This is a genomic window from Bradyrhizobium yuanmingense, from assembly GCF_025200905.1.
Classification (GTDB): domain Bacteria; phylum Pseudomonadota; class Alphaproteobacteria; order Rhizobiales; family Xanthobacteraceae; genus Bradyrhizobium; species Bradyrhizobium yuanmingense.
Genome location: NZ_CP104173.1, coordinates 4037785 through 4093657, shown reverse-complemented (window position 1 = coordinate 4093657; position 55873 = coordinate 4037785). Strand labels below are relative to the sequence as shown.

At 64.7% G+C, this 55873-nt stretch carries 56 protein-coding genes and 1 tRNA gene (1 of these 57 cut by a window edge); 33 read left to right on the top strand and 24 right to left on the bottom strand.

Annotation, left to right across the window (positions count from 1 at the left end):
- The first annotated feature begins 129 nt into the window (after positions 1-129).
- Complete coding sequence (locus N2605_RS19245) at positions 130-1389, top strand: adenylate/guanylate cyclase domain-containing protein (RefSeq protein ID WP_036014983.1); 1260 nt, start codon at positions 130-132, stop codon at positions 1387-1389.
- Between the two features lie 114 nt (positions 1390-1503).
- On the opposite strand, the gene N2605_RS19240 is transcribed toward N2605_RS19245, so the two are convergent.
- Complete coding sequence (locus tag N2605_RS19240; RefSeq protein ID WP_260342061.1) at positions 1504-2748, bottom strand: MFS transporter; 1245 nt, start codon at positions 2746-2748, stop codon at positions 1504-1506.
- 169 nt (positions 2749-2917) lie between these two features.
- Here N2605_RS19240 and N2605_RS19235 point away from each other — a divergent pair, with 169 nt between their 5' ends.
- Positions 2918-4270: an Nramp family divalent metal transporter gene (locus tag N2605_RS19235; protein WP_036014980.1), complete on the top strand. Its 1353-nt coding sequence runs from the start codon at positions 2918-2920 to the stop codon at positions 4268-4270.
- Positions 4271-4326: 56 nt separating this feature from the next.
- Here the strand turns inward: N2605_RS19235 and N2605_RS19230 are convergent, their stop codons facing one another.
- From N2605_RS19230 to hemB, 3 genes are all read right to left on the bottom strand, one after another.
- Positions 4327-5103 (bottom strand): arginyltransferase, encoded by a 777-nt coding sequence (locus N2605_RS19230; RefSeq protein ID WP_036014979.1) that lies wholly within the window; start codon positions 5101-5103, stop codon positions 4327-4329.
- A gap of 68 nt (positions 5104-5171) precedes the next feature.
- Entirely contained in the window at positions 5172-5714 is a 543-nt protein-coding gene (locus N2605_RS19225; RefSeq protein ID WP_260342060.1) for an RDD family protein, read from the bottom strand.
- Positions 5715-5942: 228 nt separating this feature from the next.
- Positions 5943-7004 carry a porphobilinogen synthase gene (gene hemB, locus N2605_RS19220; RefSeq protein WP_036025484.1) on the bottom strand — a complete coding sequence of 354 codons (1062 nt, stop codon included), beginning with the start codon at positions 7002-7004 and terminating at the stop codon, positions 5943-5945.
- Between the two features lie 138 nt (positions 7005-7142).
- Between hemB and N2605_RS19215 the strand changes: the two genes are divergently transcribed.
- From N2605_RS19215 to N2605_RS19160, 12 genes are all read left to right on the top strand, one after another.
- A complete protein-coding gene (locus tag N2605_RS19215) occupies positions 7143-7646 on the top strand; it encodes a DUF6163 family protein (RefSeq protein ID WP_025036697.1) in 504 nt (167 codons plus the stop codon).
- Positions 7647-8162: 516 nt separating this feature from the next.
- The gene (gene ldtR, locus N2605_RS19210; protein WP_036025481.1) at positions 8163-8681 is read left to right on the top strand and encodes a transcriptional regulator LdtR; all 519 of its coding nucleotides are present in this window, start codon (positions 8163-8165) and stop codon (positions 8679-8681) included.
- Between the two features lie 202 nt (positions 8682-8883).
- Positions 8884-9120, top strand: a complete 237-nt coding sequence (locus N2605_RS19205) for a hypothetical protein (RefSeq protein WP_036010478.1) — start codon at positions 8884-8886, stop codon at positions 9118-9120.
- Between the two features lie 37 nt (positions 9121-9157).
- On the top strand, positions 9158-9379 hold the full coding sequence (locus N2605_RS19200; protein WP_025036694.1) for a hypothetical protein: 222 nt from the start codon (positions 9158-9160) through the stop codon (positions 9377-9379).
- A 263-nt stretch (positions 9380-9642) separates the two neighbouring features.
- Complete coding sequence (glyA, locus tag N2605_RS19195) at positions 9643-10941, top strand: serine hydroxymethyltransferase (protein ID WP_036025480.1); 1299 nt, start codon at positions 9643-9645, stop codon at positions 10939-10941.
- 70 nt (positions 10942-11011) lie between these two features.
- Positions 11012-11494: a transcriptional regulator NrdR gene (gene nrdR / locus N2605_RS19190; protein ID WP_011087793.1), complete on the top strand. Its 483-nt coding sequence runs from the start codon at positions 11012-11014 to the stop codon at positions 11492-11494.
- Positions 11491-12639 (top strand): bifunctional diaminohydroxyphosphoribosylaminopyrimidine deaminase/5-amino-6-(5-phosphoribosylamino)uracil reductase RibD, encoded by a 1149-nt coding sequence (gene ribD, locus N2605_RS19185; protein WP_036010471.1) that lies wholly within the window; start codon positions 11491-11493, stop codon positions 12637-12639. The genes nrdR and ribD overlap by 4 nt, the downstream gene beginning before the upstream one ends.
- On the top strand, positions 12639-13268 hold the full coding sequence (locus N2605_RS19180; protein WP_074448002.1) for a riboflavin synthase: 630 nt from the start codon (positions 12639-12641) through the stop codon (positions 13266-13268). The genes ribD and N2605_RS19180 overlap by 1 nt, the downstream gene beginning before the upstream one ends.
- Before the next feature lie 62 nt (positions 13269-13330).
- Positions 13331-13822: a 6,7-dimethyl-8-ribityllumazine synthase gene (gene ribH, locus N2605_RS19175; protein WP_036010456.1), complete on the top strand. Its 492-nt coding sequence runs from the start codon at positions 13331-13333 to the stop codon at positions 13820-13822.
- 4 nt (positions 13823-13826) lie between these two features.
- Positions 13827-14324 carry a transcription antitermination factor NusB gene (gene nusB, locus N2605_RS19170; RefSeq protein ID WP_036010453.1) on the top strand — a complete coding sequence of 166 codons (498 nt, stop codon included), beginning with the start codon at positions 13827-13829 and terminating at the stop codon, positions 14322-14324.
- A 175-nt stretch (positions 14325-14499) separates the two neighbouring features.
- Positions 14500-15498, top strand: a complete 999-nt coding sequence (thiL, locus tag N2605_RS19165; RefSeq protein ID WP_036025476.1) for a thiamine-phosphate kinase — start codon at positions 14500-14502, stop codon at positions 15496-15498.
- Positions 15499-15734: 236 nt separating this feature from the next.
- Positions 15735-17855: a sodium-translocating pyrophosphatase gene (locus N2605_RS19160; RefSeq protein WP_036010450.1), complete on the top strand. Its 2121-nt coding sequence runs from the start codon at positions 15735-15737 to the stop codon at positions 17853-17855.
- A gap of 175 nt (positions 17856-18030) precedes the next feature.
- On the opposite strand, the gene N2605_RS19155 is transcribed toward N2605_RS19160, so the two are convergent.
- A complete protein-coding gene (locus tag N2605_RS19155; RefSeq protein ID WP_036025470.1) occupies positions 18031-19032 on the bottom strand; it encodes a Bug family tripartite tricarboxylate transporter substrate binding protein in 1002 nt (333 codons plus the stop codon).
- A 216-nt stretch (positions 19033-19248) separates the two neighbouring features.
- A complete protein-coding gene (locus N2605_RS19150; RefSeq protein ID WP_036010444.1) occupies positions 19249-19734 on the bottom strand; it encodes an outer membrane protein assembly factor BamE in 486 nt (161 codons plus the stop codon).
- A 98-nt stretch (positions 19735-19832) separates the two neighbouring features.
- Here N2605_RS19150 and N2605_RS19145 point away from each other — a divergent pair, with 98 nt between their 5' ends.
- From N2605_RS19145 to N2605_RS19110, 8 genes are all read left to right on the top strand, one after another.
- Positions 19833-20384: a ubiquinol-cytochrome C chaperone family protein gene (locus N2605_RS19145; protein WP_036025467.1), complete on the top strand. Its 552-nt coding sequence runs from the start codon at positions 19833-19835 to the stop codon at positions 20382-20384.
- Positions 20381-20944: a YceD family protein gene (locus N2605_RS19140; RefSeq protein ID WP_036025465.1), complete on the top strand. Its 564-nt coding sequence runs from the start codon at positions 20381-20383 to the stop codon at positions 20942-20944. Before N2605_RS19145 ends, N2605_RS19140 begins: the two co-directional genes overlap by 4 nt.
- A 299-nt stretch (positions 20945-21243) precedes the next feature.
- Positions 21244-22305, top strand: coding sequence for a phosphate acyltransferase PlsX (gene plsX, locus N2605_RS19135; protein ID WP_036010436.1), 1062 nt, complete (start codon positions 21244-21246; stop codon positions 22303-22305).
- Entirely contained in the window at positions 22302-23282 is a 981-nt protein-coding gene (locus tag N2605_RS19130) for a beta-ketoacyl-ACP synthase III (protein WP_036025462.1), read from the top strand. Before plsX ends, N2605_RS19130 begins: the two co-directional genes overlap by 4 nt.
- A 132-nt stretch (positions 23283-23414) precedes the next feature.
- A complete protein-coding gene (locus N2605_RS19125) occupies positions 23415-23756 on the top strand; it encodes an integration host factor subunit alpha (RefSeq protein WP_036010431.1) in 342 nt (113 codons plus the stop codon).
- 24 nt (positions 23757-23780) lie between these two features.
- Positions 23781-24356, top strand: coding sequence for a MerR family transcriptional regulator (locus tag N2605_RS19120; protein ID WP_057029740.1), 576 nt, complete (start codon positions 23781-23783; stop codon positions 24354-24356).
- Between the two features lie 109 nt (positions 24357-24465).
- Positions 24466-24543, top strand: a tRNA-Pro gene (locus tag N2605_RS19115).
- Positions 24544-24871: 328 nt separating this feature from the next.
- Positions 24872-25363 (top strand): DUF421 domain-containing protein, encoded by a 492-nt coding sequence (locus N2605_RS19110; protein WP_036010407.1) that lies wholly within the window; start codon positions 24872-24874, stop codon positions 25361-25363.
- Positions 25364-25563: 200 nt separating this feature from the next.
- Here N2605_RS19110 and N2605_RS19105 read toward each other — a convergent pair whose 3' ends face one another.
- The 4 genes from N2605_RS19105 to N2605_RS19090 form a co-directional block, all read right to left on the bottom strand.
- Positions 25564-26070 carry a septal ring lytic transglycosylase RlpA family protein gene (locus N2605_RS19105; RefSeq protein ID WP_036010404.1) on the bottom strand — a complete coding sequence of 169 codons (507 nt, stop codon included), beginning with the start codon at positions 26068-26070 and terminating at the stop codon, positions 25564-25566.
- 164 nt (positions 26071-26234) lie between these two features.
- Positions 26235-26780 carry a hypothetical protein gene (locus N2605_RS19100; RefSeq protein WP_225125132.1) on the bottom strand — a complete coding sequence of 182 codons (546 nt, stop codon included), beginning with the start codon at positions 26778-26780 and terminating at the stop codon, positions 26235-26237.
- Positions 26777-28030 (bottom strand): OpgC domain-containing protein, encoded by a 1254-nt coding sequence (locus tag N2605_RS19095; RefSeq protein WP_063822468.1) that lies wholly within the window; start codon positions 28028-28030, stop codon positions 26777-26779. Before N2605_RS19095 ends, N2605_RS19100 begins: the two co-directional genes overlap by 4 nt.
- A 368-nt stretch (positions 28031-28398) precedes the next feature.
- Complete coding sequence (locus N2605_RS19090; RefSeq protein ID WP_036010401.1) at positions 28399-29019, bottom strand: TetR/AcrR family transcriptional regulator; 621 nt, start codon at positions 29017-29019, stop codon at positions 28399-28401.
- A 121-nt stretch (positions 29020-29140) separates the two neighbouring features.
- On the opposite strand from N2605_RS19090, the gene N2605_RS19085 reads away from it, so the two are divergent.
- Positions 29141-30112 carry an alpha/beta fold hydrolase gene (locus N2605_RS19085; RefSeq protein WP_083235130.1) on the top strand — a complete coding sequence of 324 codons (972 nt, stop codon included), beginning with the start codon at positions 29141-29143 and terminating at the stop codon, positions 30110-30112.
- Between the two features lie 151 nt (positions 30113-30263).
- On the opposite strand, the gene N2605_RS19080 is transcribed toward N2605_RS19085, so the two are convergent.
- Complete coding sequence (locus N2605_RS19080) at positions 30264-30503, bottom strand: hypothetical protein (RefSeq protein ID WP_025036674.1); 240 nt, start codon at positions 30501-30503, stop codon at positions 30264-30266.
- A gap of 408 nt (positions 30504-30911) precedes the next feature.
- On the opposite strand from N2605_RS19080, the gene N2605_RS19075 reads away from it, so the two are divergent.
- Positions 30912-31883 carry an SDR family NAD(P)-dependent oxidoreductase gene (locus N2605_RS19075; protein ID WP_260342059.1) on the top strand — a complete coding sequence of 324 codons (972 nt, stop codon included), beginning with the start codon at positions 30912-30914 and terminating at the stop codon, positions 31881-31883.
- 354 nt (positions 31884-32237) lie between these two features.
- The gene (locus N2605_RS19070; RefSeq protein WP_036010398.1) at positions 32238-33350 is read left to right on the top strand and encodes an alpha/beta hydrolase family protein; all 1113 of its coding nucleotides are present in this window, start codon (positions 32238-32240) and stop codon (positions 33348-33350) included.
- Between the two features lie 10 nt (positions 33351-33360).
- Here the strand turns inward: N2605_RS19070 and N2605_RS19065 are convergent, their stop codons facing one another.
- Positions 33361-33867: a MarR family winged helix-turn-helix transcriptional regulator gene (locus N2605_RS19065; protein ID WP_036010395.1), complete on the bottom strand. Its 507-nt coding sequence runs from the start codon at positions 33865-33867 to the stop codon at positions 33361-33363.
- Between the two features lie 407 nt (positions 33868-34274).
- On the opposite strand from N2605_RS19065, the gene N2605_RS19060 reads away from it, so the two are divergent.
- Entirely contained in the window at positions 34275-35762 is a 1488-nt protein-coding gene (locus N2605_RS19060) for a porin (RefSeq protein ID WP_036025433.1), read from the top strand.
- 269 nt (positions 35763-36031) lie between these two features.
- Here the strand turns inward: N2605_RS19060 and N2605_RS19055 are convergent, their stop codons facing one another.
- The 3 genes from N2605_RS19055 to N2605_RS19045 form a co-directional block, all read right to left on the bottom strand.
- Positions 36032-36511 (bottom strand): GcrA family cell cycle regulator, encoded by a 480-nt coding sequence (locus N2605_RS19055; RefSeq protein WP_225147196.1) that lies wholly within the window; start codon positions 36509-36511, stop codon positions 36032-36034.
- Positions 36512-36586: 75 nt separating this feature from the next.
- Positions 36587-36784 (bottom strand): hypothetical protein, encoded by a 198-nt coding sequence (locus N2605_RS19050; RefSeq protein WP_024341172.1) that lies wholly within the window; start codon positions 36782-36784, stop codon positions 36587-36589.
- A 200-nt stretch (positions 36785-36984) separates the two neighbouring features.
- Positions 36985-37926 carry an acetamidase/formamidase family protein gene (locus N2605_RS19045; RefSeq protein ID WP_225143247.1) on the bottom strand — a complete coding sequence of 314 codons (942 nt, stop codon included), beginning with the start codon at positions 37924-37926 and terminating at the stop codon, positions 36985-36987.
- A gap of 168 nt (positions 37927-38094) precedes the next feature.
- Between N2605_RS19045 and N2605_RS19040 the strand changes: the two genes are divergently transcribed.
- From N2605_RS19040 to N2605_RS19030, 3 genes are read left to right on the top strand one after another with little or no spacing between them, the layout of a single operon-like run.
- Entirely contained in the window at positions 38095-38862 is a 768-nt protein-coding gene (locus N2605_RS19040; RefSeq protein ID WP_036010382.1) for a YdcF family protein, read from the top strand.
- A gap of 55 nt (positions 38863-38917) precedes the next feature.
- A complete protein-coding gene (locus N2605_RS19035; protein ID WP_225147195.1) occupies positions 38918-39700 on the top strand; it encodes a DUF169 domain-containing protein in 783 nt (260 codons plus the stop codon).
- A gap of 9 nt (positions 39701-39709) precedes the next feature.
- Positions 39710-40888 carry a saccharopine dehydrogenase family protein gene (locus N2605_RS19030; RefSeq protein ID WP_225147194.1) on the top strand — a complete coding sequence of 393 codons (1179 nt, stop codon included), beginning with the start codon at positions 39710-39712 and terminating at the stop codon, positions 40886-40888.
- Positions 40889-40987: 99 nt separating this feature from the next.
- Here the strand turns inward: N2605_RS19030 and N2605_RS19025 are convergent, their stop codons facing one another.
- Entirely contained in the window at positions 40988-42184 is a 1197-nt protein-coding gene (locus tag N2605_RS19025) for an FAD-dependent monooxygenase (RefSeq protein WP_225147193.1), read from the bottom strand.
- A 147-nt stretch (positions 42185-42331) separates the two neighbouring features.
- On the opposite strand from N2605_RS19025, the gene N2605_RS19020 reads away from it, so the two are divergent.
- Positions 42332-42808, top strand: coding sequence for a MarR family transcriptional regulator (locus N2605_RS19020; protein WP_050995948.1), 477 nt, complete (start codon positions 42332-42334; stop codon positions 42806-42808).
- Here the strand turns inward: N2605_RS19020 and N2605_RS19015 are convergent.
- The 3 genes from N2605_RS19015 to N2605_RS19005 form a co-directional block, all read right to left on the bottom strand.
- Positions 42777-44033, bottom strand: coding sequence for an O-antigen ligase family protein (locus tag N2605_RS19015; protein WP_260342058.1), 1257 nt, complete (start codon positions 44031-44033; stop codon positions 42777-42779). The two genes, N2605_RS19020 and N2605_RS19015, sit on opposite strands and share 32 nt — an antisense overlap.
- A gap of 155 nt (positions 44034-44188) precedes the next feature.
- A complete protein-coding gene (locus N2605_RS19010) occupies positions 44189-45739 on the bottom strand; it encodes an undecaprenyl-phosphate glucose phosphotransferase (protein ID WP_225156950.1) in 1551 nt (516 codons plus the stop codon).
- A gap of 118 nt (positions 45740-45857) precedes the next feature.
- Entirely contained in the window at positions 45858-46991 is a 1134-nt protein-coding gene (locus N2605_RS19005; RefSeq protein ID WP_260342057.1) for a glycosyltransferase family 4 protein, read from the bottom strand.
- Between the two features lie 202 nt (positions 46992-47193).
- On the opposite strand from N2605_RS19005, the gene N2605_RS19000 reads away from it, so the two are divergent.
- The gene (locus N2605_RS19000; RefSeq protein ID WP_260342056.1) at positions 47194-49539 is read left to right on the top strand and encodes a GumC family protein; all 2346 of its coding nucleotides are present in this window, start codon (positions 47194-47196) and stop codon (positions 49537-49539) included.
- Between the two features lie 186 nt (positions 49540-49725).
- Here N2605_RS19000 and N2605_RS18995 read toward each other — a convergent pair whose 3' ends face one another.
- Positions 49726-50907 carry a GNAT family N-acetyltransferase gene (locus N2605_RS18995; protein WP_225125141.1) on the bottom strand — a complete coding sequence of 394 codons (1182 nt, stop codon included), beginning with the start codon at positions 50905-50907 and terminating at the stop codon, positions 49726-49728.
- Positions 50908-51035: 128 nt separating this feature from the next.
- Here N2605_RS18995 and N2605_RS18990 point away from each other — a divergent pair, with 128 nt between their 5' ends.
- The gene (locus N2605_RS18990; RefSeq protein ID WP_225113083.1) at positions 51036-52082 is read left to right on the top strand and encodes a polysaccharide deacetylase family protein; all 1047 of its coding nucleotides are present in this window, start codon (positions 51036-51038) and stop codon (positions 52080-52082) included.
- Here N2605_RS18990 and N2605_RS18985 read toward each other — a convergent pair.
- Positions 52066-52287, bottom strand: coding sequence for a DUF2842 domain-containing protein (locus N2605_RS18985; protein WP_036010340.1), 222 nt, complete (start codon positions 52285-52287; stop codon positions 52066-52068). The genes N2605_RS18990 and N2605_RS18985 overlap by 17 nt on opposite strands.
- Before the next feature lie 110 nt (positions 52288-52397).
- Between N2605_RS18985 and N2605_RS18980 the strand changes: the two genes are divergently transcribed.
- Positions 52398-53480 (top strand): COX15/CtaA family protein, encoded by a 1083-nt coding sequence (locus tag N2605_RS18980; protein WP_036025409.1) that lies wholly within the window; start codon positions 52398-52400, stop codon positions 53478-53480.
- A gap of 19 nt (positions 53481-53499) precedes the next feature.
- Here the strand turns inward: N2605_RS18980 and N2605_RS18975 are convergent, their stop codons facing one another.
- The 3 genes from N2605_RS18975 to N2605_RS18965 all read right to left on the bottom strand — a co-directional run.
- Positions 53500-53844, bottom strand: a complete 345-nt coding sequence (locus N2605_RS18975) for a hypothetical protein (RefSeq protein ID WP_260342055.1) — start codon at positions 53842-53844, stop codon at positions 53500-53502.
- 106 nt (positions 53845-53950) lie between these two features.
- Positions 53951-55231 (bottom strand): O-acetylhomoserine aminocarboxypropyltransferase, encoded by a 1281-nt coding sequence (locus tag N2605_RS18970; RefSeq protein WP_036010324.1) that lies wholly within the window; start codon positions 55229-55231, stop codon positions 53951-53953.
- Positions 55232-55381: 150 nt separating this feature from the next.
- A protein-coding gene (locus tag N2605_RS18965; RefSeq protein WP_260342054.1) for a CoA-binding protein crosses the window boundary here: on the bottom strand, positions 55382-55873 show its 3' portion. The gene runs 93 nt beyond the window's last position; only the last 492 of its 585 coding nucleotides appear in the window; the start codon falls outside the window, past its right edge; the stop codon is at positions 55382-55384.

Genomic DNA, 55873 nt, shown 5'->3' with positions numbered 1-55873 from the left:
ATTTGCAGCTCGCGGCGAGAGCGCGTCAACCGCGTCTGCGGCATATTCGACCTGCTGCCGGCGGGGAGCCTTTGGGTTGTATGCAGACATCCGCCTTCCGCTCGTCACGAATGCACGCCATAATGGCGCATGCAATTGACCTCGCGCCTTACGCTGATGAACTGGCTGACCGGCCAGGGGCTCACGGGCCTGCCTGAAATTGAACTGCTCCGCGGCTTCTGCGAGCGTTGCTGCGCCGAGGGGCTGGAACTGTCGCGTGGCCTCGTCGTCATCGACACGCTGCATCCGATCTATGAAGGCCGCGGCTTCCGCTGGAGCGATCGTCCCAGCAACGAGAGCGATGCCTTCGAATACGGCTCGACCGCCGACGGCGACGCCGCCAAGAGCTGGCGCCGCTCGGTGTTCTTCCACATGCTCGAGAATGGCCACGACGAGATGGTGATCGATCTCGCCGATGCGCCGTCGATGGATTTCTCGCAGATCGGCGAACTCGCCGAGAAGGGCCACAAGCACTATCTCGCATTCGTCCACCGCTTCGGCGAGAACGGGGCGCTCGGCCTGATGGATTGCCTCTATTCCTGCTGGACCACCCGCCGCGCGAGCGGGTTCTCCGGACTGGAGCTGGAAGCGCTGCGCGATCTGGTTCCGGTGTTGGGGCTCGCGATCAAGTCGGCGCAGCAGGTCGACATCGCGCGCACGCTCGGCCGGGTCTATCTCGGCCGCGACGCCTCCGAGCAGGTGCTGCGCGGGCGCATCTCGCGCGGCGTCACCGAGCGCATCAATGCCGTGCTTTGGTATTCGGACCTGCGCGGCTCGACCGGCATCAGCGAGAGCATCGGTCCCGACGAGATCATCCCGTTCCTCAACGACTATGCGCAGGCCGTGATCGATCCGATCCACGAAGCCGGCGGCGACGTACTGAAGCTGATCGGCGACGGCGTGCTCGCGATGTTCTGGGGCGAGGACATGGCGGATGCGCGGCGGGCCGCGCTCCGCGCCGAGCACCTGTTCCGCAAGAATGTCGCTGCGCTGAACGAACGGCGGGCGGCGGAGGGCCGTCCGACCACGTCAGCCTATATCGGCCTGCATGTCGGCGAGGTCTTCTACGGCAATATCGGCAGCGAGGACCGGCTTGATTTCACCGTGGTCGGCCCGACCGTCAACGAGGTCAGCCGCATCGCCTCGATGAGCCGCTCGGTGGATCGCGAGCTCTTGGCCTCGTCCGAATTCTACAAGGGCCTGGATGCCGCCGGCCGCCGCTACCTCGTCTCCACCGGCCGCTACGCGCTGCGCGGCATCGGCCGCGCGCAGGATCTCTACACGCTCGATCCGGAAGTCGACGCGAGCGAGCCGGTCAGGGGCAGCTACGAGCGCTATCTGGCGGGTTAGTCTCCGCGGCCTCAACAGGCGCCGTCATTGCGAACGCAGCGAAGCAATCCAGAGTCCCTCAACGGAGGGACCCTGGATTGCGTCGTCGCTACGCTCCTCGCAATGCACTTGTGGTCAGCACCGCGCCGCCGCCTCGTCTCCCACCATGTCCGGCTGCCGGTCCAGTCCCACTGCCGGTGACAGCAGGATCACCAGCGCCTGCACGCCGAATAACGCCGCGGCGAGATAGAGGCATGCCTCCGCGCTCCAGAGGCCGCCGACGAGCGCGCCCAGCACTGAACCGAGCGGGCGGGCGCCGTAGCTCATGATGTTGATGGCGGAGACGCGGCCGAGCAGGCGCGGCGGCGTCACGGACTGGCGCAGCGTCGTGGTCGAGATCACCCATAGGATCGGGCCGACGCCGAGCAGGAAGAAGCTCAAGCCCGCGAGCCAGGGCGATGGGACCAGCACCGTCAGCGCCATCACCAAGGCGGCGACAAAGCCGGTGACGGGGCCGAGCCCCACCACGGTGCCAAAGGCGATGCGCTTCATCACGCGCGTGGCGAGGAGCGCGCCGATCACCATGCCGACGCCGTACATCGTCAGCACCGTGCCGACACCGGCGGCGCTCAGACCGAGATGGCGCACGGCGTAGGGCACGAACACCGCGATCTGCAGGAACCAGCCGGTGTTGAAGATGAACTGGGTGATGAAGACCGGCCGCAGCAGCGGATGGTGAAACACGAAGGCCGCGCCCTCGCGGATCTCTTGGAGCGGATGCCGCCGGGGCGCCGGCGCACGTGCTGGCTCGTAGATGCCGGAGAGCAGCACGACCGCGATGGCCGAGAGCGCCGCGGCAAAGCCGAACGCCGGGCTCGCGCCCCACCACCCAACCAGCGCACCGCCGAGTGCAGGCCCGCTGGCGAAGGCGATGGTGCGCGCCAGCTCGATGCGCGCATTCGCCGCCGGCAACAAGTTGGAGCTCACCAGCGAGGGCACCAGCGCCGGTGCTGCCACGCTGTAAACGACGGTGCCGCACACGGCGGCGAAGCCGAGCAGGGCCAGCAGCGGCAGGTTGAGGGCTTCCAGCGTGAGCAGCAGCACGACGGTCGCGAGCGCCACCGCCCGCAGTGCCTCGGCGCTCGCCATCAGCCTGCGGCGGGAAATTCGGTCTGCAAACACGCCGGCGGGGATGGCGAACAGGACGAAGGGCAGGGTGAGCGCGGTCTGCAGCAGGCCGGTCTGGCCTTCGGCCACCCCCAGCGTCAGCACGGCGACGATGGGCGCTGCCGCGAGCGCGATCTGCTCGGCCGACTGCGCTGCGAGATTGGACCAGGCGAGGCGGTTGAAAGTGTCAGGAAGGCGAGGCGGCGTTGACATGGCGCATATCCCGTAGAGGCGAATTTGCGCCAATGTTGGCCCCCGATGACCACCAAACCCACCCGCTTCCCGACAAGAGGCGATTTCCGCGATCGGCGGCGGGAATGCCCGCCGCTAGATGCAGTTGCAAATGAGTTGCAATAAGAATGAACTTGGGTATTCTGCCGATATGGATGCCCGATCACCCCACATAACTCCCGACCTCGCCGGCTGGCGCGCTGATGCGCCCACCACCAAAAGCCTCGCTGAGGTTAATTCCACCGTTGCCATTCCCGCCGCGGGCCGATGGTGGCGCCGGCTGCTGGCCTTCGTCGGGCCGGGCTACCTCGTCTCGGTGGGCTATATGGACCCCGGCAATTGGGCGACCGATCTCGCCGGCGGGTCGAAGTTCGGCTACACGCTGCTCTCCGTCATCCTGATCTCGAACTTGATGGCGATCCTGCTCCAGTCGCTGGCGGCGCGGCTCGGCATCGTCACCGACCGCGATCTCGCGCAGGCCTGCCGCGCCTCCTATCCCCGGGTGGTGAACTTCCTGCTCTGGCTCGCCTGCGAGGCGGCCATCATCGCCTGCGATCTCGCCGAGGTGATCGGCACGGCGATCGCGCTGAAGCTGCTGTTCGGCATTCCCCTGATTGGCGGCGCATTGATTGCAGCCCTCGACGCCTTCCTGCTGCTGCTGCTGATGAACCGGGGCTTCCGCTTCCTGGAGGCTTTCGTCATCGCGCTCCTGGTGGTGATCGCCGTTTGCTTCGCGGTGCAGATCGCGGCGGCGGCTCCGCCGGTGGCAGAGGTCTTGCGGGGCTTCGTGCCCAAGAGCGAGATCTTCACCAATTCCGACATGCTCTACATCGCGATCGGCATCATCGGCGCCACCGTGATGCCGCACAATCTCTACCTGCACTCCTCGATCGTGCAGACGCGCGCTTATGAACGCAACGACACCGGCCGGCGCGAAGCGATCAAATGGGCGACGACGGACTCGACCATCGCGCTGATGCTGGCGCTGTTCATCAACGCCGCGATCCTTGTCGTCGCTGCTGCGACCTTCCACAAGAGCGGCCACTCCGACGTGGCCGGGATTGAGCAGGCGTTCGAACTGCTGTCGCCGCTGCTCGGCCTCGGCATCGCCTCGACGCTGTTCGCGGTGGCGCTGCTCGCCTCGGGCCTCAACTCGACGGTCACCGCGACGCTCGCTGGCCAGATCGTGATGGAGGGCTTTCTCGACCTGCGCCTGCCGAGCTGGGCGCGCCGCCTCTTGACCCGCGGCATCGCCATCATTCCCGTGATCATCGTCACCGCGATCTACGGTGAGCGCGGCACCGCGGATTTGCTTGTGTTCAGCCAGGTCGTGCTGTCGATGCAGCTGCCTTTCGCGGTGATCCCGCTGGTGCGCTTCGTCTCGGATCGGCGCAAGATGGGCAAGTTCGCGATCCCGATGTCGGTTGCCGCGGTCGCCTGGATCGTCGCGGGCATCATCGTGATTTTGAATCTGAAGTTGCTGGCAGATACGTTCTTTGGGTGAGTGGCGAATGGCGAGTAGCGAGTGGGGGCGTTCTCCTATTCGCTACTCGCCATTCACTAATCCTGCGGCTCGGACGCCGTGTCGCCCTGCGCGTCGATGCGCAGCCAGCCTGAGGGGGCGAGGCGCTGCTGCGGCAGGAAGCGGGCCTTGTAGTCCATCTTCTTGGAGCCTTCGATCCAGTAGCCGAGATAGACGTAAGGCAGCCCTTGCCGTCGCGCACGGGCGATATGGTCGAGGATCATGAAGGTGCCCATCGAGCGGCTGACCTGGCCAGGCTCGAAGAACGAATAGACCATCGACAGGCCGTCGCTGAGAACGTCGGTGAGCGCCACTGCGATCAGCTCCTCGCCGCGGCCGGTGATGCCGCTGTCGGGGCCGCGCTTGCGGTATTCGATGATGCGGGTCTCGACGTGGCTGTCCTCGACCATCATGGCGTAGTCGAGCACGGTCATGTCGGCCATCCCGCCGTGGCGGTGGCGGGCGTCGAGATAGGCGCGGAACACCGAATATTGCTCGGAGGTTGGCACCGCGCTGCGCTGCTCGCCGATGATGTCGGCGTTGCGGGCCATCACCTTGCGGAAGTTGCGCGAGGGGCGGAACTCGTTGGCGATGACCCGGACCGAGACGCAGGCCCGGCACTGGTCGCAGGCGGGACGGTAGGCGATCGACTGGCTGCGGCGGAAACCGCCATGGGTGAGCAGGTCGTTGAGGTCACCGGCGCGGTCCCCGACCAGATGCGTGAACACCTTGCGCTCATGTCGACCCGGCAAATACGGGCAGGGTGAGGGCGCCGTGAGGTAAAACTGGGGGGTGTCGCGCGAGTGCTGGGTCAAGGTACGTCGTGGGCCTCCGAAACAGGCATCAGCATCGCGCTCCAAAAGCCCCCGGTCAATCGATTAGCTCACCACGTCCGCGCCGCCTGCGGAGTGGGTATGCGAACCGAATTGTTGATCACGACCGTTCCCAGCACGAAATCGTGCAGCAGGCGCCGGCGGCCGTTGAACAGGCCAACCAGCACCACGAACGGCGACAGGAACGAGACCGTCACCCAGAACAGCACGGCATGGGTGGCGCCGAGCACGAAGTAGCCGGGCGCGCCGTACCAGGTGCGCAGCTCCAGGTCCATCAGGCGCATGCCGACCGTGGCGGAGGACGCACCGCCGATGCTGGCGCCGTAATAGACGATGGCCCAGATCACGGAGGCCGGCCAGGCGATCCAGAACAGCGCCCAGCCGATGCCGAGGGTGACCACGCCGAACAAGGCGATGAAGATGTAGCCGAGGATCACCGGCACCGAGATCACGACCATGTCGATCAGGAAGGCGAACACCCGCCGCGTCGCGACGCCCCGGAACAGTTCCGGATGCAGGTCAGGGTCGTAGGCATGCGGTTGCATGGCGCTGTCATTGCGCCAGCCGCCTGAATTGCCCGAGTTGTACGACATGGTCCGTTCTCCCAGCGAAGCTCCCTCGCAGGACATGGGAACAGGCCATGCCCGTGCCAAGGGCGCGCGGGCGGCAGCAAGCCGAAATATTCCGGCGATTCGGGGGCGGTGATCGGGCGGTCCTGTAGGGTGGGCAAAGGCGCGCTTGCGCCGTCCCCACCATTGCCCGCCGACTTACACGATGGATGAATCGGTGGGCCCGCTTCGCTTGGCCCACCCTACGACAGCTTACGTCTGGCCCCGCAGCTTCTCCGCCGCCTTCGGCGCAAAATAGCTCAGCACACCGTCGGCGCCGGCGCGTTTGAAGGCGAGCAGGCTTTCCATCATGGCACGGTCGCCGTCGAGCCAGCCGTTGTTCGCGGCTGCGGCGATCATCGCGTATTCGCCGGAGACCTGATAGGCGAAGGTCGGCATCGCAAACGTGTCCTTCACGCGGCGGACCACGTCGAGATAGGGCATGCCGGGCTTCACCATCACCATGTCGGCGCCCTCGGCGATGTCGAGCTCGACCTCGCGCAGCGCTTCATCGGTGTTGGCGCTATCCATCTGATAGGTGCGCTTGTCGCCGGTGAGCGTCTTGGCCGAGCCGATGGCGTCGCGGAACGGGCCATAGAAGGCGGAGGCGTATTTCGCGGCATAGGCCATGATCTGCACGTCGAGCAGGCCGGCGCGGTCCAGCCCCTCGCGGATCGCGGCGACGCGGCCGTCCATCATGTCGGAGGGCGCGATGATGTCGCAGCCGGCTTCGGCCTGCACCAAGGCCTGACGCACCAGCACGGCGACCGTCTCGTCATTCAGGATCTTGCCGTCGGAGATCAGGCCGTCATGGCCGTGGCTGGTGAAGGGATCGAGCGCGACGTCGCAGAGGATACCGATCTCCGGAAACTCCTTCTTGATCGCGCGCACGGCCTGGCAGACCAGGTTGTTCGGGTTGGTGGCTTCCGAGCCTTCCTCGTCGCGCAGGGACGGATCGGTGTAGGGAAACAGCGCGATGCAGGGGATGGTCAGCTTCATCGCGCGCTCGGCCTCGCGCACGGCCTGGTCGACGCTGAGGCGGTCGACGCCGGGCATCGAGGCGACCTGCTCGCGCTTGTTGGTGCCGTCGATCAGGAACAGCGGCCAGATCAGGTCGTCGGTGGTGAGGACGTTCTCGCGCACCATGCGCCGGGCCCACTCGGCCTTGCGGTTGCGGCGCGGACGGACGGTCAGATCGAGGGCATGCGGCACTGCCGTGCTGTCCCGGCGCGAAACGTCGCGCAATTCGATCGGACGTCCGTATTTGATCGCCATCACTCTTCCTCCGGCTGGAATTATTCTTATACCAGCTCGCATGGTTCCCGTCACCGCGGCTTGACCTGCCGCAAGGCAGATCTGAACCTGACTTGGGCAGCCGATTGATTTTGCGGGCCGAAGCAGCCAGAAGGGGCCATGTCCGAGATCTCCACCCGCGATGCGGCCCAAGGCGGCGCCAATGCCAGGGACGCTGCCCGTGACACTGCCCGAGAGAGCGCGCTCTCAGTGGCGGCGATCTCCTCGGAGCGCTCGGAGTCCGACGACAATGTCTGGACCCGACGGCTGGTGCTGTTCCTGCGGGTGATGGCGCTGCTCTCGATCCTGAAAGGCCTCTATCACTGGGCGCAGGTCACGGGCTTCGTCGGCGGCGAGGACGAGGCGTTCGAGAACCAGTCGATGGCCTGGCAGGCCGCGACGGTCTACTTCGCGGTGATCGAGCTCGTCGCCGCCGTCGGCCTCTGGCTGGCGACGCCCTGGGGCGCGGTGGTGTGGCTGACGACCGTGGTGTCGATGGCCGTGATCGAGCTGATGTTCCCGGGAATCTACGGCGGCAGCCTCGTCGTGGTCGGCGTCGAGGTCTTCATGCTTGCCGCTTATCTTGCGCTCGCCTGGATGGCCGCGCGCGAGCGGCCGCCGTAGCGCGCAGAGATTCACGCTCACGCTCTCGTGCCCCGGACGCAATGCAGCACGCCGAAGTTTGCGGCGTGATGCGTTGCAGAGCCGGGGCCCATCTTTCCGATATCTCGCTTTTGGCTTCTGGGATCCCGGGTCTGCGCGCCGCTTGCTGCGCTTGTCCGGGACAGGAGAATGTTGCGTTTGGTTGACCGCTGGTTGCCTAAAATTCGCGGTAAGTTTTCATTGACCAGCCGGTTCCGCCACAGCTCTTACGCGTGCGTTTCGAAACGGGGCGGGGCTGTTCTGGAATGCGACAACAGCGGCGGACGGAGGGTGAACAGGACCTTGCGAAGGTCAACAGAGGCTTTCAAAAAGTACTTGTGGCACAGGCTTAATGCGCAATTCACTGTCTTAAATTCATGATCTCTTTATTCTCTTATTTAAGCCGATCTTCAAACGCCCCTCTTAAGTTGCACCTATCAGACGGGACACAAGTTTCGTCGAATAAGTGTCGATAAAAACGACAACAGGGGAAGTGTCATGATGAAAGCCGTCGCAACTGCGGCAGATACCGCAGAGCGCGTCTCCGGCCAGCAGGGTTCGGTGCAGTCGCTCTATCTGGAAGCTTTGACTCTGGTGGAGCGGCTGCATCGCCGGCTCCTCGACGTGATCAAGGACGAATTCGATCGCCGCGGCCGCGCGGACATCAACTCGGTCCAGGCGCTCTTGCTCTACAACATCGGCGACAAGGAGCTGACCGCGGGCGAATTGCGCACGCGCGGTTACTATCTCGGCTCCAACGTCTCCTACAATCTGAAGAAGCTCGTCGAGCTCGGCTTCCTCGATCATCAGCGCTCGCGGGTCGATCGCCGCTCGGTGCGCATCCGCCTGACCCCGCAGGGCCAGGAAGTCCGCCGCATCGTCGATGCGCTCTACCAGAAGCACGTCAAGACGGTGGAGCAGGTCGGCGGCATCTCCGGCGACGAGTTTGCGAACCTCAACAAGTCGCTGCACCGCCTGGAGCGGTTCTGGACCGACCAGATCCTCTATCGCCTCTGAGTTCTAAAGGGATCTGGGCGAAGCCGGCCCGCAACAAGACCGGCAGCCCTCCCGAACGTGCCTAACTTCCCCAAGCGCGCTGGTCCGGAGTTGCCCCGGACCGGTGCGTTGATATTTTTTTGCACCTGCGAAAAAATCCCCCCGGCAGCCAGGAACCAGTTCCGGGCTCGGCGCTTATCTTCTTCGGATCGGAGAAACGGCGATGCTGGTCGAGCGCGGGCTTCGGGTGATGAACGTGGAACTCGTCAGCGAGGCCTACGCCATCGCCGCGAACTACCTTCGCCGCTCCGGCGCAATCCCGGACACTCTCGTCACCGACGACCGCCTGCTTCACCTGATCGTCAAGCTGCTCCAGCAGGGCGAATTCAACAAGATCAGGCTGGCCAACAGGGCGATCGCCCGGTTCCAGGCGCAGACCGAGGCCAGAGCGGTTGCCTGATCAAAACCCCCAAGATCCCGACCAACCAGAGGATGCCATGGAAGCTGCCATCGACCGCATCATGCAGACCTACGACCTGCTCGCCAACCGCACCGCGGCGGCCAGCGCCGAGGCGCGTGAAAAGGTCACGAACTACCTCAACATCCTGATGGAAGCCGGCGAGACCGACACCCATAGGTTGACGGTCTGCGGCCTGACCTATCTGCGCCAGCTCGACGGCAGCGTCGACCCCGTGAAGGCGGGGTATACCGGGCTGTAAAACGACGCCGGCTGCCCCGGCGGCAGCTGGCAAGAAATAAGGCCCAAAGCGGCCCCACCCGGATATTGACGGGGAGCGGATCTCGCAAGACCGCTCCCGGGCTGAAAACCTCCAATCCCACCATATCTTGCATAAATATCAGGCCCGACCCGCAAATGCTTGGCCGCGGTCGGCCGATGTGGTAGATCGCGCGTGCTTCCGACCGCCACACCAGACCCGCCCGTAGCCCGCCAAAAGGCTGCGGCGGTGGAGATATTCGCAAGATGACCGCACCCAAGTCCGCCTCCGCGCCCGATTCGTTTTTCACCGCCTCGCTCGAGCAGGCCGATCCGGAAATCGCTGCCGCCATCAAGGGTGAGCTCGGTCGGCAGCGCCACGAGGTCGAGTTGATCGCCTCCGAGAACATCGTCAGCCGGGCCGTGCTGGAAGCGCAGGGTTCGGTCATGACCAACAAATACGCGGAAGGTTATCCGGGCGCGCGCTATTACGGCGGTTGTGAGTGGGTCGACGTCGCCGAGAACCTTGCGATCGATCGTGCCAAGAAGCTGTTCGGCGCCAGCTTTGCGAACGTGCAGCCGAACTCCGGCAGCCAGATGAACCAGGCGGTGTTCCTGGCGCTGCTGCAGCCCGGCGATACCTTCATGGGCCTGGATCTCGCCGCCGGCGGCCATCTCACCCATGGCTCGCCCGTGAACATGAGCGGCAAGTGGTTCAAGGCCGCGCACTACACCGTGCGCCGCGAGGACCAGATCATCGACATGGATGCGGTGGCCAAGCAGGCCGAAGAGGTCAAGCCGAAGCTGATCATCGCCGGCGGCTCGGCCTATTCGCGCGCCTGGGACTTCAAGCGTTTCCGCGAGATCGCCGACAGCGTCGGCGCTTACCTGCTGGTCGACATGGCGCATTTCGCTGGGCTCGTCGCCGGCGGCGTGCATGCTTCCCCGGTGCCGTATGCGCACGTCACCACCACCACGACGCACAAGTCGCTGCGTGGTCCGCGCGGCGGCCTGATGCTGTGGAATGACGAGACGCTGACCAAGAAGCTCAACTCGGCGATCTTCCCGGGTCTGCAGGGCGGTCCTTTGATGCACGTGATTGCAGCCAAGGCGGTCGCCTTCGGCGAGGCGCTCCGTCCGGATTTCAAGGTCTACGCCAAGAACATCGTCGAGAACGCCAAGGCCTTGGCCGAGACGTTGAAGGGCCATGGTCTCGATATCGTCTCCGGCGGCACCGACAATCATCTGATGCTGGTCGATCTCCGGCCGAAGGGCCTGAAGGGCAACGTCTCGGAGAAGGCGCTGGTTCGCGCCGCCATCACCTGCAACAAGAACGGCATTCCGTTCGACCCGGAATCGCCCTTTGTGACCTCGGGCATTCGGCTCGGCACGCCGGCTGCGACCAGCCGCGGCTTCGGCGTGGCCGAATTCCAGCAGGTCGGCGGCATGATCGCCGAGGTCCTCAATGCGATCGCGCAATCCTCCGACGGCAAGGCGCCGCTGGTGGAGGCTGCGGTCAAGGAACGGGTCAAGGCGCTCACCGACCGGTTCCCGATCTACCAGTAAGGCGCCGCATGATCCGGAAAAGTGGGTACCGGTTTTCCGAAGAGATCATGCGAAAATAAAGGTCACACGGATGCGCTGCCCGAACTGCAACAGTCTCGATACGCAGGTAAAGGACTCGCGTCCGACCGAGGACTCGTCCGTGATCCGCAGGCGGCGCGTGTGCGTCGCCTGCAATTTCCGCTTCACCACCTTCGAGCGCGTACAGCTGCGCGAGCTCACGGTGATCAAACGCAACGGCCGCCGCGTGCCGTTCGATCGCGACAAGCTGATGCGCTCGGTGCAGATCTCACTTCGCAAGCGGCAGGTCGAGCCGGAGCGCGTCGAGAAGATGGTCTCCACCATCGTGCGCGAGCTCGAGACCGGAGGCGAGGCCGAGATCTCCTCGGAGGTGATCGGCGAGACCGTGATGGAGCATCTGCGCACGCTCGACGACGTCGCCTATGTGCGCTTTGCCTCGGTCTACCGCAATTTCCGCGAGGCCAAGGATTTCGCCGACGTGCTCGGCGAGCTCTCCGGCGAGGAGGAAGCGCGGCTCGCCGCGATCCGCAAATGATCTTCCGCATCCTGGAAGACCAGTTCGCGCAGAAGGCCCGCGAGGCCAAGGATGCTGATCGCCGTTTCATGGAGCTGGCGCTTGCGCTCGGTCGGCGCGGGCAGGGCCGGACCTGGCCCAATCCGGCCGTGGGCGCCGTCATCGTCAAGGACGGCGTCATCGTCGGCCGCGGCTGGACGCAAGCAGGCGGACGTCCGCACGGTGAGCCCGAGGCGTTGCGGCGGGCGGGCGAAGCAGCGCGGGGCGCCACGCTCTACGTCACGCTGGAGCCGTGCTCGCATTTCGGCAAGTCGCCGCCTTGCGCCGATGCTGTGATCGCCGCCGGCATCAAGCGCGTGGTGGCGGCGATCGAGGACCCCAATCCGGAAGTTGCGGGCCAGGGCCATGCGCGCCTGCGCGCCGCCGGCATCAATGTGGACGTCGGTCTGTGCGCGGCGGAGGCCGCGTTCGACCATGCCGGCCATTTCCGCCGCATCCGGGACCAGCGTCCTCATGTGATCCTGAAGCTCGCGGTCTCGCCTGACGGCAAGATCGGTGCGGCCGGCGGCAAGCCCCTTGCGATCACGGGGGAGGCGGCACGCAACCGCGTGCATCTGCTCCGCGCGCAAAGCGATGCCATCCTGGTCGGCATCGGCACGGTGCTGGCGGATGATCCGCAGCTCAACTGCCGCCTGCCGGGCATGGCGGCGCGCTCGCCGGTGCGTGTGGTGCTCGACCGGAGCCTGCGCATTCCCGCATCGAGCCAGCTGGTTCGGTCCGCGCGCGAGACGCCGCTTTGGGTGATCGCGTCTGAGCTTGCGGAAGCGGCCGCCGCGACGCGCCTTGGCGCGGCCGGTGCGCAAATCATGCGCATGCCTCCGGGGAGTGCATCCGGGCTCGATCTTTCGGCCGTGCTGCATGCGCTGGCGGACAAGGGCATCACACGGCTGATGGTCGAGGGCGGCAGCCGCGTTGCGGCATCGTTCGTCGCGGCCGATCTCGTCGACGAGGTCTGGCTGTTCCGCGGAGCGGAAGCGGTCGGCGAAGGCGGCGTCGATGCGCTCGATGCATTGCCCCTGTCGAAAATCACGCAGTCGCCGGCCTACAAGGTTCATGCTAGCGAGACCTGCGGCAAGGATAACCTCACCATCTACGAGCGCGCGTAATGTTCACCGGCATTGTCACCGATATCGGCGAGATCGTCAGCTTCACGCCAACGGCGCCGGGGCAGCTGCACCGGCTGCGGATCGCCTGCCGCTACGATCAGAGCACGATTGCGGACGGCGCCTCGATCGCCTGCAACGGTGTGTGCCTGACCGTGGTTGCCTCGGGCGTTTCGGATGGCAGGGACTCCAAGCAAAGGACCTGGTTCGACGTTGACACCGCGGCCGAGACGCTGGCGCTGACGACGGCCAAGCACTGGAAGGTCGGCACCAGGCTCAACCTCGAGCGCGCGCTGAAGATCGGCGATGAGCTCGGCGGCCATATCGTCGCCGGCCACGCCGATGGCATTGCAACCATCGTCAGCCGCGAGGACTTGCCGGATATGGCGCGGTTCGTGCTCTCGACGACGCGGGAGCTGGCCCGGTTCATCGCCACCAAGGGCTCGATCACGCTCGACGGCGTCTCGCTGACGATCAATACGGTTGCAGACGTGACCTTTTCGGTGCTGATCATTCCGCACACGCTTGATGTTACGACGATCGGCAGCTGGAAGGCGGGGGATGAGGTTAATATCGAGGTCGACCTGATGGCCCGCTACGCGGCGCGGCTGACGGAAATGACGGTCTCTTAGAACTTGGCTTACATGCTTCCGGCGACTACATAGCGCCGACCCCTTTCGAAACGGATTGAACGATGGCAGACGCGCGGCGCGCACCCCTGAAGGACCAGACCGACATTTCCGGCGCGCGCGCGCTGATTGTCGAGGCGCGGTTCTATGACGATCTCCAGGATGCGCTGCTGGACGGCGCGGTGGCCGAGCTGAAGGCGGCCGGCCTGACCCACGACGTCATTACGGTTCCCGGTGCGCTGGAGATCCCCGCGGCAGTCGCCATCGCGGTCGATGCCGCGGCGGCGAACGGCAGGCCCTATGATGCGGTGATCGCGCTCGGCTGCGTGATCCGCGGCGACACCATTCATTTCGAGATCGTCTCGCAGGAATCCTCGCGCGCGCTGATGGACCTCGCCGTGGCGCGGAAGCTGCCGCTCGGCAACGGCATCCTCACCGTCAACACCGAGGCGCAGGCCTGGGCGCGGGCGCGTGCCAGCGAGCTCAACAAGGGCGGCGATGCCGCGCGCGCCGCGCTTGCGATGCTGCGCATTAAACGCCGCCTGGCGCGGGCCTGAAGCCATGGCCGATAACACCAAGAAGCCGACCGGCGTTGTCGAGAAGAAGGCGAACCGGCGCGGTGCGGCACGGCTCGCAGCCGTGCAGGCACTGTACCAGATGGACATCGCCGGTGCGGGCATCAACGACATCTTTGCCGAATTCGAAAGCCATTGGCTCGGCAACGAGGTCGAGGGCGAGACGTATCTGCCGGCGGAAGCCGCCTTTTTCCGCGACGTCGTCTCCGGCGTCGTCCGCGACCAGAAGAAGCTCGATCCTCTGATCGACGAGGCGCTGTCGAAGGGCTGGCCGCTCAAGCGGATCGAGGCGATCCTGCGGGCAGTGCTGCGGGCAGGAGCCTATGAGCTCCAGCATCGCAAGGACGTGCCGGGCCGGGTGGTGGTCTCCGAATATGTCGACGTCGCCAATGCTTTCGTCGACCGCGAGGAGACCGGCATGGTCAACGCCGTGCTCGACCAGATCGGCCGGCAGTTTCGCGGCGACGAGTTCGGGCGGGGGTAGTTTCCCGCGAGGGCGGTGAAGTGATGCGAGACGACTGCCCCATTCTTCGTCGTCATCACCCGCGAAGGCGGGTGATCCAGTACGCCGCGGCCTATCGGGCTAACACGACTGTCTCTCGAATACTGGATCGCCCGGTCAAGCCGGGCGATGACAGCGGTGGATGGGGCTGACGCCGATGGAAACCACACAAAATCCCTCCGGCGAAGACTCCCTCATCGCGCGCTATTTCAAACCGCTGGCGACCGATTCCGGCGCGTTCGGGTTGGTCGACGACGCGGCGGTGCTGTCCTCGTCCGGCGAGGACATCGTCGTCACCACCGACGCGGTGGTGGAGGGCGTGCATTATCTTGCCGGCGATCCGCCTGACAACATCGCGCGCAAGGCGCTGCGGGTGAACCTGTCCGATCTCGCGGCGAAAGGAGCGACGCCGGCAGGCTTCGTGCTGACGCTGGCGCTGCGCAGCAAGGAGGATGCCTGGCTGCGTCCCTTTGCGGACGCGCTGGGCGAGGATGCGAAGACCTTCGCTTGTCCTCTGCTCGGTGGCGACACGGTGTCGACGCCGGGCCCGCAGATGATCTCGATCACCGCCTTCGGCCGTGTGCCTCAGGGGCGGATGATCGGCCGCACCGGCGCAAGGCCGGGCGACCGCGTCCTGGTCACGGGCACGATCGGCGATGCCGCGCTCGGCCTCGACGTGCTCAAAGGCGGGGCTGCCGCCAGCGCGCTGACCTCCGATCCCGCTGCACGGGATTTTCTGGTCTCGCGCTATCGGGTGCCGCAGCCACGCAACGTGCTGGCGCCGGCCCTGCGCGATCATGCCACCGCGGCGATGGACGTCTCCGACGGGCTCGCCGGCGATCTGACCAAGCTCTGCGCCGCCTCCGGGGTCTCGGCCTCGGTCGACGTGACGAGCCTGCCACTCTCTGCCGCGGCAGCCAGCCTTCGCGCCCGCAACGTCGCGTCTGTCGAGACGCTGCTTGCCGGGGGCGACGACTACGAGGTGCTCTGCACCGTTCCGCCGGCACAATGCGAGACGCTGATTGCCGCGGGGCAGTCCCTCGGCGTTGCCGTGACTGCAATCGGTACCATCACGGAGGGGCAGAAGCCGCTGCGCTTCCTGGACGGGCAGGGCCAGGATCTGCTTTTGACGCGGCTGTCCTACAGCCACTTCTAGGAATTGCTCCAAACCGGCATCTGAGTTCTCAGCGCTTGGTCCTAAATACCTGCCAAGATCGGCCTTTTCGGGCTGATCCGGCGTTGCACCCTCAATGTGATTTTGGCAAGCTCGCGGCCGACTGGAGCCGTCCCTTAAGGGCAAGGGGGCGGCTTTGTTCAAAATCAAGGCGCTTCACCGCACGACGGACAACAAAAGGCGCCGGGGGTACATCAAGGATCTGAGGCAAACATCACATGACAGCATTATGGTTGATAGTGCTCTGCGGAGCGCTTTCCGTCGCCTACGCGATTTGGGCGACGTCTTCGGTCTTGGGCGCGGATGCGGGGTCGCCGCGCATGCAGGAGATCGCAGGGGCGGTGCGCGAAGGCGCACAAGCCTATCTCCGGCGGCAATACACCACGATCGGTATCGTCGGCATCGTCATCTTCGTACTGCTTGCCTATTTCCTCGGGCTCTATGTCGCGATCGGTTTCGCCATCGGCGCGATCCTGTCCGGCGCTGCGGGCTTCATCGGCATGAACGTCTCGGTCCGCGCCAATGTGCGCACCGCCCAGGCCGCGACGACGTCGCTGGCCGGCGGCCTGGAGCTCGCCTTCAAGGCGGGCGCCATCACCGGCCTTCTGGTGGCGGGTCTGGCGCTGCTCGGCGTGACGCTCTATTTCGGCTTCCTGGTCCATTCGCTGAAGCTCGCGCCGGATAGCCGCGTCGTCGTCGACGCCCTGGTGGCGCTCGGCTTCGGCGCCTCGCTGATCTCGATCTTCGCCCGTCTCGGCGGCGGCATCTTCACCAAGGGTGCGGACGTCGGCGGCGACCTCGTCGGCAAGGTCGAGGCCGGCATTCCCGAGGATGACCCGCGCAACCCTGCGACCATCGCCGACAACGTCGGCGACAACGTCGGCGACTGCGCCGGCATGGCCGCCGACCTGTTCGAGACCTATGCGGTGACCGCGGTCGCCACCATGGTCCTGGCGGCGATCTTCTTCGCCAAGACGCCGATCCTCGCCAACATGATGACGCTGCCGCTCGCGATCGGCGGCATCTGCATCATCACCTCGATCATCGGCACCTTCTTCGTCAAGCTCGGGCCGAGCCAGTCGATCATGGGCGCGCTTTACAAGGGCCTGATCGCAACGGGCATCCTGTCGCTGATCGGCATCGCCCTGGTGATCTACTACCTGATCGGCTTCGGCAAGCTCGAGGGCGTCAACTACACCGGCCTGGCGCTGTTCGAGTGCGGCGTGGTCGGTCTCATCGTCACCGCCCTGATCATCTGGATCACCGAATACTACACCGGGACCGACTATCGTCCGGTGAAGTCGATCGCCCAGTCCTCGGTCACCGGCCACGGCACCAACGTGATCCAGGGCCTCGCCATCTCGATGGAAGCGACCGCGTTGCCTGCGATCGTCATCATCGCCGGCATCCTGGTCACCTACAGCCTCGCCGGGCTGTTCGGCATCGCGATCGCGACCGCCACCATGCTGGCGCTGGCCGGCATGATCGTCGCCCTCGACGCCTTCGGCCCCGTCACCGACAATGCCGGCGGCATTGCCGAAATGGCGGGACTGCCGAAGGAGGTGCGCAAGTCGACCGACGCGCTCGACGCGGTCGGCAACACCACCAAGGCGGTCACCAAAGGCTACGCGATCGGCTCCGCTGGTCTCGGCGCCCTGGTGCTGTTCGCGGCCTACAACGAGGACCTCAAGTTCTTCGTGGCCCGCTCCGCGCAGCATCCCTACTTCGCCGGCGTCAATCCGGACTTCTCACTGAACAATCCCTACGTCGTGGTGGGCCTGCTGTTCGGCGGTCTGTTGCCGTACCTGTTCGGCGCGATGGGCATGACCGCGGTCGGCCGTGCGGCCGGTGCGATCGTCGAGGAGGTCCGTCGCCAATTCCGCGAGAAGCCGGGCATCATGCAGGGCACCGACAAGCCTGATTACGGCAAGGCGGTCGACTTGCTCACGCGCGCGGCAATCAAGGAGATGATCATCCCCTCGCTGCTGCCGGTGCTGTCGCCGATCGTCGTCTACTTCCTGATCTATGCGATCGCGGGCGGCGGCGCGGCCGGCAAGTCGGCGGCATTCTCGGCCGTCGGCGCCATGCTGCTCGGCGTCATCGTGACGGGCCTGTTCGTCGCGATCTCCATGACCTCGGGCGGCGGCGCCTGGGACAACGCCAAGAAGTACATCGAGGACGGTCATTTCGGCGGCAAGGGCTCTGATGCCCATAAGTCCGCGGTGACCGGCGATACCGTCGGCGATCCCTACAAGGACACGGCGGGACCTGCGGTGAACCCGATGATCAAGATCACCAATATCGTGGCCCTGCTGCTGCTGGCGATCCTGGCGCACTGAGCGGCGCTGACGCGACAAGAGAAAACCCCGCGGCGTGAGCCGCGGGGTTTTTGATTTGGCGATCCGACGCTCTCCCGACGTCATTGCGAGGAGCTCTTGCGACGAAGCAATCCAGCATCGTTCCGCAGAGACAGCCTGGATTGCTTCGCTTCTCTCGCAATGACGTGAGAGAGACCTACTGCACGTCCATCTGCAGGCCTTCCTTCTGGATGATGCCGGCGAACTTCTTCGTCTCGGCGTCCACGAAGGCGGCGAACTGCTCGGGCGTGCCGTAGTCGGCGCGGGCGCCCATGGCGGCGATCTGCTTCTTGACGTCCTCGCGCTCCAGCATCGCCTTGACCTGGAGATTGAGCGCGCCCAGCACCTCGGGCGAAGCGCCCTTCGGCAGGAAGACCGCGAACCAGGAGGACACGTCGAAATTCGCCAGCTCCGACGCGCTCTCGCGCATGGTCGGCAGGTCTTTGGCGAGGTCGCTGCGCTCGGGCGTGGTGACGCAGAGACCGTTGAGCGTGCCGCTCTGCACCTGAGGCAGGGTCGGATAGAGATTGTCGAACAGGATCTGGATGTCGCCGGCAAGGGCGGCCTGGAGCGCGGGGCCGGCGCCGCGGAACGGGATGTGCGTCATCTTCAGGCCGGTGAGCTGGAGAAACCAGGCGCCGGTGAGGTGGGGGCTCTGGCCGACGCCGGAGGAGGCGTAGCTGAGCTTGTCCGGATTGGCCTTCAGATACGCGATCAGCTCGGGAATCGTTTTGATGCCGGTCTTCGGATGCGCCGAGACGATGTTCGGAATCCGGATCATGTTCGAGACCGGCTGAAGCTGGTCCGGCTTGTAGCTGAGGTTCTTGAAGATGCTGTAGGCGATCGCGTTCGGGCCGGGGTTGCCGACCAGGATGGTGTGACCATCCGGCTTGGCGCGCACGGCCTCGGCGGTGCCGATCGTGCCGCCGCCGCCGGAGCGGTTTTCCACCACAGTCGACTGACCCCAGGCGGTTTGCAGATGCGCGGCCAGGAGGCGGCCCATCACGTCCGTCGAGCCGCCGGCCGCGGCCGGCACGATGAGACGAACGTTTTCAGTGGGCTTCCAGTCGGCAAGGCTCGATCGCGGTAGAATCGCTGCGGCCGAAAGGCCGGCAGCACCGGCGAGCACACGACGGCGGGACAACAAAGGCTTATGCACGAATCCACTCCTGCTTTTTGCTTTGCGGGAACCGTAGGGAACGGCACGTGCGACCGCAAGTCGCGCGCGACGACAAGTGCCGCGCAGAGAGCGGCACGACGACGCAGGCGTAAGCCCATATACCTTGCGATGGAATTAAGCGGCTTCAGGAGCCTCGTTCGACGCGCATTTTCGACGCGAAGCGACAAGCCGCTTCGATCGAATCCTTCGACGGCCTCAGTTGAAGCTGAGCAGCTTGAACAGCGGGGTAAGGTAGCTCATCTCCTGACCCGACGTCGGCGTGGTGCGGCTGATGAAGTCGAAGATCTTGCCGTCCTGGAGACCGTAATTCGCAAGCCGGCGCACGCGCCGGGTCTTGTCGAAATAGACTGCGATGACACGCTGATCGACCACCTTCTGGTTCATGAAGGCGACCGGGCGCTCCGAGCGCTGCGAGATGTAGTAGAACACTTCACCGTCGAGGGTCGCGACCGTCGAAGGCGTGCCCATCACGATCAGCACCTGATCCTGGCTCGCGCCGATCGGAATCTGCTCGAGCGCGCCGGGCGGCAGGATGTAGCCTTTCTGGAACTGCTCGCCGGTGCAAGCTGCAAGGGCCACGCCGATCACGGCGGTGGCCGCGAGCATGCGCAGGCCGCGCCAACAGGCATGAAGGCCGCGCCGCATATCCGCGCGCAGGCTGATCTGGTTCGTTGTCGTCATAGCGGAACTGATTCCGTCCCCTTGCGTCGCGCGAGGCGCTGAAGTACCGGGCTGGGCGTCTGAATGCAACTCGCGCGCGCCCGCTTGCGGAAACCACAATGCTTTGGCCGTTCAATCACTTCAGGAAACCCCGGCGAACCCCGCCCGGCACCATTGAGGCCATCTATGGCATGATCGTGACGCAGGCGCGAGAACCCCTGTTTTACCGGGTTTTGGGTGTGCCCGATACGGTTAACGGGCGTTTCGACCTGTTGCTGCTGCATCTCTGGCTGCTGCTGCGCCGTCTGCGCGCGGTTCAGGGCGCCGCGGAGCTGTCGCAGGCGCTGTTCGACCGCTTCTGCGAGGACATGGACGACAATCTGCGCGAGATGGGGGTGGGCGACCAGACCGTGCCGAAGCGGATGCGGGCCTTCGGCGAGGCATTCTACGGCCGCGTCCAGGCCTATGACCAGGCGATGGAAGCCGGCGGCGAGGCGCTGGCAGCGGCGATCTGCAAGAATATCTTGAATGGGACCGGCTTCGACCAGGCGGAGCGGCTCGCGGCCTATGCGAGGGCCAGCGAGGCCGATCTTGGCCGGACCGACGAGGCCGCGCTGCTGCGCGCGTCCTTCAAGTTTCCCCGGGCGCTGTCAGAGGATGTCACGCCATGAGCCGACCAGATACCGAGCGCGATCCCTGGCGGGCGCCCGTCATCGTTGCGCAAATCCCGGACGGCGGGTTGCATCGCGAGCTCGAGGCCTCAGTGGCCGAGCGGCAGGCGATGGCGGAGGTTGCGGGCTTGCGCGAGATCCTGTCCGCCCATGCCAGCTTCGATGTTGTGCCGAAAAGCGGGGGGCGGGTCCAGGTCACGGGCCTGGTTCGTGGCCGGATCGGCCAGACCTGCGTCGTCACGCTGGATCCGATCGAGAGCGAGATCGAGGAGGAGGTGGACCTGATGTTCGCCCCCGAGGCCGAGGCGCGCCGCCTGGCCGATCTGATCGAGGAGGGGCAGGACGACGAGGCGCCGCCCGAGGTTGCCGACCCGCCCGAGCCGATCACGGGCGGCATCATCGACCTCGGCCGGCTCGCCACCGACGTCCTGTTCCTGGCGATCGATCCCTATCCACGCAAGGAGGGGGCCGTGTTCGAGGCGGAGGTCACCGCTCCCGACCCCGAAGACCATCCCTTCGCCGTGCTGAAGGCATTGCAGGACAAGAAGAAGGGCCAATGAGGGGCATTTTGGCTCGCGGCTGCCTTGCCAGGGGACGCGAGCCATTTGCCCTGATGGTTTGAGACAGCTGTTTATCTCACTGATTTCAATGGATTTCTCGCGAAATCCGCGCCCGGCGGCCGGATTGCCCCGAATGCAAAAGGCTGGGGGCAAGAGGTTGTTTCGGGGGTACAAAACGCTATTGTCGCGCCCCGGTCCGGGTGCGGCGTGGCGCTTGGCCGGCCGCCGTCCCGGTGGCGAACCCATTTTGCGGCCCCGCTGATCCCAAGACCGCACCAGACCAGGTTTCCAGGACTTACATGCCAAGCAAGGTTCGCATCGCGCTGGACGCCATGGGGGGCGATGTCGGCCCCGCCGTGGTCATTCCGGGCGCCGCCATCTCGCTTGGCCGGCATCGCGACACCGAGTTCCTGCTGGTCGGCGACCGCGCCAGGATCGAGCCCGAGCTCGACCAGCACCCGAAGCTGAAGGCCGCCTCCAAGATCATCCATACCGACGTCGCCGTCAGCATGAAGGACAAGCCGAGCCAGGCGCTGCGGCGCGGCCGCAAGACCTCCTCGATGTGGCTCGCGATCGACGCGGTCAAGAAGGGCGAGGCGGACGTCGCGATCTCCGCCGGCAATACCGGCGCGCTGATGGCGATGGCGCGCTTCCATCTGCGCACCCTGCCGGGCATCGACCGGCCGGCGATCTCGGCGATCTGGCCGACCCTGCGCGGGGAGTCCGTCGTGCTCGACCTCGGCGCCACCCTCGGCGGCGATGCCCACCATCTGGTGTCGATGGCGGTGATGGGCGCGGCCAAGGCGAGCGTGCTGTTCAACAAAACCCGGCCCACGGTCGGGCTGCTCAACATCGGCGCCGAGGAGATCAAGGGCCACGAGGAGATCCGCGAGGCCAGCGAGATCCTGCGGGCGCGGAACCTGCCGGAGCTCGACTATATCGGTTTCGTCGAGGGCGACGGCATTGGCAAGGGGCTCGCCGACGTGATCGTCACCGAAGGCTTTAGCGGCAACATAGCGCTGAAGGCGGCCGAGGGAACCGCACGGCAGATGGCGGAATTGCTTCGTCACGAGATGCAGCGGAGCTGGATGTCCAAGCTCGGCTACCTCTTCGCGCGCAGCGCCTTCCAGGCCCTGCGCGACAAAATGGACCCCAACAAGTCCAATGGTGGCGTGCTGCTGGGACTGAACGGGGTGGTGGTCAAGAGCCACGGCGGAACCAACGCCGAAGGCTTTGCCTATGCGATCGATGTTGGCTATGAGATGGCTCACTACGATCTCCTGAACAAGATCAATCAGATGCTCAACCGCGAGGGTGGTGCACTCAAATTCGTGCAGCCCGCGCCGGAGGATGTTTCGTGACTCAGATTCGTTCGGTCGTGCTGGGCTGCGGCTCTTATCTGCCGGAGCAGGTGGTGACCAACGCCCAATTGGCGGCGCGCATCGATACCTCCGACGAGTGGATCGTGCAGCGCACTGGCATTCGCGAGCGGCACATCGCGGCCGAGGGCGAGTTCACCTCGCACCTCGCCATCAAGGCGGCACAGGCGGCGCTCCGCGATGCCGGCGTTGACGCGCAATCGATCGAGCTGATCGTGCTGGCGACCTCGACGCCCGACAACACCTTCCCCGCGACCGCCGTCGCCGTGCAGCACGGCCTCGGCATCAATCATGGCGCGGCCTTCGATCTGCAGGCAGTGTGCTCGGGCTTCGTCTTCGCGCTCGCCACCGCCGACAATTTCCTGCGCACCGGGGCCTACAAGCGCGCGCTGGTGATCGGCGCGGAGACCTTCTCGCGCATCCTCGACTGGAACGATCGCGGCACCTGTGTGCTGTTCGGCGACGGCGCCGGCGCCGTGGTGCTGGAGGCGCAGGAGCAGCCCGGCAATGCCGCGACCGACCGCGGCATCGTGACCACGCATCTGCGCTCCGACGGCCGCCACAAGGCAAAGCTGTTCGTGGACGGCGGGCCGTCCTCGACCCAGACCGTCGGCCATCTGCGCATGGAGGGCCGCGAGGTCTTCAAGCACGCGGTCGGTATGATCACCGACGTCATCGTCGATGCCTTTGCGGCGACAGGGCTCAATGCCGACGGCATCGACTGGTTCGTGCCGCACCAGGCCAACAAGCGAATCATCGACGCTTCCGCGCACAAGCTGCACATCGCGCCGGAGAAGGTGGTGCTGACGGTGGACCGTCACGGCAACACCTCGGCGGCCTCGATCCCGCTGGCGCTCTCGGTGGCGCGCAAGGACGGCCGCATCAAGAAGGGCGACATGGTCCTGCTGGAGGCCATGGGTGGCGGCTTTACCTGGGGCTCCGCGCTGGTGCGCTGGTAAGCCACACCGATAAAATTTTGCCGGAATCCGCGCCGATTATCGCGACGTGTACATTGATGTGCGGTGTTGACCGCCGTATCGTAAGCTCATAATTTCAGACAAGAATTGTTCGCCGTGAGGTGGGGCAGGGCGATGAGCGAGACCAGCAAAACCGTAACGCGTGTCGATCTGTGCGAAGCCGTCTACCAGAAGGTGGGCCTATCGCGCACGGAATCGTCTGCCTTCGTGGAACTCGTGCTGAAGGAGATCACCGACTGCCTGGAGAAGGGCGAGACGGTGAAATTGTCCTCGTTCGGCTCCTTCATGGTGCGCAAGAAGGGCCAGCGCATCGGCCGCAACCCGAAGACCGGCACCGAGGTGCCGATCTCGCCGCGCCGCGTCATGGTGTTCAAGCCGTCGGCGATCCTGAAGCAGCGGATCAACGCCCAGCACCGTACCAACGGTGACGCCACCCAGGCTCAAGAAGAGGCGTAACCGCCTTTCGGAAAGGACTGGCCTTTGGACAAGGCGCCGGATGCGTTCCGAACCATCAGCGAAGTAGCGCAGGAACTCGACATTCCGCAGCACGTGCTGCGGTTCTGGGAGACCCGCTTCTCCCAGATCAAGCCGATGAAGCGCAGCGGCGGCCGCCGCTATTATCGCCCCGACGACGTCGACCTGCTCAAAGGCATCCGCCGGCTGCTCTACGGCGAAGGCTATACCATCCGCGGGGTGCAGCGGATCCTGAAAGAGCACGGCGTCAAATCGGTGCAGGGCCTCGCCGACAGCGCGGCCGCGGTCTCCTTTGGCGCCATCGAGGACGCGATCGGCGCGAGCCTGATGGAGCCCGAGGACGAGGCCCCCATCAAGGGCATCACCGACACCGACGATGACGACTATCAGGGCGATGAAGAGGAAGGCATCGACTTCCGCTTCACCGAGGTCGACGACGAGGAGATCCTCACCACCTTCCGCAAAGGCGGCGCCGCCGTGCCCGCCGGCCCCAGCGCGCTCGACCGCGAGCGGCTGGAGCGGGTCCTCGGCGATCTCGTCGCCTGTCGCGAGATGCTGGATCAGGCCCTGAAGGAGGGCTAGGGCGGTCCCCGGCTTTGCGGGGCAGTTCCGGCCCCGCTTGGGCGGATACACCAAAATGCTGCGGCCTCGCCTTGCGCAAAGCGGCGATCCTAGCTAATGGAACGGCATTCGGAGCGTGGCGCAGCCCGGTTAGCGCACTAGTCTGGGAGACTAGGGGTCGGAGGTTCAAATCCTCTCGCTCCGACCATTTTTTCAACCTCTGTCGGGTGACCGTCGGCGTGGAGCGTGCTCCGGCCGCGACGATGCCTGTGGCCAGAAGCGGGGCCTGCGGTGGGCGGTACATCGAAACGACGAAAACAACCCCATGCACAGTAGCGATGTCATTGAGTCATATTGTTTTTCCGAATCGCCGCGTCGGACAGTGGTAGGAGCTGATCGTCCAGAGGACAATCACGGTCGAGCGGTCGGCTAGAGCCTCAACTCTTCACCATCCTCCTCGCAACTCCGAAACTGTTCGGGTCCGATAAGAGTTTCGATTCGCGGCATCAGGACGCTTCCATTCAGGCGAGGGCAACATGTTTCAGTTATCGTGGAGCGAGATCTTCGTCCCGACGCATTCCATCATGGAAATGATCGTGCGGGGCACCATCATGTATCTCGGCATCTTCACCCTGATGCGGTTCATTTTGAAGCGACAAACCGGCGGACTCAGCATTCCCGATTTGCTTCTCGTCGTCCTGTTGGCGGACGCGGCGCAGAATGGCATGGCGGGCGAATACCACTCGATCACAGAAGGTATCGTGCTCGTTGCCACCATCATTTTCTGGAATCTAGCCATCGACTGGGTCGGGTATCACGTGCCTTTCGTGGAGCGGCTTGCTCGGCCGGCGCCGCTCCTGCTCATCAAAAACGGGCAGGTCCTTCGCCGCCACATGCGGCAGGAGCTGGTGACGATGGATGAGTTGATGAGCAAGCTTCGCGAGGAGGGGATAGCGAGTCCCTCGGACGTCGTAGAGGCATATATCGAGGGCGACGGAAATATCAGCGTGAAGAAGAAGGAAGCCTGACGACCTTCGTCTGCCCGCCGACATGATCGGCGTTGCGGGACTACTTGTTATTCTGCGAGGCTTCCGCCGGCTTCCCCAAAAGGCACAAGCGCTGATACCTCAAATACCCCATCGCCATCCCGTTGAAGGCGGTGAGTACTCGAGGTCATATCCACAAACGCGTCGGGTTTTCAATGTCACGGCCGTTCAAAAGCCGCCCGCTACAACACCTCGGCACGAACCTGAGCTACGCCGCGATTCGTAATCCCCAAGCTGCGCGCGGCAGCGAGCGAGAGATCGAGGACGCGGCCACGAATGAACGGGCCTCTGTCGTTGATGGTGACGATGACGCTGCTTCCTCCATGGGTCACGCGGACCTTGGTGCCGAACGGCAGGCTGCGATGCGCCGCCGTGAGGTGATTCCGATTGAATGTCGAACCGCTCGCTGTCTTGCCTTTGGAATATGAATAATAGGAGGCCTTTCCCGAAAAGACTCGATTGAAAGATCGCATGCCCGAGCGATCAGCCGATGGCTCTTGTGCGGTTGGAGGTGGCGCCTCAATCTGATCCTTCTTCGGCTGTTCGGGTCCAGCAGGCGCCGGCTCTGCCTGAGCCTTCGGAATGATGGACCACCGGTCATGGAAATCCTGTGCTGCAGCGCCGTTCGCGTTCAATCCGATCCAAGCAGGGACTGTCGCAATCGCCGCCATTCTGACGAGAAGATGCATTGTCGACCTCGTGAACGATTGAAGATCAAGCCGACAATGCAAGCTCAGAGGTCGCGTTCCTCAAGACGCGCAAAACGGTGATGACATACCGACATCGCGGAGCAAGAGCGTGCCTGACTGAGATTGACCACGCTCCGGTTCTGCCCGGCCTCAATAATAATGATTTAATTTGTCAAAATTAAATATGCATAAATATTTAAATTGGCGAGGCGAGTTACCGCGCGACGACTGACGCGGTCGCGTCCCGGCGGAGGATGAGTCGCGCAAATACGATCAGCTTTGGACGCGGGCAGTGCGATCGTCATCAGGCCAGATGCGAAGCTCAAGAAGCATCGTGCGGAGCTAGATCGCAAGTGCCCTGGCTTGTCGCCCACCCAGCTCAAATACCCCACCACCATCCTTGTCGTCTCGTCCACCAGCACCTTCACCATTTTCTCCGACAGCATCTCGGCTGCGTTCAGCGCCGTGTTGTGCGCGATGGCTTCGATCGTGCTCACGCACATGAACGCTGCGAGCGCGGGGTCGAGCTTGCGCATCTCCTTCCGGTGACGTTCGAGATAGGCGCGCACGAGGGCGTGGATTTCGTGGCTGTAGGCCTCGACCTCGGCGAGGTGGCCGGAGCGGGGGATCTGCTCGGCGAGGACGCGGTGCAGATTCGGGTCGATGGAATGGGCCTCGATCGCGATCTTGACGGCCGGCGCGGTTGTCAAACTTCCCTTAACGGCTGCTGCTGCGTACCCGTCCCGCAAGCGACCTGCGGCACCGTTCCGGCGGCGCGCACTACAAGATGCTCGAGGGGGCCGGTGCTTTCCGGCGCCCTCTTTCCATCCACCGGACTCTCATGTGAAGGTTTCTCTACTCGCTTTGACCAGGATCTGTAGTAGGCAACCGCCGTCATGATCGCGATTCCCGCAGCTCCGACGAGCAGTTGAGCGAGGATGCCGTTCCCTGCCAACTGCAGGATGAAGTACCCGATGAAGGCCAGGAGAATGCCCACACAGAACACTTCGAGGGACTGCTGGCCGCACTTTACCAGGGGTCGCAAGATGGTGGCTTGTAGCCCGCGCGCATCGATCGGTATGAACCGGGCACCAAGGATAATCAGTACCATCAAATGAAGATAGCGGTAGGGCGCCAGATTGGTCTTGTCGTTGGGATTGAAAAGCTCGAACAAGGCAGGCGCAAACAAGGCCCGGAGCTGAGGCTGGTGAGCAGCTAACGTCATGATCGCCGCAAAAATCAAATAGGCAACCGCAACAACCAGCACGAACCTGGACCGCAGCAAGAAATGCAGACGCCCCGCACCGGTCAACGCGAGCCATGCGCCCGTAACAAACAGAAGCTGCCACGCCAGCGGATTGAAGTACCAGCTTCCCGACGGATAGGAAGGCAGGTTCCAATGGAATTGCCGCGCAGCCAGATATAACAGCACCGACCCGATCATGGCGGCGTCGGGAAATCTCAACATCAACCAGAGGATCGGAGGAAACAGGCCCATCAAGACGACGTACAGCGGCAGCACGTCCAAATTCAGAGGCTTGTATCGCAGCAAAAGCCCCTGCGTCATCATCTCGATCGGCGCGCTGGTGACCGGTCCGGCGTTGAACAGATCGATCAGATCAGGCGCGTTGAACCTCTCCGACAGGAAATGGATGAAAGCCAGGTAGATCATGAATAGCACGATATGGGCGGTGTAGATTTGCCATACGCGCCTGAAGAGCCTGCTCGTTCCGAACACAAAGCCTCGCTCCATTTTTCGGGTATAAACGAGCGCCGAGGTGTAGCCGGAGATGAACACGAACAGGTCGGCCCCGTCGCTGAATCCATAATTTCGGAACGAACACCACACCAGCACTGTGCCGGGCACATGGCCGAGAAACATCGCCCAGTTGGCGAGGCCGCGAAACAGGTCGAGACGCAAATCACGTTGCGGTGGTGGCAGCGCAAGCGCGAGCTTCATTCTGCTTTCCGTCGTGTCACGATTCACGATCGATGTCCGCGCCCCGGCACTCCGCCGGGATCGCTCACGCTAGATGGCAGGCAATACAACACCCATACGACAATGTTGGCGCGCTGAGGCCGGCGGGATATTGACCTGAGTCAAGCGGCCCGCCGAGAGCCCCGGTACTATGCATGGTAACTTGGTCCCGAACAAACGCGGTGCGCTTTGTGTCATCGGGCCTGGCGAAGTGGGCGCTTCCTCGATCCGTCGTGTTCGGACATTACGGTGACAGTGCTGGACTGCATTCTGGCGCGCCTCTCAGGGCGCAGGACGCTGCCTCATCCAAATGGGCGCGCTGTCGCCGATTTCCGTAATCTCAGGCTCCGCTACCTCAAATACCCCACCACCATCCGCGTCGTCTCGTCCACCAGCACCTTCACCATCTTCTCCGACAGCATCTCTCCGTTCAGCACGGTGTTGTGCGCGATGGCTTCGATCGCGCTCACGCACATGAATGCTGCGAGCGCGGGATCGATCTTGCGCATCTCCTTGCGGTGGCGTTCGAGATAGGTGCGCACGAGGGCGTGGATTTCGTGGCTGTAGGCTTCGACTTCCGCGAGGTGACCGGAGCGGGGGATCTGCTCGGCGAGGACGCGATGCAGGTTCGGGTCGATGTGATGGGCCTCGATCGCGACGGTGACGAGGCGGTGCACGGCCATCTCGATCGGCAGGTCGGCGACCTCCGCGAAGGCGGCGCGGACGACATTCATGATCGCATCATTGTGGCGATCGATCACGGCGGCGACGAGGGCCTCCTTGCTGGGAAAATATTGGTAGAGCGAGCCGACGCTGACGCCGGCGATCTCGGCGATGCGGTTGGTACTGGCCTTCTCGAAGCCTTCCTTGACCAGAATGCGAGCAGTTGCCTCGACCAGCGCGTCGACGGTGGCACGGGATCGCTCCTGCGAGGCATTTTTCCGGGGTGTTGTGGACGGTTTGCGGGCCACGGACTTGTGATCTGAATGCGAGTAGGAAAAGCGAGTGAATGCTCGCATTATATCGACCAATGGCGGCGGGTCGGCAACCCTCTTCGTCGCCGGGTCGAAACAGCCGGATGGGGATGTGGCGATGAGCGTTGCGAGACTTGTATCGGCCTTCCAATTCTGTCCGGGCGGCTGCGTATTCGGCGCGCGGGCGCCGCGCGATCCAGCACCAAGCCTGCAAAGCCGGGCCCTCAACCTGCTGCTGCGGCAGCTTCCCTACAAGCAGCAGCTTGCATCCGCCGAGGCGGTGCTGGCGCGTGTGCAGAAGCTGGCGCTGGCGCCGGCCTCTCACGAGCCGGTCGGGGTCGGCAACGTCGAGGTGACGCTGACCAAGATGGGCGGCTGGCCGGTCTACTACACCGAGCCGGCGTCAGGCCACGAGGGCTGCAACTACGTCATGTTCCTGCATGGCGGCGGCTACATCAACGAGATCGCGCCGGCGCATTGGCGCTTCATCGGTGAGATGACGCGCAAGGCGCGAATCTGCTGCGTCGTGCCGATCTACCCGCTGGCGCCGCGGGCGACCGCCAAGGACGTCGTGCCGGCGACGGCCGAGCTGCTGCGCATGCTGCTGGAAGACGCTGGCGATGCAAAAGTGACGGTCGTCGGCAATTCGGCCGGCGCTGGGCTTGCGCTCGCCGCCTGCCAATGGCTGCGCGATCGCGGTCATCGGCAGCCGAGCCGGTTGCTGCTGATCTCGCCCGCGGCCGATGCCTCGGTCGGCCGTCCGGAGCAGGTTGCGATCGCGGCGCGCGATCCGATCCAGGATATTCCGGGCATCGTCGAGGCCGCGCGGCTCTATGCCGGCGAGCTCGAAGTCGGCCATCCCTTCGTCAGCCCGCTCAACGGCAGTTTCCGCGGGCTCGCGCCGATGACGATTTTTTCGGGCACGCGCGATCTTCTGTATCCAGACAGCGTCGACCTTGCCGCAAGAGCGAGGGCGGTGGGCGTGCCGATCGAGCTGCATCTATTGCGCGAGCAACCGCACAACTTCGCGCTGATGCCGACGCCGGAAGGACGGCGGGCACGCGCGATCATCTTGCGTGAAGTGGCTTAGAGGGAGGGCGTGATCATTGTCACAGAGCGCCTGCCGTGATCGGTCTGGCGCTGGCAGTGTCCGCACGCAGGGATAAGCGGCCCCCGGGCGTTTCCTCTTGGATCGATCGTTCTGGTATCCGTGGTCTCGGTACCAGTGGTTTTGCGGGGCCTTAGGCGTGGCCCTTGATCTCGTAATGACCCGGCACGCATTTGTAGCGCTCGAGGCGCCAGTTCGCGTGATAGATCGGATGCTCACCCATCCACTTCGCGAGAGGCGCTTGTGCGCCGATCGCGCACTGCATTAGCGAAATCTCGGGTGTCATGTTGCTGTCTGTCACGATTTCCTCGACACAACTGCCTGAGCTGGCTGCGCCAAGCCGGCAAAGCACGGCAACGACGGTCACGAACATTCCTATCACCTCGTTGGTTGTTTCTGACCACGAAGAGGATGCAAGCGGAGTGCCAGAGCCTGTGACACGCAAACAACACGCTGGCCTGGCCGACTCAATCCAGCGTCCACCCCCATTTGGCGATTCGGATTGTAGAAAAATTGCCATTAACCCGAAGCCGGACAAATACGGGGAATCCGCTGGAAAATACTCAGGAATGATCGATTATCCGGGCCGTGTCGCCTATGAGCCACTTCACAAGGCCCGCGCGCAACATCGCGCGTAGTCCGCCCGCCGAAATTACCGAAGGCGAAGAGGGCAGCGCACGGCTTTTACCCGCGGATGTCGCGCTGCTACAGTTTTGCGCGCGCCGCGGTCAGCGGCGCCGTGACCAAGAAACACACCGACAAGGGGAGGGACCGAAGTCCCATGAAGGATTTTGCTGGAAAGATCGCAGTCATCACCGGCGGCGGCACGGGCATGGGGCGCGAGCTCGCGCGGCAGCTCGTGGCCGAGGGCTGCAACGTCGCCATGTGCGACGTCTCGGAGGCCGTGATGGCCGAGACCAAGCGGCTGTGCGAGGCCGAGAAGCTGCCGCAGGGGCTGCGCGTCACGACGCACGTCGCCGACGTCGCGATCGAGGACCATCTGAAGCGTTTTCGCGACGAGCTCGCCGAGCAGCAGCAGACCGACAGGATCCATCTGTTGTTCAACAATGCCGGCATTGGCGGCGGCGGCAGCCTGTTCACCAACACCCGCGAGCAATGGGAGCGCACCTTCAACATCTGCTGGGGCGGCGTCTATCTCGGCGTGCGCACCTTCCTGCCGATGCTGGTGGCCGCGGACGAAGCCCACATCGTCAACACCGCCAGCGTCAACGGCTTCTGGGCCTCGATCGGCATGAACCAGGCGCACACCGCCTACAGTGCGGCCAAATTCGCAGTGAAGGGATTCACCGAAGCGCTGATCAACGATTTGCGCCTGCATGCGCCGCACGTCAAATGCTCGGTGGTGATGCCCGGCCATATCGGCACCTCGATCGTCTCCAACTCGCGCAAGGTGCAGAGCGCCGACGGCTCGGAGCGGCTCAATGCCGATGAGGTCGCGCTGACCCGCAAGCGCATGGTCGCGGCCGGCGTGCCGGATGCCGACGGGATGTCGGACGAGGACATCCAGGCGGCGTTCGCCGAGCGCGCCCGCAGCTTCCTGGAGGATGCGCCGACGACGGCGGCAGAAGCCGCCAAGATCATCCTCGACGGGGTCAAGGCGGAGCGGTGGCGCATTCTGGTCGGCGAGGACGCCAAGCTTCTCGACGAGCGCGTGCGCGCCGCGCCGGAGCAGGCCTATGACCGTGCCTTCTTCGAAAGTATTACGCAGGAGGTCGGCTGGCGGCTTGGTTGAGGCCGCTGCCGGGGCGCCCACCCATCGCACCCGAGGAGGCACGTCAGCGCCGTCTCGAAGGAGAGGCGTGCGCGCACGCCGCCGCTAGGGGTCATATTCTTTAGCGCGCCCAGCAAGGCGCGCCGATATGGCTATGATGGTCGTCATGGCAAGAGATACTTGGACAATTCTAAGTGCCAGCTCCCGCCAATGTTCGTCGCGCACCATGATCTGTTGCAATGTCACGCATCCGTCATGACGTTGTTCAAGCGATGTTGATCTCACATGCCTGTAATGACGCGCGCGCCGGCTTGGTCGGCGACTTGAAATGGTTTAGTCAATCGGGGTAACGCGACGATTAGAGCGTAGCTCCCAATGATGCCCGCATGCCTCTCCGACGACTGGACCTTTTGCCCGGAGCGAGAGGACATTTCAGCTGAGTTCACGCGGCTGCTCGCGGCGGCCCAGGAGGGCGGCGCCACGATCGCGGAATGCCTGATGATCGCGCGGCAGCTGAAGCGCGGCGACGACCGCTCCTGGCACCGCGAGTGGAAGAAGCTGGCGCAGACCAATCGGCAGCGCGCGGAGACCGCGTTCGCGGAGGGCCACCGCGCCAGTGCGCAGCGCAATTGGCTGCGCGCCATGAACTATTATGGTGCCGCAGCGATGCCGCTCGATCCCGCCGACGAGCGCCGCTGGGTCGCCGTGCTGGCCATGCAGGAATGCGCGCGCCGCTATCTCGCCGCGCGCAGCCCGGCCGGCGAGGTGGTGACGATACCCTGGCTCGACGGGCACTCGCTGCAGGGATACTTCCTGCCCGCGCCATCGGGGAAGGAGCCGGCGCCGACCGTGATCTGCATCGGCGAGCCCGGCCACCGCAAGGAAGAATTTCTGTTCAAGCTCGTGCCGCACGCGCGCGAGCGTGGCTTCTCGATGCTGGCGCTCGACCTGTTCGGCGACCAGCGCGACGATTTTCTCGAGGCGCTATTGCGGCGCCAGGATCTCGAGAGCGCGATCCCCGGCGTCATGGATTATCTGGAGATGCGGCAGGACGTCGATTTCGCGCGGGTCGGGATCATCGCCGATGGCTGGGGCTCGTCCTTCGTGGCGCGCGCGGTGCTGCAGGAGCCGCGGCTTGCCGCCGCCGTCTGCGACGGCGGCCTGTGGGATCTGCACGAGCGGGCCTTTTTCGCCAGCCGATTCGCGATGAGCGACGTCAGCATCGTCCCTGTGCCGCATGCGCCGCTGATGGCCTCCAGCGCCGACTGCCCGGTGCTGATCACGCTCGGGGAGGACGGCTGGCTCAAGGCCGACCGGGCGCGTCAGCTCGTCCGGAATTCCCGGCTCGGCAGCTCGGATGTCACGCTGAAAGTGTTCACCGCGGCGGAGACCGGCGCCGCGCAGGCCCATGCCGACAATCCGAGCCTTGCCAACGAATATATATTCGACTGGCTGGAATCGCGGCTCCGTGGCGCGGGGCGGATCTAGCGGCGAGCCGTCAGAGGTCCAGGCTGAGGCGGACGCAGGCCTTTTCCAGCCGGGTCTTCAGCGTCGCGAGCTTGGTGGTGAATTCGGCGAGCTCGGCCTCGTCGAACTCCTGGAAGACGAATTCCTTGATGGTCTTGTACTGCTCGTTGAGGCTCGCCAGGTGCTTCTGCGTTTTCTCGGTCAGGGATAGCCGGACCACGCGCGCGTCGGTCGGCGAGGGGCGGCGGCGCAAAAGGCCCTTCTTCTCCAGCAGCTTGGACTGGGTGGTGACGAAGGACGGATCGACGTGGAGGAGCTTGGACACGACGTTGACCGGAATGCCGTCGTCCTTGTCGAGGTCCGAGATGGCCATCAGGATCAGCCATTGCGGTCCGCTGATGCCGAGCGTCCTCGCCCAGAACTGACGCAGCTCCTCGAGATACATGTTGATCGACGATATCTCCCAGGTGAATCGCCTGATGATATCCAGGTTGCCGATGGTGCGCAGGCGCGCGCCTTCCTTCCTCGTCGCGGACACAGCGTCACTCCCGCAAGCTGATTCTCTTTCCGGCTCATTTTCGGCGGGCATAGTCCACGCAACTCTGCTCTGACGCAAGTGCAGAGCAGGGTAATGGTGTCACGAAAACTACAAATATGACCCGATCAGGCTTTTTGGCTCAACACCGGTGTTGCGTTGCGGCCACAGGGTTAGTGAAACCACAAAGCTGATCTAATAAACTATTTTGATTAACGGAACGGCGCGGGCATATTGATCCCGACGGTGGGGGGTTCTCGATCGTCCCGTTGCAGGTGGTTCGCTCACGTCCCTCGCGAATGCAGGTACGTCCGAAAACGCGAAGCGGCCGAGCGGATTTGATGAAGAGACGGGGATCTGGGGGGCCTCACGGTCCGGTCTCCGTGAAATGAGCAACTTGGAGGTTTTAAATGAAAGTGGTGAAGAGCCTTTTGCTCGGCACTGCGGCGGGACTGATCGCCGTTGGTGGAGCTCAGGCGGCTGATCTTCCGGTCAAGGCCAAGGCAGTCGAATACGTGAAGATCTGCTCGCTCTACGGCGCGGGTTTCTACTACATGCCGGGCACCGATACCTGCATCAAGTTTGGTGGTTACATCCGCGCTGACATGCTTCTCGGCGGCGGCGGCGACTATGGCTTCAGGAACAGCTCGAGCAGTGTGAACGGCGGGTCCAACAACCGTCTGACCAACTACTACTACAGCCGCGCTCGTCTGGACTTCAACATCGATACCCGCACGGCGACCGAATACGGCGTTGTTCGCACCTACGCCGACCTGGTCGTCAGCTACGACTCCACGAACGTCACCGGCAGCAACCCGTCGGCGTTCTCGACCAGTTCGGCCTCGCTCGGTCTCTACCATGCGTTCATCCAGTTCGCGGGCTTCACTTTCGGCCGCACGGTCTCGATCTTCGACGCTCCCTGGCAGAGCTATCCGGCCGGCGGCCCCGATACCCTTCCGGGCGGCTCCAACCACGTCAACGGCGTGAACCAGGTTGCCTACACGGCTGACTTCGGCCAGGGCATCACTGCTTCGTTCGCGCTGCAGGACGAGACCTCGGCGAACAATGGTCAATCGAACCTCTGGAACGTGTCGTCGGGTACGGCGGCGCAGTTCGTGACCGGCGTCTATGGCGCCAGCGCCTGGGGCGGCACGCGCATGCCCGAGGTGATCGGTCAGGTTCGTGTCGACCAGGCCTGGGGTCTGGCGCAGATCTCGGTCGCGGCCCATGAGCTGCATTCAGCCTATTACGGCGCGACTGAAGTCACCGGTCATCCCTCCGACAAGTGGGGCTGGGCCGTGCAGGGCGCCTTGTCGATCAAGAACATCCCGACCGGCGCGGGTGACGTCATCAACCTGCAGGCCGTCTACACCGACGGTGCGACCCGCTACAACTTCCAGAGCCTGTTCCCGCAGAGCTTCTTCATGTTCAGCGGCAGCGGCAACGGCGCGTATCAGAGCACCGGGTTCGCCGGTCTCGCCGACGGCGTGTTCGGAACCGGTACCGGCATCGATACCGTCAAGACCTGGGGCTTCCGTGGCGGCTATACCCACAACTGGAGCCCGAACTGGGCCAGCGCCATCTACGGTGGCTACGCCCAGCTGAAGTACGGCAACACGGGCAAGGCCCTGATCTGCACCAACTTCGCCGCAATCGGGTTGGCCGGTTCGACCTGTAATCCGGACTTCAACTTCGCGGTGGTCGGTGTGAACACCGTGTGGACCCCGGTCAAGGGCCTGGCGTTCACTGCCGACTTGAGCTGGTCGCGTCTGGACCAGAAGTACTCCGGCTTCATCGCGAGCCCGGGCATTGCCAGCGCTGCGAAGCCGGCGGCCGTGTACGAGCTGAAGGACCAAGACTCGGTGAGCATGCTGCTGCGCGCTCAGCGCAACTTCTGATCATCGATCGCGCAAATCGATCGGAGACCCCCGGCGGGAAACTGCCGGGGTTTTTCATGGCAAGAGTTTCGGAAAATCGAATGCCGTTGCGGAACACGAAGGCGAGCCATGCGATTCCGTCGCGTCAAACTTATTTACTTACTTGAGCTACTAAGCTATATCACTGCCAGCCAGATACGAAAGTTGCGGCTCTTAGCTTCATGCTAAGCCTCCAGAAACCTCCGGCGATGCCCCGCCGGAGGTTTTTTGTTGTCCAGATGCCCGCAACGTCAGCCGCGTATCACGCGGGTGCGCGCCGCCGGCCGATAGGCGAGGCGGCTGTGGCCGGCGCAATAGGGCTGGCCGTCCGGCGCCGTGTTGCCGCAGAAGCAGAAATCGGCTGCGCCCGGCGTCGAGATCGGCCAGCGGCAGCGATTCTCCGACAGCTCCAGCAACGAGCAGCGGTTGGCCTCGTCGATTGGGCCGGCAAACACCGGCGCATCGGTCTCGCCATAGATCGAGGCGAGCATCTCGTATTGCAGCCGCGGCACGGCCTTGCGCATCCGCGCCGGCGCCAGGCCTTTGTCCTGGACCTTTCGGTCGTCGACCGTCCGGCCGCGCGTCAGATTGAGCCGCGACAATTTGCCGATCACCGCGTTGCGGCTGACGCCGATGTCGGCGGCGATCTCGCGACAGGAGAGGCCGGCCTCGAAGTGCTGCTTCAGGAGTTCGATTCGTTCGTCGGTCCAGGTCGGTGAGAGAACAGGCATTTGTCGGCGATCCCAGGTTGCAGATGTCGGCCATCCGCGGTCTCGAGATCCGCCCGCCTCACGTACCGGGTGCGCTCACGTCCTGCCATTGTCGCGGATCGACAGAAGACCGTCCTTGATGGCGAGACGGATGCCTTCCTCGATCAATGTCCGTGCGACGCCGGGAACGCTGGTGCCGTGGGTGCCCTGTCTCACCAGCTTCTCCAGATACGCGATGGTCGAGAGCGCCAAGGTTACGGGAATGCGGTCAGTCTCGGCTTTTTCGGTGGCCATGGCCCGAACGCTAGCCTCTTACTCGGGTACATAAAAGTAACGATTAAGACTCTATTTAGGTTCGGGGGTGGAAGTCAAATCAGCGCCGGGGCGGAAGCTCACGTGATTGGAATCGCTTGAGAATCGGACACATCACGACGCGCCGCCGGGAAGACCGGGCGGCGGCGTGATGTCGGCAGGTCAGGAAAGGGCGCGGCGGCTCAGCCGTGCACGATCGCCTTTTCGATCATGCAATGGATGCCTTTGGCGCCGTTGACGGTCTGGGTCACCCGGAGATCGGCGGCGAGGCTGCACAGCGTGTAGGCATCCTCGCGCGACAGATTTCGCGTTTCGCCGAGCAGCGCGATCATGTCGCGGAGCGCGCGCACCACGCATTGGTCGAGATCGGGGTCCATCGCCATGGTCATGTAATGCGTCGGCGTCTCGGCGCGGGGGTAGTCTAGCTTCAGGTCCTTGCGCAGCGTCAGGCGGAAGCGGCCCTGCAGCGCGGTCTCGATCGCGGTGACGCAGACCTCGCCGTCGCCCTGCACGCCATGGCCGTCGCCGCAGGAAAACATCGCCCCCGGCACGAACACCGGCAGATACAGCGTCGCACCGGCTCCTAGCTCCTTGTTGTCGAGATTGCCGCCCATCGCGCGCGGGATCAGCGAGGAGATGCGGCCCCAGGCTGGCGGCGGCGATACGCCCATCACGCCGAAGAACGGCTTCAGCGGCAGGTCGAGGCCCCACGGCATGCGGCCGACCATCGTGGTACGGTCGAGCGGAATGTTCAGGATCCGCGTCTCGTGGAAATCGTCGGGCAGGGTGCCGGACAGCGGCTTGATCATGTTCCAGCCCCAATCCTGCCGGAGCTGCACGTCGAGGATCTCGACCGCGAGCACGTCGCCGGGCTCGGCCCCTTCGATCGCGATCGGACCGGTGAGGATGTGGCCCGGCAGCATGCGTTCGCTCCTGGCATGAACCTCGTGCATCTCGGGCGGAATGTGAAACCTGTCGCGATCAGGCAGCATGTCGGGACCGCCGCTGATGGTGTCGACCGTCACCTCGTCGCCGCTGGCCACGGTGAGGACGGGCTCGAGTGCGGCTTCGAAGAAGCCCCAATGGCAGGTTTCGGGGCTGGAATGCAGGTGATGATGGGTCATTTGCCGCGTCCGGTTGGTTTGATCGGTCCGGGCTTGACCCGGCGATCGATCCTCTTTCAAGAAGGATTTCCGAACAAGGCCGTGCCGGCCAAGCCCGCGCATGGCAGGCACGATCATTCCAGCGAGGCTCCTCTGTTTTTCGCTCTCTCCAAGACCATCGGCGTCGCGCTGCTGCCGATCAATCTTCTGGTCGAGCTCGGAATTGTGTCTGTCGTGCTGATGGCGACGCGCTTTGCCGCGTTTGGCCGCCGGCTTGCCGTGACCACGCTGGTGCTGCTGGCGCTCGCGGCGTTCTCGCCGCTCGGCAATCTCCTGATCTACCCGCTGGAGTCGCGCTTCCCGGCGTGGGACGCCTCGCGCGGCGCGCCCGACGGCATCATCGTGCTCGGCGGCTCGGTCGACACCGATCTGTCGGCGGCGCATCGCACGCCGGTCGTCGCGCACGCGGCCGATCGTCTGTTTGCGCCGGCCGAGCTTGCGCGCCGCTACCCCAATGCGCGCATCGTCTTCACCGGAGGCTCCGCGAACCTGGTGTCGAGCGAGGCCAGGGAGGCCGACTATTCCGCGCCGATCCTGGAGAATCTCGGCATCGCGAAGGACCGCCTGATCCTCGAGCGTAACTCCCGCAACACCTGGGAGAATGCGATCTTCACCAAGCAATTGGTATCGCCAAAGCCCGGCGAGCGCTGGCTCCTGGTGACGTCGGCCTTCCATATGCCGCGCTCGATGGGGATCTTCCGCAAGGCCGGATTTGACGTCGAGGCCTATCCGGTGGACTGGCGGATGGGGGGACGTGAGGATCTATTCTCCTTCACCAACATGGGCGCGGACGGCTTGAGACGAACCGAAGTTGCGGTGCGCGAGTGGATCGGTCTTACCGCTTACCGTCTGATGGGCAGGATCTCCGAGTTGCTTCCGGGACCGGGCAGGGACTAGAACAAAGCCGCAAAACAAGAATACGCGGCGCACCATCGCCGGCGCGGAGGAAGCCATGCAACAGCAGAGTACGGACAGGATCGACCTTGCCGGCCTCGTCGCCGATCTCAACAGCCTGCTGCGGCTGAAGACGAACGTGATCGGCATGAAGCTGTTCGCGAGCGTCGCAGAAATGGAGGCGATCCCGAAGATCCGCCGCCCGAACGCAATTCACACCACCGATCAGATTGTCAGCATGGCCGCGCGCCTGGGCTGGACCGTCGGCATCACCGCCGACGATCTCGTAGGCGCCCAATGCCGCGCGGTGATCGGTCTTGCGCCGCAGGACGAGAAATGGCTCGCCGGCGAAAACTATGTCGGGGTCTGGCACGGCACGGCGGAGGACGCGCGCAAGCGCCAGGCGGCGCTGGACGTGGTTCCGTTCGGGCACTATCAGGCGCTCGCCGTCAGCCCGCTCGCGAGCGGCCGGCTCGATCCTCCCGATATCTGCCTCGTCTATGCGACGCCGGGGCAGATGATCATCCTGATCAACGGGCTGCAATATACCGGCTACAAGAAGTTCGAATGGGGCGTGGTCGGCGAGACCGCCTGCGCGGATTCCTGGGGGCGGGCGCTCAAGACCGGGGAGCCCAGCCTGTCCTTGCCATGCTATGCCGAACGGCGCTATGGCGGCGTGCCGGACGAGGAGATGCTGATGGCATTGAAGCCCTCGCATCTCGCCAAGGCAATCGAGGGCATGAAGGCGCTGGCGAAGAACGGCCTGCGCTACCCGATCCCGCCCTATGGCATTCAAAGCGACGTCCGTGCCGGCATGGGCGTGAGCTACGCGAAGAAGTAAAGGCCGATCATGAGCTCTGCGAAATTCGACATCGTCGTCTACGGCGCGACCGGCTTCACCGGTCAACTCGTCGCCGAATATCTGGCGGCGAGTTACAAGGACGACAAGGCGCTCAAATGGGCGATGGCGGGACGCAGCCTCGACAAGCTGAAATCGGTGCGCGATGCGATCGGCGCGCCGGCCGACACGCCGCTGATCGTGGCGGATGCGTCGGATGCGGCGTCGCTGAAGGCGATGGTGGCGCAAACCAAATCGGTGATCACGACGGTCGGCCCCTACCAGTTCTACGGCGAGGACCTGTTAGCTGCCTGCGTCGCTGCGGGTGTCGATTATTTCGATCTCTGCGGCGAGCCGGTCTGGATGCGGCAGATGATCGACAAGTACGAGGCGGCGGCCAAGGCGAGCGGCGCGCGCATCGTGTTCTCCTGCGGCTATGATTCCGTGCCGTTCGAGCTCGGCACCTTCTTCGTGCAGGAGGAAGCCAGGCGCGTGTTCGGCGCGCCGGCACCGCGCGTGAAGGGCCGCGTGCGCGACATGCGCGGCACGTTGTCAGGCGGCACCGCGGCGAGCGCGAAGGCGACCTTCGATGCCGTCGCCAAGGACCTCAGCCTCGTCGCCATCCTCAACGACCACTTTGCGCTGACGCCGGATTTCACCGGCCCAAAGCAGCCAAAGGGCAACAGGGCGGTCTTCGAAGAGGACCTGCAATCCTGGGCCGCGCCGTTCATGATGGCGCTGATCAACACCCGCAACGTCCATCGCTCCAACATGCTGATGGGCTTTCCCTACGGGAAGGACTTCGTCTACGACGAGATGGTGCTGACCGGTCCCGGCGAGAAGGGCGAGGCCAACGCCAAGCGCGTGATGGCGGCCAATGCCGAGAAGACCGGCCCGAACGCGCCGAAGCCGGGCGAGGGGCCGTCGAAAGAGGAGCGGGAGAACGGCCTGTTCAATCTGCTCTATGTCGCGATCGCCCCCGACGGCCGCATGGTCCGCGCCGGCGTCACCGGCGACCGCGATCCCGGCTACGGCTCGACCTCGAAGATGATCTCCGAATGCGCCATCTGCCTGCTGCGCGATGCGAGCGACGTTCCCGCCGGCTTCTGGACGCCGGGCGCAGCGATGCAGCACAAGCTGATCAAGCGGCTGCAGGACAATGCCGGGCTGACGTTCAAAGTGGAGAGCTAGGTTGGCTCTCGTAGGGTGGGCAAAGGCGCAACGCGCCGTGCCCACCATCTCTCGGTGGTGGGCACGCTGCGCTTTGCCCACCCTACGGCACCGTCTCTGTCACACCGCCCTGGCATCATACGCGTACATGAAGTCCATGCCCTTGGCACCCAGTGGCAGCAGCCATTTCAGCATCTGATTGCGCATCCAGGCGCCGGTGGCGCTGAACTCGCGCTTGTTGTTGCCGTTGCGGCGGGCGATCGCGACGATCTTCTCGGTGCGCGGGCGGCGCTCGGCCTCGAAGGCCTGGAAAGTGGCGCCGAGCTCCTGGCCCTCCTGCATCAGCCGAGCAAATCGCATCGCGTCCTCCAGCGCCAGCGAGGCGCCCTGGCCGGCGTGAGGGCTGGTCGCGTGCGCGGCATCGCCGATCAGAAGCGAACGCTTGCGCGACCAGGTCGGCAGGGTCGCGACGTCGAGCGTGTCGGTGACCACGATGTTCTCGGCCGTTTCGATGATGGCGGGGATCGGATCATGCCAGCCGTGATGGAAGCTGCGCAGATGCTGCTTCAGCGTCGCATGGTCGAGCGCGCGGAACGTCGCCACGTCCATGCCGTGCGCCGGCTGCGTGCTCCACCACATCACGCCGTCTTTTCGATCGGAGCTGCAATAGCCATAGCCGAAGAAGCCGCTCTGTCCGAAGGTCGTTTCGACGTGCTGGCCGATGGATCTGCCGTCGAGCACGGCATGCGGCACGAAGCCGCCGAAGCCGATCAGGCCGGTGTCGAACGGCTGCGGGCCGTCGGGCACGACCTGGCGGCGCACGACCGAGTGCACGCCGTCGGCGCCGATCAGGAAGTCGCCTTCGGCGGTGGTGCCGTCGGCGAAGTAGGCGATGATCGGCTGGTCGCCGCGATCCTCGATCTTGATCAGGCGTTTCTCGAAATAGAGCGAGACAGAGGCGCACCAGGCCTTGTCGATCAGGATCTCGTTCAGCGTGGCGCGCGCGATGTTGACGGCCGGCTGGCCGAAGCGCCGCGCCAGATCGCGGTTGATCGAGCCGAGCTTCTCGCCGCCCTGCGAATAGAAGTTGAAGGCTTCCGCGACCGAGCCGCGGTCGATCAGCTGCTTCGCCAGCCCGATCTCGTCCAGAACATGCATGCCGTTCGGTGCGATCTGCAGGCCGCCGCCGGTCCCTTTCGAATAGGGCCAGGCCTCGTAGATCGCGGATTCGATGCCGGCGCGGCGCAGCAGGATCGCGGCGACGGGGCCGGCGATGCCGGCGCCGATGATCAGCCCCTTGCGGGGACGGTGGGCCATGGCTTGCTCCCGACGTTTCCGTGGTGCTAGGAGAAATTACGGTCACTAATTATCTTAGTGACTAAGATATATATTGCCTAAGAGATGAGGTGGGCCTTGTCAAGGACGAAGGCGCGCGCTGCGCTGCTGCAGGAACTCGAGGACGCCATGCGCAGGTCCTCCGCGCAGGGCGTGCTCTACGGACAGACCGTTGCCAACGTTGCCGGAATTGCCAATTCCGATCTCGAATGCATGGACATCCTGTATCTCGAAGGCCGCGTCACGGCAGGGCGGCTCGCCGAGGTCACCGGCCTGACCACCGGTGCCATCACCGGTGTTGTCGACCGGCTCGAAAAGGCGGGCCTGGTGCGGCGCGAAAGAGACGAGAAGGATCGTCGCAAGGTCTTCATCACGGTCGTGCCGGAGGCGATCGCCGGCCTCGGCCAGTATTACGTGCCGATGCAGCAGGCGATGGAGAACGTCTGCAACGGCTATTCCGACGAGGAATTGCGGCTGCTGCTTCGCTTCTCCAATGAAGCATACAAGGGCACGCTCGCGGCGACCGAGGCACTGAAAGGTCTGCTCGACACGCCGCCCGAAAAGCGGCCGGATCTCAAGCTGAAGAAGCGTCCTCGCCGGACCTGAGCTTGTAGGCTTGCGCGGCTGCGATCATCCCCCACACTGCGCCCAGCATCATCCAGAAGTGCCGCCAGTGGTCGGTGTCGATCACGAAGCTTTCGCCGACGGTGCCGAGGAAGGCGGAAAAGATCGCGAGGTAGGCGCGCTGCCACGGCACACGGATGAAGACGTGGCGGAAACCCATGATGACGGTGGTGAAGACCAGCGCGGGATAGCACACGCCGGAGAGCCAGCCGCCGGACATGAAGGCGTTGAGGTAGGAGTTGTGGGTGTCCTCGGGGAAGTAGCGATTGAATTGCAGTGGACCGATGCCGAACGGCAGATCGAGCGCCATCTCCGCACCCAGGATGTGCCGGCCGAACCGGCCGAAGCGGCCTTCGTCATAGCTCTGGCCGAAGCTCGCGCGCTGCTTGAACATCTCCGCCGTGGAATCGAACGACAGCAGCACGACGATCAGCGCGAGGCCGAGCACCGCGGCGACGATCGCCATGATGACGATGCGCGAACGTTGCGCATTGGTGTGGCTGGTCAGCACCATCAGCGCCAGCATGAAGGCGGAGGTCAGCACCAGGCCGCCCCAGGCCGCACGCGAGAAGGCGAGCAGGATCGCCAGCGACATGATGCCGAAGGCGATGACGTTGCGGAATGCCTTGGCCAGTTTATCGGAGACCACGCTCTGAAGCGCGAACAGCGCCGGCAGGATCAGGTAGGCGCCGAGCACGTTCGGGTCCTTGAAGGTGCCGCGCGCGCGGCCGTAGAGCGTCAAGAGCTCGTTGCCGCCGGGAACCAGGTGGAAGTAGCCGGCGATCGCCAGCAGCGAGGCAATCATCGCGCCGACCACGAGGCCGCGGCGCAGCATGTCGAGCCGGGCCTCGGTGTCCTCGGAGATGACCATGGCGAAGAACAATACGGTCACCGCCATGTACCAGGAGGTCGCGATCCAGCTCACCACCTCCGTCCGCTCGTACAGCGGAATCGCGCTGATGGTGTAGCCGACATTGAGCAGGATCAGCATCAACAGCAGCGGCATCAGCACGAGACGCAGGCGCAGGCCGGTGGCGAAAAAGGTGACGGTCGCGAGCAGCGTCGCGATCTCGTAAGGGCTCGGCTCGATGAAGACGATGGCGCCAGAGGCGCCGACCAGCCACACCAGCGCGCGCTGCAACGCCAGCACGCCGGGCGCGGCCGTTGCGGCTGCGTTCACTCCACCGGCTGTCGCCGCATACGCCATCACACGCTCATACGCTTACGCAACTCATGCGCCACAACACAGCCGTCATCGCCCGGCTTGACCGGGCGATCCAGTACTCCGCGGCGCCTATCGTGGAAACCACTGGCGCTACGGAGTACTGGATGCCCCGCCTACGCGGGGCATGACAGAGAAACTCAATACGCGTTCTCGTTCTTGGTCAGCAGCGAGACCGGCGTCTTCAGGAGAATGACGAAGTCGAACAGCACCGACCAGTTCTCGATGTAATAGAGGTCGAACTCGACGCGCTTCTGGATCTTCTCTTCGTTGTCGATCTCGCCGCGCCAGCCGTTGATCTGGGCCCAACCGGTGATGCCCGGCTTGACGCGGTGGCGGGCGAAATAGCCGTCCACGGCTTCGTCGAACAGCCGGCTCTGCAGCTTGCCCTGCACCGCATGCGGGCGCGGGCCGACCAGCGACAGATTGCCTGAAAACACCACGTTGAAGAGCTGCGGCAGTTCGTCCAGGCTGGTCTTGCGGATGAAGCGGCCGACGCGGGTGACGCGCGGATCGTTCTTGGTCACCACCTTCGAGGCGGTCGGGTCGGCCTGATGGTGGTACATCGAGCGGAACTTGTAGACGTCGATGCGCTCGTTGTTGAAGCCGAACCGCTTCTGTCGGAACAGCACCGGGCCGGGGCTGTCGAGCTTCACCGCGAGCGCAACCAACGCCATCACCGGCAGGGCTGCGAGCAGCGCAAGGCTGCCGACAATACGGTCGAACAGCCATTTCATCACCAGGTCCCAATCGGTGATCGGCGCCTCGAACACGTCGAGCGTCGGCACCTCGCCGAGATAGGAATAGGAGCGAGGCCGGAAGCGCAGCTTGTTGGTGTGCGCGGAGAGGCGTATATCGACCGGCAGCACCCAGAGCTTCTTCAGCATCTCCAGGATGCGGGTCTCCGCCGAGATCGGCAGCGCGAACAGCACGAGGTCGACGCGGGTGCGGCGGGCGAACTCGACGATGTCGTCGACCTTGCCGAGCTTGCGCGCGCCGGCGCAGGTGTCGAGCGCGCGGCTGTCGTTGCGATCGTCGAACACGCCGAGCACGTGGATGTCGGAATCCTCCTGCGCCTTCAGCGCCTCGACCAGCTGCTCGCCGTTGCTGTCGGAGCCGACAATGATGGTGCGGCGGTCGAGCCGGCCCTGGCGCGCCCAGGCGCGGACCAGCGCGCGCAGCACCAGGCGCTCGGCAATCAACGCGGCGAGTCCGAGGAAGTAGAAGGCGGCGAGCCACAGCCGCGAGATTTCGCTGCCGAACTTGGCGAAGAAGGAGATGCCGATGAAGAGCAGGAAGACGAACGACCAGGACGAGATCATCCGCGTCATCTGCCGGAGCTGACCACGGAACAGCTGCACCTGGTAGATGTCGGCAGCCTGGAAGCAGACCACGGCGGCGATGGCGACGGCGATGACCTCGGCTGGATAGATCCAGCTGAACGCCCCCGCGAGCGGCATGACGTAGCCGAGATAGATTGCGATGCCGACGAGGCTCAGCAGCGCGAAATCGGCAAGGCGCACGAAGCCGGCGATCACGATCGGCGAATAGGCGCGGGCGACCTTCTGGTTGACGACGTCGAGCGCGGCAGGCGAGAGCCGGCGACGGCGCTCCACGAAGGGCTGGTCAGCAGGCTTTGCCGCAGCGCTGGCCGCGGCATCGAGCATCGAGCGTGCGTTGAGCGGTTCCACGGGCGTTCACGTCCATTCCAGAACCCGCGGCACGGCATTGCGCGCCCGGGCAAGCATACCCTGGCGCTTCGATTATCGAACAAATCGGAAGATTCTCTAAAGCTGGACTTAAGGATGGTTAATGATTGGCAAATGCGTCGCGATAGCCGGCGAGCACGCCCTCGACCATCGCGGCTTGCGAGAAGTGCGCCGAGATGCGCTCGCGCAAGGAAAGTGCGCGTTGCGCGGTGGCTTGCGGATCGTCCAGCGCTGCGGCGATCGCCTCCGCCATGGCCTCGGGATCGCTCGGGCCGAACAGTGCGGGGCTGTCGACGCCCAGGATCTCGGGAATGCCGCCGATCTTGGATGCGATCATCGGAATGCCCGCGGCCCCGGCCTCGATCACGACATAAGGCATGGAATCGCCGCGCGAGGGGACGACGAGCAGCCGCCCCTTGGAGAAGCCGTAGCGCGCCTTGACGTGACCGATGAAGCGGATGGCGTTCGCGAGGCCAAGCCGCTCGACCTGCGCCTTCAGCGCGGCCGTCTCCTCGCCGTCGCCGCCGAGCGTGAGCGTGACCTTCTTGCCGCCCTCGTGCAAGCGCGCCACGGCATCGACCAGCAGGTCGGCGCCCTTGATGTGCCTGAACTCGCCGACGTAGCAGAGGTCGGTCGCATCTTCGGCGGTTATGAGCGGCTCGAATTCCTCCGGCGTCACGCCGTTGAAGACGCAATGCACCACGCCCTTCGGCGTGCCGACGATACGCTGATAGGTGTCGCGCGCAAAGGCACTCTCGAACAGGAACAGGTCCGTGGAGTCCATCAGCGCGCGTTCGAGCCGCGCGTAGAACTCGCCTTTGAAGGTGTTGAGCGGATAATGCAGCGAGCCGCCATGCGGGGTGTAGATCCGGATCGTGTCGTCCGAGCGCCGCCGCATGCGGATGAAGGCACCGGCCTTGGCGCCGTGGCCGTGCAGCACGTCGGGCTTGAGCGTGGCGATGAGCCGCCGCATGCGGAGCCATACCAGGACGTCATCGGGCGACGGCTCGCGGCGGATCGCCATGCGGTGGACGCCGAGCTTCAGGCGCGGCGCAAGCTCGGTCAGCGCCTTGTCGGCGCGCTCGCCGCCGGTGAGGCTGTCGGCGAGGATGCCGACATGATGGCCGCGGTCAACCTGGCCGTTGGCGACGTCGAGGATGTGGCGGAAGATGCCGCCGACCGGAGCGCGCACGGCGTGAAGGATGCGAAGCGGCCGGTCGGGAGAGGGGGGCATGATCAAAACCAGCTCGACGGCGACTTGCCGAACAATTCTCACGAAATAATCGAGATGGATTAAGGGGCCTCGTGGTTAACAAACGGTGACGGGACGACGCGCGCAAGGCGCGTGTCGTCCCGATTAACCCAGCGGCAACCTTAATGGAGTGTAATCGCCCCGGTTGAGGTAGAGTCGCAGCATTGCCCTGCGGGAGTGTTCGATGCGTTTAGCGTTCTGGCGTGCCGGCAAGGACAAGGCTGTGATCGCGCGGGCCGTCGCGAAGTCCAAAGGCGAAGCTGCGCCCAAGAGCGAAGCGAAGGCTGAAAAGCGCGAAGCGGAAGCCGAAAAGATCGAAGCCAAGGTTGAGGCCAAGATCGAAGCGAAGCCCGAAGCGAAGCCCGCGCCCGTCATCGCCAAGCCTGGACAGGTCGAATCCGGCGACATCGACCTGCACGCGCTCGGTGCGGCCCTGGCGCGCAAGCGCGGCTGGGTCATCGTGCCGACGGTGCTGGCGCTCGTTGCCTCGCTCGCCATCGTCAATCTCGTCACGCCGCGCTACAAATCTGAAACCCGGATTCTGATCGACGGCCGCGAGAACGTGTTCCTGCGTCCGAACAGCGACCGCACCGAGGAGCGGCAGGCGCTCGATGCCGAGGCCGTCACCAGCCAGGTGCAACTGGTGCTGTCGCGCGATCTGGCGCGCGAGATCATCAAGAAGAACAAGCTCGCCGAGCGCCCCGAATTCGACCCGGTGCTGCAGGGCATCTCGCCGCTGAAGTCGCTTGCCGCGCTCGTCGGTATCGTCCGCGATCCGTTCGCGATGACGCCGGAAGAGCGCGTGCTCGATTCCTATTACGAGCGACTTTCGGCCTACGCCGTCGACAAGTCGCGCGTGATCGTGGTCGAATTCCAGTCCGCCGATCCCGAGCTCGCCGCGCGCGTCGCCAACTCGATCGCCGACGGCTATCTCGTGCTGCAGCAGGCCGCGCGCCAGGAGCAGGCCAAGAACGCCAGCCAATGGCTGGCCGGCGAGATCGAGAGTTTGCGCAAGAAGGTCTCGGACGCCGAGGCGCGGGTCGAGGACTTCCGTTCCAAGTCCAGCCTGTTCGTCGGAACCAACAACACCACGCTGTCGAACCAGCAGATGGGCGAGGTCAATACCCAGCTCAACAATGCGCGCTCGATGAAGGCGGATGCGGAATCCAAGGCACGGCTGATCAAGGAGATGCTCCAGAGCGGCAAGCCGATCGAGGCGTCCGAGGTCGTGAACTCCGAATTGATGCGCCGGCTGTCGGAGCAGAGGGTGACGCTGCGGGCGCAGCTCGCCGAGCAATCGTCGACGCTGCTCGGCAATCATCCCCGGATCAAGGAGCTGAAGGCTCAGCTCGGCGACCTCGACAATCAGATTCGAGACGAAGCCGCCAAGATATCGCGCTCGCTCGAGAACGACGCCCGGATCGCCAGCGGTCGGGTCGATGGCCTCACCGTGAGCCTCGAGCAGCTCAAGAAGCAGGCGGCCTCCACCAACGGCCAGGACGTCCAGCTCCGTGCGCTGGAGCGCGAGGCCAAGGCGCAGCGCGATCTGCTCGAGACCTATCTCGCCAAGTACCGCGAGGCCAACACCCGCGAGACCATCGACACCGCGCCGACTGACGGCCGCATCATCTCGCGCGCCATCGTCTCGAACACGCCGGCCTATCCGAAGAAGCTGCCGATCGTGCTGATCGCAACGATCGCAACGCTGCTGCTCTCGTCCGGCGTCGTCGTCACCGGCGAGCTGCTGCGCCAGACCGCGCCGGGCGCGGCAATGGGCTCCGCGCAGACGCCGGTGCGCCGGGAGCCGCTGGTCGTTCAGCGGGCCATCGAGCCCGTGGTCGACAGGGGCGGCGAACCAATGCTCGATCCGGTGTTGGCGGAGCCCGCGCCGCTGCAGCCGGAGATGGCGGCCGATTTGGATACGAGTGAATTCGCCGAGATCGAGCGTCTGGCCGACGATCTGCGTGCCGCGGGCGCTGCGGCCAAGAAGGTTACGGTGCTCGGCACGGCGCCGGGCGACGCCATCACGCTGTCGACGCTGACGCTGGCGCGGAACCTGGCGCGCGATGCACGCGTCGTCGTGGTCGATCTCGCCGCCTCCTCGCCGACCATTGCCGCAGTCTCCGCCGATGCGCAGGCTCCCGGCCTTGCCGAGCTGATGCAGGGCGAGGCCTCGTTCGCGCAAGTCATCACCCGGGACAAGCTGTCGCGGCTGCATCTGGTGATGGCCGGCCGTCCCGGCTTCGACCGCAGCCTGCTGCAGTCGCCGCGCGTCGCACTCGCGATCGACGCGCTGCTGCGGGCTTACGACCACGTGCTGATCGATGCCGGCAGCGCCTCCGACCTTCCGGCCGAGCTGCTCACCGCGCATGCCCGCGCCGTCGTGGTGCCCGACGCCGCGATGGCAGCGGATGCGCGCGCGCAGATGTGCGAGCAGCTGCGAGCCGTCGGCTTCAGCGCGGTGGCGATGCTGAGCAAGCCGGTGCAGCCGTCCGATGCCGCCGAGACGCCGCGCGTGGTGGCGGCGTAGGCTTTCTTACCCTCTCCCCTTGTGGGAGAGGGTGGCTCGCCGCGTTAGCGGCGAGACGGGTGAGGGGTATCTCTCCGCGAGTTCACCTTTCCATTCGAGCTCGCGGAGGCATACCCCTCATCCGGCGCTTCGCGCCACCTTCTCCCACAAGGGGAGAAGGGAAGACAGCCGTGCAAGTGGAAAGAGCTACCCGAACGCCTGCCGCAGCCGGCGGGCCATGTCGAACAGCATCTGGTTCTGCTTCACCAGCCGCTTGCCGTGGCTGAGCGAGGACATCGCCATGGCCGCGAGCTTGCCGCGCGAGGTCAGGGGGACGAAGCTGTCGAAGATCGCCTCGTCGTCCTTGCAGAACATCCGCTTGTAATCGTCCGAGCCGATGCCGAGGTCGAGCGAGCGGTAGCCGCGTTCGCCGTAGCGGTCGATGATATAGCGCATCAGGATCAGGCCGGGGCTGTAGCGGGCGTGCTCGGACATCGTGTAGGTGTTGAACATCATCGAGAAGCGCTCGCCGTCGGCGACGCCGGCGAAGATCGCGATCACCTCCTCGTCGCATTCCAGCGCATGGATGTCGATGACATGACCTTCGCCGCGCGGCGCGAGGCAGGCGCTGCGGACGAACTGCTCGACGCCGGGTTCGGCGAAGACGTTCGGCAGCTTCTGCTCCGCCATCCGCGCCGGCTTGACACGGAAGAACCAGTCGAGCAGGCGGATGATGTCTGCGTCCGACGTCGCCAGGTGATAGCGGTAGCCGGCGAGGGACTGAAGCTTCTTCTCCTTGCTCTTGAGGCGGCGGCGGAGGGAATTGCTGATCCGCGAGGCCGGCGGGCCGCCCGGCTCCATCACCAGTCGCGGGCAACCGTTGATCGGGCGCTGCCGCGGCAGGGCTGCAAACGGGTTTTGCTGGTCGTGCCAGCGCTCGGGCTGCTGTGTCAGTGCGAGCACGTCGGCGTGCTCGCCGAGCGGCGCAAGCAGTGCATCGAGATCGGCGCTGGCGGCCTCTGCTGCGAACTCGGCGTTCCACAGGCCCATGTTGAAGGTGGTGTGCTTGCCGCCCATGAAGCCGGCGGTGCGCACGCCGTGGCCCTGCCGCAGCGAGAGCGGCAGCAGCAGGAGCGGGCGCCGATCGGCGTCGCGGGCGATCACAATGAACGGCCGGGCACCTTCACGGGCGCCGACCAGCCGCTGCCACGGATCGAGCAGGTCGAAGCGCTGGTAGGGCGTGAAGAGATGGCCGCTCGCCTCGAAGCCGCGCCAGACCGCCTCGGCCTCGGCGAGATCCGTGACGATCTCCACTCGCGCGATACGGCTCGCTCTCGACCGCGCTGGCGCTTCTGCCGTCCGGCTTTGCATCGCCGCAGCCATGGTCATTCGCGAAACCTGTCGAGAAATCGAAAATACGTATTTCGGCCCGTGGCCGACCTTTGCAAACAAAGGTCAACAAAGGGTAATGACTGGGGCGAGGGAACTGACCGCCGGCGCGCGCGAAGGGTGGGATTTTGGCTTCCGACGACAGATGGTTGGAACGGCTGCGCCTCGAGCTGGCCTGGTTCACCGGCCAGGCCATGCTGCGCAGTCGCGGTGCCGGCGCCATCCTGCGTTTCCGCTACGTGCGGCCTCGGCGGCGCGGATTTCAGCCGCTGCGCGAGCACGAGATCACGCCGCAATTCCTCGATCGCGCCATCCGCGCGCTGAAGCGGTGGAACTACGATTTTCTCGGCATGGACGAGGTCTGCCGGCGCGCGGTGATGCTGCCGGAGAAGCGTCGCTTCGTGGCGCTGACCTTCGATGGCGCCGGCAAGGATCTCATCACCTTCGCCTATCCGGTGCTGGCGCGTCACGCCGTGCCTTTTACGATCTATGTGCCGACCGCTTTTCCCGACGGCGTCGGCGAGGCCTGGTGGCTCGCCCTGGAGCAGGTGATCGCGCGCGAGAGCCGCATCGACCTGATGATGGGCGACAAGGAGCAGCGCTTCACGGTCGCCGACAAGGCCGGGAAGCAGGCGCTGTTCTCGCATCTGGAGAGCTGGCTGCGCTCGCTGCCGCCGGCGGATCTGTCGGCCGCGATCGCCGATCTCTGTACGCGCTACCGGATCGACCTCGCCGCGCTCTCGCGCGAGGCGTCGATGGATTGGGAGGACCTCGCCAGGCTCGCCGGCGATCCGCTCGTGACGATCGGCAGCGCAACGGTGAACTATCCGATGCTGGCCAACATGAAGGACGCGGCCGCACTGCGCGAGATGACGATGGGCAAGGCCGTGGCGGAATCGGCTTTCAACCGCGAGATCAGGCATTTCGCCTATCCGTTCGGCGACCGCGCTTCGTTCCGGCGCAGCCACGTCGTGATGGCGGAGCAGGCGGGCTTCGCCAGCGCGGCCTCGACGATCCCGGGCATCGTGGAGGCGGAGGGACGGACGAACTTGCGCGCGCTGCCGCGGATCTCCTGGGACGGGCGGGTGCGCTCGCTGCGGATGCTGCGCGTGCTGGTGTCGGGCGCCGCTTTTGCGCCGGTGCGGCCGACCGGGAGCGCTACGAGCCAGACCTGAGGCGATCGGGCCGCTGCATCCAGCTCACGATCGGCATCGCCGGCAGCACCCAGCCCATGCCGACCACGACGTAGTAGATCGCCTGCCGCCAGCCGGATTCGGCGATCCACGGCATCTGCGCCGCCGCCATGCCGAGCAGGGCCCAAACGGTGGCCAGCACCAGGAGCAGGATGGCGCCGAGGAACTTGCGGGTGCGGATCGTCATGGCGGGAACTTTAAGGCTTTCGCGTTACTTGCGCTGCGGGAGCGGGGGACTATAAGGGGCACTCAACCGGGTTCAAGTCTCTTCGCCACAGGCTTGGTTTTGTCCTTGAAATGACGACGAATTCCGCCCCATCCGAGCCGCATCGCGCCGTGCGCTGGTGGCTGATCTGTGTGGCCGCGCTGATCGCACTGATGGTGCTGGTTGGCGGTGCGACACGGCTGACGGAATCGGGCCTATCGATCGTCGAATGGAAGCCGGTCACGGGCAGTGTTCCGCCGCTGTCGGAAGCGGCATGGGCCGAGGCGTTCGAGGCCTACAAGAAGATCCCGCAATATCGCGAGCTGAATTCAGGCATGAGCCTGTCCGAGTTCAAGACGATCTTCTGGTGGGAGTGGAGCCACCGGCTGCTCGGCCGCTTCATCGGCGTCGCCTATCTGCTGCCGTTCCTGTTCTTCCTCTGGCGCGGCGGACTGTCGGGTGAGCTGAAGCGCAGGCTGTGGCTGCTGTTTGCGCTCGGCGGCCTCCAGGGGGCGGTCGGCTGGTGGATGGTGGCCTCGGGCCTGACGGAACGCACCGAGGTGTCGCAATATCGGCTGGCGACGCATCTTTCGCTCGCGCTCCTGATTTTCGCGGGGATCGTCTGGACGGTGCGGCGGCTCGAGCAGCGGCCGCAGATCGCGGCGCCGGCTCGGCTGCGGTTCACGAGCGCGGTGCTGCTCGCGGTGACCTTCGTGCAGATCTATTTCGGTGCGCTGGTCGCGGGCTTGCGTGCCGGGCGGGCCTACAACACCTGGCCTGAGATCGATGGGGCGCTCATCCCCTCGGCGGAACGGCTGTGGTTCGAGACGCCGTGGTGGCGCAACATGTTCGACAATGTGCTGACGGTGCAGTTCGAGCACCGCATGACCGCCTACGTGTTGATCGTGCTGGCGCTGCTGCATGCGATCGACGCGGTGCGCTCGCGTGCAGGTGCGGCCGCGAGCGGCGCGTTGTGGCTGTTCGCAGCGGTGAGCGTGCAGGCGGTGCTCGGCATCCTCACGCTGCTCAACCAGGTGCCGATCGATCTCGCGCTGACCCACCAGGCGGTTGCGATCGTGGTGTTGACGCTGGCAGTGATGCAGGTGGAGCGGCTGGCGTCACGGCAGTCTGCGCAGGCGCAGCCGCGCGCGGTCCCCGTGGGTCAGCCCGGCTGATCACCATCAGCCCGGCTGATCAGCAATAGCTGTAGACACCGCACGCGTAGGGCAGGCGCCAGAAATAATCGACCTGTTTCCCGCCGTAATAGGCGCCCTGATAATCGTAGCTCCAGGGGCGGCCGTAATAGCCAGGCAAGGTGTGGGAGCCCGGCAGCAGCGGCGTGCCCGGCAGGTTGCGGATGTAGCTGCCGATGCCGTAGGCCGGCGAGATCAGCGCATCCGGATCGGTTTCGACATAGACCTGAGGTGGGTCCTGCGGCGGCCCGGCCGCGCGCCGCTTCGGCGTCGCCGGCAGATCGGCCGCAATGGCCGCCGAGGCCGTTAGCATCACAGCCAGAGCGGGCACCATCCAGCGCAGCATCGTCAGCTCCGAATCAAAGGGGCGATCCAAGCACGATGTATGAGGCAGATATGGTTAATGAGGGTTAACCGACGGCGGCCAAAACGGCCGCCGTCGTTCCCAGGCGCTACGTCCCCAGCGCCTGTTCCAGATCCGCGATCAGGTCTTCCTTGTCCTCGATACCGACCGAGATCCGGACCACGTCCGGGCCGGCGCCGGACTTGATCTTGGCGGCGTCGTCGAGCTGGCTGTGCGTGGTCGAGGCCGGATGGATCACCAGCGAGCGGGTGTCGCCGACATTGGCGAGGTGCGAGAACAACTGCAGCTTCGACACCAGGCTGACGCCGGCGTCATAGCCGCCCTTCAGGCTGAAGGTGAACACCGCGCCGGCGCCCTTTGGTGCGTATTTGCGCGCGAGCTGATTGTACTTGTCGCTCGGCAGCCCGGCATAGCTCACCGAGGCCACCGCCGGATGTCCCGCGAGGTATTCGGCAACGGCTTTGGCATTGTCGCAGTGCTTCTGCATGCGCAGCGGCAGAGTCTCGATGCCGGTCAGGATCATGAAGGCGTTGAACGGCGACAACGCCGGTCCGAGGTCGCGCAGGCCCAGCACGCGGCAGGCGATCGCGAAGGCGAAATTGCCGAAGGTCTCCTGCAGCCGGATGCCGTGATATTCCGGGCGCGGCTCCGAGAGCATGGGGTACTTGCCGCCCGTGGACCAGTCGAAGGTGCCGGCATCGACGATGATGCCGCCGAGCGAGTTGCCGTGGCCGCCCAGGAATTTCGTCAGCGAGTGCACGACGATGTCAGCGCCGTGGTCGATCGGACGGATCAGATAGGGCGAAGCCAGCGTGTTGTCGACGATCAGCGGCACGCCCGCCTTGCGCGCCACGGTCGAGATCGCCTCGATGTCGGTGATGCTGCCGGCGGGGTTGGCGATGGACTCGATGAAGATCGCTTTCGTGCGCGGCGTCACCGCACGCTCGAAGCTCGCGATATCGTCGGGATCGGCCCACACCACGTTCCAGCCAAAGCTCTTGAAGGCGTGCGTGAACTGGTTGATCGAGCCGCCATAGAGCTTTCGCGCGGCGATGAATTCGTCGCCGGGTTGAAGCAGCTGCTGCAGCACCACGACCTGCGCGGCATGGCCGGAAGCGACCGCGAGCGCGGCCGTGCCGCCTTCGAGTGCGGCGACGCGCTCTTCCAGCACCGCATTGGTGGGATTGCCGATGCGGGTATAGATGTTGCCGAACGCCTGCAGGCCGAACAGCGAGGCGGCGTGATCGGCATCGTTGAAGACGAAAGAGGTCGTTTGATAAATCGGAGTCGCGCGCGCGCCGGTGGTGGGGTCGGGCTGTGCACCGGCATGCACGGCGAGCGTTGAAAATCCCGGAAGGCGATCGCTCATTTGGGCGTCCTGTTCTTGTGGCCTGAAATTCGCGCGGCATGCTGATCGGCGCCGTGCCCGCCGTCAAGGCGCGGCGTCACATCGGAATCATTTTGGGAACGATCGTGCTGCGCATTGTCGCGTTTGCGAAACGAAGCCTTCGCAATCGCGTCAGCTTTGCTCGCTCTTGTTCTTCGCAGCGCGATCCGATGCGGCGGTGTCGCCACCGCCGACACTCATCCGATTGAGGGACAGCCTCATGCCCTGCGTCGGCGCCGGCGCGCGCTTGGAGCTGAGCGTGCGCGAATTCACGCCCATCCAGGAGATTTCTGACGACAGGCGGCCATATTCGATCTTGGGGCAGCGGTTCATGACCACCTTGATCCCGACTGATTCCGCTTTCGCGGCCGCCGCATCGTCGCGCGCGCCGAGCTGCATCCAGATCACCTTCGGCAGCGGGTCGAGCGTGAGCGCCTCCTCGACGACGGGCATGATGTGGCTAGAGTTGCGGAAGATGTCGACCATGTCGACGGGGCGGCCGATATCCGACAGTGATGCGACGAACGGCTTTCCGAGCAGCTCCTTGCCGACATGGCCGGGATTGACCGGGATCATGTCGTAGCCGCGCTGCATCAGGTATTTGAACGCGAAATAGCTCGGCCG

Excerpts from the sequence above, each read along its gene's own strand:
- N2605_RS19245 (WP_036014983.1), top strand. The coding sequence starts at position 130 with ATGCAATTGACCTCGCGCCTTACGCTGATGAACTGGCTGACCGGCCAG.
- N2605_RS19240 (WP_260342061.1), bottom strand. The coding sequence starts at position 2,748 with ATGTCAACGCCGCCTCGCCTTCCTGACACTTTCAACCGCCTCGCCTGG.
- N2605_RS19235 (WP_036014980.1), top strand. The coding sequence starts at position 2,918 with ATGGATGCCCGATCACCCCACATAACTCCCGACCTCGCCGGCTGGCGC.
- N2605_RS19225 (WP_260342060.1), bottom strand. The coding sequence starts at position 5,714 with ATGTCGTACAACTCGGGCAATTCAGGCGGCTGGCGCAATGACAGCGCC.
- hemB (WP_036025484.1), bottom strand. The coding sequence starts at position 7,004 with ATGGCGATCAAATACGGACGTCCGATCGAATTGCGCGACGTTTCGCGC.
- N2605_RS19215 (WP_025036697.1), top strand. The coding sequence starts at position 7,143 with ATGTCCGAGATCTCCACCCGCGATGCGGCCCAAGGCGGCGCCAATGCC.
- ldtR (WP_036025481.1), top strand. The coding sequence starts at position 8,163 with ATGATGAAAGCCGTCGCAACTGCGGCAGATACCGCAGAGCGCGTCTCC.
- N2605_RS19205 (WP_036010478.1), top strand. The coding sequence starts at position 8,884 with ATGCTGGTCGAGCGCGGGCTTCGGGTGATGAACGTGGAACTCGTCAGC.
- N2605_RS19200 (WP_025036694.1), top strand. The coding sequence starts at position 9,158 with ATGGAAGCTGCCATCGACCGCATCATGCAGACCTACGACCTGCTCGCC.
- glyA (WP_036025480.1), top strand. The coding sequence starts at position 9,643 with ATGACCGCACCCAAGTCCGCCTCCGCGCCCGATTCGTTTTTCACCGCC.
- nrdR (WP_011087793.1), top strand. The coding sequence starts at position 11,012 with ATGCGCTGCCCGAACTGCAACAGTCTCGATACGCAGGTAAAGGACTCG.
- ribD (WP_036010471.1), top strand. The coding sequence starts at position 11,491 with ATGATCTTCCGCATCCTGGAAGACCAGTTCGCGCAGAAGGCCCGCGAG.
- N2605_RS19180 (WP_074448002.1), top strand. The coding sequence starts at position 12,639 with ATGTTCACCGGCATTGTCACCGATATCGGCGAGATCGTCAGCTTCACG.
- ribH (WP_036010456.1), top strand. The coding sequence starts at position 13,331 with ATGGCAGACGCGCGGCGCGCACCCCTGAAGGACCAGACCGACATTTCC.
- nusB (WP_036010453.1), top strand. The coding sequence starts at position 13,827 with ATGGCCGATAACACCAAGAAGCCGACCGGCGTTGTCGAGAAGAAGGCG.
- thiL (WP_036025476.1), top strand. The coding sequence starts at position 14,500 with ATGGAAACCACACAAAATCCCTCCGGCGAAGACTCCCTCATCGCGCGC.
- N2605_RS19160 (WP_036010450.1), top strand. The coding sequence starts at position 15,735 with ATGACAGCATTATGGTTGATAGTGCTCTGCGGAGCGCTTTCCGTCGCC.
- N2605_RS19150 (WP_036010444.1), bottom strand. The coding sequence starts at position 19,734 with ATGACGACAACGAACCAGATCAGCCTGCGCGCGGATATGCGGCGCGGC.
- N2605_RS19145 (WP_036025467.1), top strand. The coding sequence starts at position 19,833 with ATGCTTTGGCCGTTCAATCACTTCAGGAAACCCCGGCGAACCCCGCCC.
- N2605_RS19140 (WP_036025465.1), top strand. The coding sequence starts at position 20,381 with ATGAGCCGACCAGATACCGAGCGCGATCCCTGGCGGGCGCCCGTCATC.
- plsX (WP_036010436.1), top strand. The coding sequence starts at position 21,244 with ATGCCAAGCAAGGTTCGCATCGCGCTGGACGCCATGGGGGGCGATGTC.
- N2605_RS19125 (WP_036010431.1), top strand. The coding sequence starts at position 23,415 with ATGAGCGAGACCAGCAAAACCGTAACGCGTGTCGATCTGTGCGAAGCC.
- N2605_RS19110 (WP_036010407.1), top strand. The coding sequence starts at position 24,872 with ATGTTTCAGTTATCGTGGAGCGAGATCTTCGTCCCGACGCATTCCATC.
- N2605_RS19105 (WP_036010404.1), bottom strand. The coding sequence starts at position 26,070 with ATGCATCTTCTCGTCAGAATGGCGGCGATTGCGACAGTCCCTGCTTGG.
- N2605_RS19095 (WP_063822468.1), bottom strand. The coding sequence starts at position 28,030 with ATGAAGCTCGCGCTTGCGCTGCCACCACCGCAACGTGATTTGCGTCTC.
- N2605_RS19085 (WP_083235130.1), top strand. The coding sequence starts at position 29,141 with ATGAGCGTTGCGAGACTTGTATCGGCCTTCCAATTCTGTCCGGGCGGC.
- N2605_RS19080 (WP_025036674.1), bottom strand. The coding sequence starts at position 30,503 with ATGTTCGTGACCGTCGTTGCCGTGCTTTGCCGGCTTGGCGCAGCCAGC.
- N2605_RS19075 (WP_260342059.1), top strand. The coding sequence starts at position 30,912 with ATGAAGGATTTTGCTGGAAAGATCGCAGTCATCACCGGCGGCGGCACG.
- N2605_RS19070 (WP_036010398.1), top strand. The coding sequence starts at position 32,238 with ATGATGCCCGCATGCCTCTCCGACGACTGGACCTTTTGCCCGGAGCGA.
- N2605_RS19060 (WP_036025433.1), top strand. The coding sequence starts at position 34,275 with ATGAAAGTGGTGAAGAGCCTTTTGCTCGGCACTGCGGCGGGACTGATC.
- N2605_RS19055 (WP_225147196.1), bottom strand. The coding sequence starts at position 36,511 with ATGCCTGTTCTCTCACCGACCTGGACCGACGAACGAATCGAACTCCTG.
- N2605_RS19050 (WP_024341172.1), bottom strand. The coding sequence starts at position 36,784 with ATGGCCACCGAAAAAGCCGAGACTGACCGCATTCCCGTAACCTTGGCG.
- N2605_RS19045 (WP_225143247.1), bottom strand. The coding sequence starts at position 37,926 with ATGACCCATCATCACCTGCATTCCAGCCCCGAAACCTGCCATTGGGGC.
- N2605_RS19035 (WP_225147195.1), top strand. The coding sequence starts at position 38,918 with ATGCAACAGCAGAGTACGGACAGGATCGACCTTGCCGGCCTCGTCGCC.
- N2605_RS19030 (WP_225147194.1), top strand. The coding sequence starts at position 39,710 with ATGAGCTCTGCGAAATTCGACATCGTCGTCTACGGCGCGACCGGCTTC.
- N2605_RS19025 (WP_225147193.1), bottom strand. The coding sequence starts at position 42,184 with ATGGCCCACCGTCCCCGCAAGGGGCTGATCATCGGCGCCGGCATCGCC.
- N2605_RS19020 (WP_050995948.1), top strand. The coding sequence starts at position 42,332 with ATGCGCAGGTCCTCCGCGCAGGGCGTGCTCTACGGACAGACCGTTGCC.
- N2605_RS19015 (WP_260342058.1), bottom strand. The coding sequence starts at position 44,033 with ATGGCGTATGCGGCGACAGCCGGTGGAGTGAACGCAGCCGCAACGGCC.
- N2605_RS19005 (WP_260342057.1), bottom strand. The coding sequence starts at position 46,991 with ATGCCCCCCTCTCCCGACCGGCCGCTTCGCATCCTTCACGCCGTGCGC.
- N2605_RS19000 (WP_260342056.1), top strand. The coding sequence starts at position 47,194 with ATGCGTTTAGCGTTCTGGCGTGCCGGCAAGGACAAGGCTGTGATCGCG.
- N2605_RS18995 (WP_225125141.1), bottom strand. The coding sequence starts at position 50,907 with ATGACCATGGCTGCGGCGATGCAAAGCCGGACGGCAGAAGCGCCAGCG.
- N2605_RS18985 (WP_036010340.1), bottom strand. The coding sequence starts at position 52,287 with ATGACGATCCGCACCCGCAAGTTCCTCGGCGCCATCCTGCTCCTGGTG.
- N2605_RS18980 (WP_036025409.1), top strand. The coding sequence starts at position 52,398 with ATGACGACGAATTCCGCCCCATCCGAGCCGCATCGCGCCGTGCGCTGG.
- N2605_RS18975 (WP_260342055.1), bottom strand. The coding sequence starts at position 53,844 with ATGCTGCGCTGGATGGTGCCCGCTCTGGCTGTGATGCTAACGGCCTCG.
- N2605_RS18970 (WP_036010324.1), bottom strand. The coding sequence starts at position 55,231 with ATGAGCGATCGCCTTCCGGGATTTTCAACGCTCGCCGTGCATGCCGGT.